Here is a 57,671-nt window from a genome sequence, read left to right as displayed (position 1 = left end):
TTATTCTCCAGCTCGTCGATCAAATCGCCCAGAATGTCCACATTGTAGGGCGTGATGATGTAGGTGGAGATAGCCACCTTCTTGATCTTGCCCTCGTTGGCATAGGCCACGCCGGACAGAAAGTCCAGCAGACGGCGGGCAATATCCTTGTTGGTGGATTCCAGGTTGAGTACCACGGTGCGCTTTTCCCGCAGGTGGTCGGCGATCTCGCTGGCGTTCTCAAAGCGCTCGGGCTTTACCAGAACCACCTGCAGCTGGGTGGTGGTGTGGATATTGACGACCTTGTTGCTGCGCCGCTCGTTCTCCACGGGGAAAATACTGCCGGTATCCTGGCTCTTGGCGCTCTTGGTGCGCTCCAGCCGCTCCCCGCCGGTGCGGTCCATGCGCTCACTGCGGGAGACCGGTTCGTAATCGTCAAACTCATCCTCCTCCGGTTCGTCCTCGTAAGGACGGGCCAGACGCTTGAGTTCATCTAAAAATCCCATAATGGATTCCCTCCCAAAGTTGATCTATCCTTTGTGCATGGGAGGGCGGGGGCCGAAGAGCGCGGTGCCCACCCGCACCAGGGTGGCCCCTTCCCGCACGGCGTCTTCAAAATCGCCGCTCATACCCATGGAAAGACAGTCGATGTCAGCTTTATTATCGTTCAAGTTGGTTCTTATGTCAACATAAAGCTGATGCATTTTTGCAAAAAACGGCCGATTTCCGTCCAAACCGGAGGCAACAGGCGGAATGGCCATTAGTCCCCGCAAACGCACATGGGGGCAGGCGGCCGCCTTCTGGGCCAGGGCCAGCAGCTGTTCCGGAGCGACTCCGCTTTTGGACTGCTCTCCACCAATATTTACCTCCAGCAAAATGTCCTGCCGAAGGTCCAGTTTGGCGGCCTGGGCCTCGATGGCGTCCAGCAGGTGTTCCGAGCCTACGGATTCAATAAGGTCCACCCGGCCCACCACCTGCCGGACCTTATTGGTCTGCAGGTGGCCAATAAAATGCAGGGCCGCGCCGGCATAGGCGTCGTCGTCCAGATGGGCTGTCATCTCCTGTACCCGGTTCTCTCCGCAGATGGTGACTCCGGCGGCGATGGCCTGCCGGATGGTGTCCGAACTCTGGACCTTGGTGGCGGCCACTAGGGTAACCTCAGCCGGGTCCCGGCCTACCTCTCGGGCGGCGGCGGCGATCCGTGCCTGGACCGCCTGGATATTTTCTTGCAGAGACATAGCAAACAACCTCCCAACACTCTCTTATGTTATGACCTGTCCGTCGTACAGCTCGTCCGACGCGATGATGATCTCATCCCCGGCCCGCAGGGCTTTTTTGCGCTCGGTATCGGTGGAGGCAGGTGCGGCCTGTACTAGGGCAAAATCCTCTTGCTGGTCCAGGACCACAATGGGCTTGAACTCCGCTTGCTCGCCTACCAGCACAAATACACCGGTGACGTTAACCTGCTGCTCCTCGCCCGTCTCCTCGTCTGTCACCGTCTGAGTCAGCACCCGTATGGCCTGCTTGGGGACCCGGATACCGGTCTGGGTGTCGAATACCAGTTCCACCGTCTGTTTGCGCAGCAGGGTGGTGTCGGACAGAAACCGCGTGCTGGACAGAACCACAGGCACTTGGCCGTTTTCCTCCGCGCCGATATGCTCCACTGTCATGTCCACCTCGCCGGACCAGTCCCGGGAAAAGCGAACTGTAACGGTGCGGCCCTCCACCAGACGTTGGCTGTCTGTGGTGTCCATGGAGCAGACAAAATACCAGGTGGAATCCGTAATGAGTTTGCCGATGGCTGATGCATCTTCCGCCGGTTTCTGGGCGGCAATTTGCTGGAGCTGGGACGGGGTAATGCTTTCCAGCATGTCCGGGGTGATGAGGGATTCAAAGCCGTCCACCACACCGGAAAAAACACCGGATTGATCGGCGGTGACCCGGCCGGTATTCTGGGCGGCCTGGCTGCTCAGAGCGCTGATCTGGGCGTTTACCGCATCAATGGAGGCCTGAATGGACGCGGCCGCCTCTTCGCCGGTGCCGCTGAACGTATAGTCCCGCTTGTAGACCAGGCTTTTGAGCTTCATAGTCTGGTCTTCCAGATTGGTCAGGTCCCCTGCGCTTACCGAGGCATGCAGATCCACGATGGCCTGGATCACCTGCTGGCTGAGCTGGGAGGAGTCTCCTGTGCCGGAGGAGCGCTCCAGCGCGTACTCCAGCTGCTCCTTTTCCAGCTCCAGACTCTGCAGCTGCTGTTTGCACTCCAGGCCTGAATTATCCTGGTAGAGCAGAGCCACGGTACCTCCCTTGGCGACTTTTTCACCTTCCTCGGGCAACAGGTCCACGATGCCGCCCGTGCTGGTAAGTACCGACTCCTCCCGCACCAGAAGGCCGGTGACCTCCAGGCTGTCATCCACCGTATAGGAATAGGACACCACGGTGCGGTAGGAATCGTTGAAACTCCGCCAGGCAGAGACGCCCAGATAGGCCAGTATGGCTGCCAGCAAGGTCAGCATTACGATTCGGTTGGTCAGTTTTCCTTGTCTCATAGGCAGTGTTCCTCGTTACACCGCCGTCTCCTCCTCCAGGGAAATGGCCCGCTCCGGGACAATGGTGGAGATGGCGTGCTTGTAGATGACCTGCTGCTTGTCCCCTGTCGTAAGTACCACGACAAATGCGTCATATCCGGTGATCTGGCCCCGCAGCTGATAACCGTTCATCAAGAAAACCGTCAGACTGGCGTGGCTTTTCCGGGCCCGGAGCAGAAACAGGTCCTGCAGATTGTTGCTTTTTTGCATGTGGATGCACTCCTTTTCTATCTCGAGATGCATCCAATATATACCAATTATCGGGCGCTTTTGGTCGAAACCGGGCCCCTAAGCCCGGCCAAAGCGCTTTTCCAATTGCTTTCGGGTAAGCTCAATGGCCACCGGCCGGCCGTGGGGACAATACTTGACTGCGCCGGAGAGCACTGCCTGCGCCACTTTGTAAAGTTCGGCCGGGCTGTTTTTCTGTCCGCCCTTGATGGCCGCTTTGCAGGCCATAGTGTGCAGCAGTGCGTCCCGGGCACTTTCCGGGTCAGCCGTCCCGCAGGTGAGCAGCTTTCCCGCCAGCTCCCCCAGCACGTCGGGGATCTCCCCCGCTGCCACGTCGCTGGGGGCGGAGCGGACCAGAATGGCCCCGCCGCCGAAGTCCTCCGCCTCAAAACCAAAGCGCTCCAGCAGGGGCAATTGGGCCAGCAGCGCCGCCCCCTCTTCCGCCGGAGGAGTGAACACCACCGGGGTAAGCAGGGTCTGGACCATGGGCTGGTAGCCCTCGGCCTTCAGCCGGTCAAAATTCAGCCGCTCGTGGGCGGCGTGCTTGTCGATAAAGAGGACCTTCTCGCCCTGTTCCACGATGATATAGGTATTAAGTACCTCCCCTGCCATGCGCCAGGGGATCTCCTCCGGCTCCGGTGTGGGTTCTGGTGTGGGCTCTGGTATGGGCTTGGGCTCCGGTGCAGGCACAGGCACCGGCTTGGGTGCCGGAGCTGGGACTGGTTTGGGATCGGGCGCCGTGTTGGCCTTGGGGGCGGCCGCCGGGACAGGACGAGCCTGGGGCCGGGGGGCGGTGACGTCGTGCAGAGGCAGTACGGGGGCGGAACGCTCCGTCACGGGGAAGGGCGGCCGCACCGGTGTTTCCCGGCGGGGAGGCTGTTGCACCGTCTCCCCGGATGCAGGCCGGGCCGGCGGACGGAGAACGGTCTGATGGGGAGTAACGGTGTCCGCCGCCCTGGGAGCGGAGGAGCGGGGCGACTGTTCCACCACGGCGGCGGGGCGGGAGCGGTCGGCCTCCAGGGTGGATTTGACCGCATAATAGACGGCATCAAAGACCTTTTTCTCGCTGCCGAACTTGACCTCCTGCTTGGTGGGGTGGACGTTCACGTCCACCGCGTTGAGCTTGGTGGTCAGGTGGAGGACGCAGCCGGGAAACTTGCCCACCATTTTCTGGTTGGCATAGGCTTCCTCCAGTGCGGCGGTCATGGTGCGGCTTTTCACATACCGGCCGTTGACGAAAAAGTGCTGATACCCCCGGGTTCCCCGGCAGCAGGTGGGCAGGGAGACGAAGCCAGATACGCTCATATCCTCCCCCGAGCCCTTTACCGGCGTAAAGCCCAAAGCAAGATCCCGGCCCAGCACGGCGTACAGGGCGGATTTCAGCTGGCTGTCCCCGGGGGTGAGCAACTCCTGTCGGCCGTCCCGCAGGAACTTGACCGACACCTCGGGGTGGGACAGGGCCACCCGCTGTACCATGGCAAAGCAGGCGGCGCCCTCGGCGGCGTCCTTTTTCATAAACTTGAGCCGGGCGGGGGTGTTGTAAAAGAGGTCCCGCACCACCAGGGTGGTGCCCTTGGGGCAGCCGGCTTCCTCCTGGCTCACCACAGCGCCCCCTTCCAGGCAGAGGGCGGCGCCCAGCGTCTCCTCCGCCGTGCGGGTGAGCAGTTCCACCCGGCTGACGGCCGAGATGGCGGCCAGAGCCTCCCCACGGAAACCCAGGGTGCCGATGGCCTCCAGGTCGTACTCGGTGCGGATCTTGCTGGTGGCGTGGCGGAGGAAGGCGGTCTGGGCCTCCTCCGCGGCGATGCCGCAGCCGTTGTCGGTGACCCGGATGAGGGTCATGCCCCCGTGCTGGATTTCCACCGTCAGCTGGTCGGCTCCGGCGTCAATGGCGTTTTCCATCAGTTCCTTGACCACGGAGGCAGGGCGTTCCACCACTTCGCCGGCGGCGATGAGGTCGGCTACATGGGGGTCTAATGGTTGAATGTGGGGCATGGACGGGCTCCTTTCCGGGATCAGTGTGGGAGAGTGGAGGCCAGGGAGACGGCGTTGAGGACCATATGCAGGGCAATGGCGCTCCAGATGGAGCCGCCGTTGTCATAGCACCAGGTGAGGGCCAGGGACATGGGTACGTATTCCACAAAGAGCAGCAGGTAGCGCAGATCCACCGTGCCGTAGGCGTAGACGAACTGCCACACACAGTACACCGCGTATACCAGCACCGAGAGCACGTACCCAAGCAGCCGGCTGTAACGCCGGGCGGTGCCGAAGAGCAGCCCGCGGAAGAGGGTCTCCTCCACCAGGGGCATGAACAGCACCAGGATCACCACCGTGGCCACCGGGGCCAGGGCAAACTGCTCGGGGTAGCTGAACTGGTTGGGATTTTCCACCGGCAAAGGAATGAGGCCTACCAACAGATGAAGGGCGCCTGCGCCCACAAGACCGGTGAGGAAAGCAAACAGGTTTTCCGGCAGCCAGTCCAGCAGCAGGTCTATCCCGTGGCGCAGAAAGCTCCAGAACACCAGGAATACCAGCGTGGCCGCCAGCAGGTAGTAGACCACATTGGACTCGGCCACGGGCAGCTCTCCGTGAAAGGAGCGCTGGATCCAGCCCATCACCCAGGGAAAGACCAGTACATACAGGGCGAAAAAGACCCAGCCGCGGCCCATCTCGGCCCGGGTGAGCTGGGGCCGCCAGGGGCGGCGCAAACGGCTTGGCATATTGGCGACCTCCTTGACGATAAGCAGATCAGAGCATTTGCTTGAGTTCAAACAGCAGGTTCATGGCCTCGATGGGGGTCATGACGTTTACATCGGTTTCCCGCAGGCGCTGGACCACCCGGCGGTCCCCCATGTCCAGCAGGGAGACCTGTTCCTCGGCCGGAGCGGCGGGCGCGGCGGGGAGCGCAGCCCCCCCGGCCTCCAGCTCGGCCAGGATCTTCCGGGCCCGGCGGAGCACCGGCTCAGGCACACCGGCCAGCTTGGCCACTTCGATGCCGTAGCTCTGATCGGCCCCGCCCCGGATGATCTTGCGCAGGAAGAGAATATCGTCCCCCTTCTTTTTGGCGGCGATGTTGTAGTTTTTCACCCCGGGGATGACCCCCTCCAGGGCAGTGATTTCATGGTAGTGGGTGGCAAAGAGAGTCTTGGCTCCCAGCTTTTTCTTGTCGGCGCAGTACTCCAGCACTGCCCGGGCGATGGACATGCCGTCGTAGGTGGAGGTGCCCCGGCCGATCTCATCCAGGATGAGCAGGCTCTTGCTGGTGGCGTTTTTCAGCAGCTCGGCCACCTCGGTCATCTCCACCATAAAGGTGGACTGACCGGCGGACAGGTCGTCGCTGGCCCCGATGCGGGTGAACACCCGGTCCACCACGCCGATGCGGGCGGCCCTGGCGGGGACAAAGGAGCCCATCTGGGCCATAAGTACGATGAGGGCCACCTGGCGCATGTAGGTGGACTTGCCCGCCATGTTGGGGCCGGTCAAAATGGCCACCGTGTTTTCGGTGTTGTCCATCTGGGTGTCGTTGGGGACAAAAAGTGCGTTTTTGAGCATCTTCTCCACCACCGGGTGGCGCCCGTCGGTGATCTCGATGCGGTCGGACAAATCCACGTCGGGCCGGCAGTAGCCGCTCTCGGCGGCCACGGCGGCAAAGGAACAGAGCACGTCGATCTGGGCCACGGCGGCGGCGGAGCGCTGGATGGCGCCCACCTGTTCGGCCGCCCGCTCCCGCAGCTGGCAGAACAGCTCAAATTCCAGGGCGGTGATGCGGTCCTGGGCGGAGAGGATCTCGTGCTCCAGGTCCTTGAGCTCCTGGGTGATGTACCGCTCACAGTTGGTAAGGGTCTGCTTGCGGATGTAGTCCTCAGGCACCTGGTCGTAGTAGGACTTGGAGACTTCGATGTAGTAGCCGAAGACCTTGTTGTAGCCCACCTTCAGGCTCTTGATGCCGGTCTTCTCCTTCTCCCGGGCCTCGATGCCGGCCACCAGATCCTTGCCGTTGGTGAGGATGTCCCGCAGCCGGTCCACCTCGGCGTTGTACCCGGCCCGGATGAAGCCGCCCTCCCGCACGGAGAAGGGAGGCTCGTCCACAATGGCCCGGCCAATGAGCTCCCGCAGCTCGTACAGGTCGTCCAGCTCCTCCCGCAGGGTGCCCAGCAGGGCCGAGGCGGTGGAGTCCAGTCCCTCCCGTAGCCGGGGCAGTTTGCCCAGCCCCAGGGCCAGGGCGGCCAGGTCCCGCCCGCCGGCGGTGCCGTAGACGATACGCCCGATGAGCCGCTCCAAATCGGGGATCTCCTTCAGGCAGAGAATGAGCTCCTCCCGGCCGATGGCGTCGCTCACCAGCTCCCCCACCGCGCCCAGCCGGCGGCTGATGGCCGCCGGGGAGAGAAGGGGCCGCTCCATCCAGGCGCGGATGAGCCGGTGGCCCATGGCGGTGCGGGTCTTGTCCAGCACCCACAGCAGGCTCCCCTTCTTCTCCTTGGAGCGCAGGGTCTCGGTGAGCTCCAGGTTGCGCCGGGCGGTGAGGTCCAGCTCCATAAACTGCCCGGTGGTAAAGTATGTCAGGGTAGAGATGTGGGACAGGTCGGTTTTCTGGGTCTCGTAGAGGTAGCCCAGAAGGCCGCCCACCGCCCGCAGGGCGGCCTCGTCCCCCTGGGGCAGGCCGTCCAGTCCGTCGCCAAACTGCCGCTGGGCGGCGGCTTGGGCGTCGGTCAGGTCAAAGCGGGCCGCCCCGCCGTTTTCACAGCGGCACTCCAGCTTTTGGGTGAGAAAGCCCACCAGGGCCTTGTCCTGCCAAGCCTCCTCCGAGAGCATGGCCTCCCGGGGGGCAAAGCGGCCCAGCTCGTTGTAAAGGTGCTCCTCCGCCTCCGGTCCGGAGAAGGAGGTGACGCTCATTTCGCCGGTGGAAATGTCGCAGAAGCACAGCCCCGTGCCGCTCCCGTCCCGATACAGGGCACAGATGAAGTTGTTGCGCCCCTCCTCCAGCATGGAGGAGGCGATGACTGTGCCAGGGGTGATGATGCGGATGATGTCCCGGTCCACCAGGCCCTTGGCGGTGGCCGGGTCCTCCATTTGCTCGCAGATGGCGACCTTGTAGCCCCGGGCGATGAGCCGGGCAATGTAGGCGTCGGCCGAGTGGTAGGGCACGCCGCACATGGGGGTGCGCTCAGCCTCCGGCTTGCCCCGGTCCCGGCTGGTGAGGGTGAGCTCCAGCTCCTGGGACACCAGCTTGGCGTCCTCGTTGAACATCTCGTAAAAATCCCCCAGCCGGAAAAACAGGATGCAGTCCGGGTGCAGTTCTTTCATGTGCAGGTACTGCCGCATCATGGGGGTGGTCTCTGGTGGCATGTCGCTTCTCCTTTTTCCAATCTGGGCCGGGCCGGATTACACCGGCCGGCCGGTAAGGGACCACTTGTTGGCCCCGGTGATCTCCACGTTGACAAACTGGCCGATGAGGGACTCCTCCCCGCTCAGGCGCACCAGCCGGTTGCCCGGGGTGCGGGCGGTGAGACCCTTGTCGTCGGAGCCGTCCACCAGGCAGCGGACGGTCTTGCCGATGTAGGCCGCGTGCTTCTCCTCCGAGATCTGGTCCTGCCGCTCCACCAGCCGCTGGAACCAGGCCGCCTTCTCCTCCTTGGAGACGGGGTCGTCCATCTGGGCGGCGGGGGTGCCCACCCGGGGAGAAAAGATAAAGGTAAACAGGGCGTCAAAGCGCACCTGGTCAATGAGGGTCATGGTCTGCTCAAAGTCCTCCGCGGTCTCCCCGGGGAAGCCCACAATCACGTCGGAGGTGATGACCACGTCGGGGATCGCTTCCCGCAGCCGGCGCACCTTGTCCAGATACCCAGCCCGGTCGTATACCCGGTTCATAGCCTTCAGCACCCGGTCGCTCCCCGCCTGGAAGGGCAGGTGGAAACAGGGGGCGATCTTGGGAGAGGAGGCCATGGTGTCAAAGAGTTTCTGGGAGGCGTCCTTGGGGTGGCTGGTCATAAAGCGCAGCAAAAAGTCCCCGGGGATGGCGGCGGCTGCCTTTAAGAGGTCGGCAAAGTCCATGGGTTCCTCCAGGTCCTTGCCGTAGGAGTTGACGTTCTGGCCTAGCAGGGTGATGTCCTTGTAGCCCTGCTCCACCAGGCCCCGGATCTCCTCCAGAATGACCCCGGGCTCCCGGCTGCGCTCCCGGCCCCGGACATAGGGCACGATGCAGTAGGTGCAGAAGTTGTTGCACCCGTACATAATGCTTACCCAGGCCTTTACCCCCTCCTGCCGGACCAGGGGGATGCCTTCGGCGATGGAGCCGGGCTCGTCGGCAATGTCAAAAATGCGGCCCCGGCGGGTTACCAGGCGGTACAGAAGTTCCGGGAACCGCCACAGGGCGTGGGGGCCGAACACCAGGTCCACCTGGCGGTAGCTCTCTTTGATCTTCTGGGCCCGGTGGGGCTCCTGGGCCATACAGCCGCACACACAGATGAGCTGGTTGGGCTTCTGGCGCTTGGTGTGTACCAGCGCCCCCACGTTGCCCAGCACCCGCATCTCCGCGTGCTCCCGGATGGCGCAGGTGTTGATGACGATCAGGTCGGCATCGGCCTCCTGGTCGGTGAAGGAATATCCCATCTCATGCAGGTAGCCCCGCAGCCGCTCGGAATCGGCTTCGTTCTGCTGGCAGCCGTAGGTGTCCACAAAGGCCAGCGGCGGGGTGGGACGGGCGGCGTTGCGCTCGTGAAGCTTCTGGCAGAAGTCCCGCTGGCGGGCGATGTCCTCAGGGGAGATTCGGGTGGTCTGTCGGTTCAAAATCGTTCCTCCAAATTGCGTATTTCGATCTTAAAATCATACCACTTTTCCCGGGAAAACACAAGTAAAACCCCCTTTTCGTTGACGGCCAGTTTGGGAGAGTATATAATAAAGAGACTACGCAAGAGAGAAAGGCGGCCGGAGCATGAAAACGCTGGTCATCGAGCGGGAGGCGCTTAAGCGCAACATCGGCGTCATCAAGGAGCGGGCCGGAGAGGCCGTGATCTACGCGGTACTCACCGGTGACGGCCAGGGGGCCGGGCTGGTGGAACTGGCCCGCATCCTGCGCCAGGAGGGGATCGGCCGCTTTGCTGTGTCCGAGCCGGGAGAAGCCGCCGCCCTGCGGAAGGCCGGCTTTGTGGAGGAGGAGATCCTCATGCTCCGCCCCACGGTGGACCGACAGGAGCTGGAGGAGCTCATTGAGCTGAATGTGGTGTGCTGCATCGGCTCTACCGATACCGCCATGGCCCTCAACGGCGCGGCGGAGGCCCGCTCCACCGTGGCCGAGGCCCACATTCAGGTGGATACCGGCATGGGTTTCGGCGGGTTTCTGGCCGATGAGCCGGAGAAGATCCTGGCCCTCTACCGCAACCTGCCCAACGTGGCCATTTCGGGTATCTGTACCCAGATGCATGCCAGGAAAAAGGGCGGCGAGGACCTGAACGCCCGGCTGGAACAGTTCCACCGGGTGGTCCAGGCGGTGCAGGATGCCCGGTATGAGACCGGCGTGGTCCACGCTGCCGGGTCCTATGCCCTGCTCCACTGTGCTGAGGCCCGGCTGGACGGGGTGCGGGCGGGCTCAGCCCTCATGGGCCGCTGCCGCCGCCGGCGGGGGGACGGCCTGAGCCGGGTGGGCTACGGCGAGGTGGCGGTGGAGGAGACCCGCTGGCTCCCCAAGGGCCACACCGTGGGCGCCGGGGACCCGGTGACCGTTCGCCGGCCAACCCGGGTGGCGGTGCTGCCGGTGGGCTATCAGAACGGCTTCGGCGTGGCCCGGGCCGGGACGGTGGGCTTCTGGGCACTGGTGCGCCGGTGGCTGGCCGGCCGGCGGCGGACGGTGCGCATCAACGGGCAAAAGGCCCCCATCATCGGCGCTATCGGTGCCATTGAGACCATTGTGGACGTCACAGACATCAAGTGCTCCGCCGGAGATCTGGCGGTGTTTGATCTGGACCCCCTGTACGCCAAGGGGTTTACACGAGAATACAGATAAGGAGAAACAGAATATGCGAGCAGTGGTAACCCGCGTGAAGAACGCCAGCGTCACCATCGACGATAAGGTAAACGGCGCCATTGATCAGGGTTTTCTGGTGCTGCTGGGGGTCGGCCCGGCGGACACCGAGGCCCAGGCGGTGAAGATGGCCGACAAGGTGTGCGGCCTGCGGGTCTTTGAGGACGAGAACGGCAAAATGAACCTGAATCTGGAGGCGGTGGGGGGCGCGCTGCTGGTGGTGAGCCAGTTTACCCTCTATGCCGACACCAAGTCCCGCCGTCCCGGTTTCACCGGCGCGGCCAAGCCTCCGGTGGCTATCCCACTGTACGAGAAGTTCATGGAGGAGTGCCGGAGCCGGGGCTTCCGGGTGGAGCACGGCGAATTCGGCGCCGATATGCAGGTCTATTCGCAGAACGACGGGCCGGTGACCATTCTGCTGGACACCGAGCAGATGTAACGGAAAGGAAGGAGACGCGCATGCAGATTCGCACCATGCCGGTGGGACAGATGGGCACCAACGCCTACCTGCTGGAGGACGAGCACACCGGCACCGCCGCGGTCATTGACCCCGGTGCCGAGGGGGAACGCATTCTGGCCCAGGCCAAAGCCGACGGGGTGGAGATCCGCCTCATTTTGCTGACCCACGCCCATTTTGACCACACCGGCGGGCTGTCCGCCCTCCACCGGGCTCTGCCCGACGTGCCGGTCTACCTCCACCCCGCCGACCGGGCCCGCCTGGGGGACGATATCTTCCCTGCCCTGGATGTGCCTACCCTCCCCTATGAGGACGGGGATGTGCTCCAGCTGGGCGGGCTGGACATCCAGGTGCTCCACACCCCCGGCCACACCCCCGGCGGGGTGTGCCTGATGGTGGGGGACGCCCTCTTCACCGGGGATACCCTCTTCCAGGGGTCCATGGGCCGGGTGGACTTCGGCGGCAGCTATGAGGACATTATGGCCTCCCTCAAGCGGCTGGCCGGCCTGCCCGGGGACTTCCGTGTCCTGCCCGGACACATGGGGGCAACCACCCTGGAGCGGGAGCGGCGCACCAACTACTACATGCAGCAGGCCCGGGAGGGCTGAAATGAAGCTCTATTATCACGGACATGACTACCGATATGCCGCTGAGCAGATGCTGTTGACCCTCTTCCCTGACCAGCGGCCGGAATATTCCGACGCGCCCCCCGCACCGGGGGAGGACGCGCTGGTACTCGCCCTGAACCGGGGGCGGGTCTGGGCCACCGCCACGGCGGCGCTGATGTACCGGGGGACGGAATATCGGGCCGCCCGCCGGTGCAGGCTGGACGAACTCACCGACCCCCTGGCTACCGACCGGGCCCTCCAGCGGATCCTGAAGCTGGCCTTTTACGCCGCCGGCACCGCTGCACGGGGCAGCGAGCCCCCCTGGGGAGCCCTCACCGGGGTGCGCCCGGTGAAGATCCCCACCAAGCTGCTGCTGGCCGGGGCCTCTCCAGCCCAGGCGGAGCGGGCGCTGCGGGAGACCTACCACGTGACGCCCCTGCGCCGGCAGCTGGCCATGGACTGCGCCCGTGCCAGCCTGGCCGCCAAGGCCTCTCTGGGGCCGGACGAGGTTTCTCTCTACGTGGGCATTCCTTTCTGCCCCACCCGGTGCGCCTACTGTTCCTTTGTGTCGGCCGATGTGGGGCGCTCTCTCAAGCTCATCGAGCCCTTTCTGGACGCCCTCTCTCAGGAGATCCGGGCCACCGGAGCCATGCTGGAGGAGGCGGGAGTGAAGGTGCGTACCGTCTACTTCGGCGGCGGCACTCCCACCACCCTCACCGCGCTCCAGCTGGACCGGCTGATGGGGGAGCTGGCGGAATACATCGACCTGTCCGCCTGTACCGAGTACACGGTGGAGGCCGGCCGGCCGGACACCATCACCGCCGAGAAGCTGGCGGTCCTGGCCCGCCGGGGCGCGGGCCGGGTGTCGGTGAACCCCCAGTCCATGTCGGACGCGGTGCTCGCCGCCATGGGGCGGGCCCATCGGGCGGAGGACATTCTGCGGGCCTATGCCCTGGTACGGGAGAGCGGCATCGACTGCGTCAACATGGACCTGATCGCCGGGCTGCCCGGAGACACGGCGGAGGGGTTTGCCGCCTCTCTGGACCAGGTGCTGGCCTTGGGGCCGGAAAACGTCACGGTGCACACCCTGGCGCTGAAGAAGGGCTCCCGCCTGATGGAGCAGGGGGGCGCGCTGCCCTCCGACGGGGCGGTGGCCGCCATGCTGGACTACGCCTGGTCCACCCTGCGCGCCGCCGGACAGATCCCCTACTACCTCTACCGGCAGAAATATATGTCCGGCTCCTTTGAGAACGTGGGCTGGTGCCGGCCGGGGACGGAAAGCCTGTATAATATCTGTATGATGGAGGAGCTGCACACCATCGTCTCCCTGGGGGGCGGCGGGGTCACCAAGCTGGTGAATCCGGCCACCGGGCACATCGACCGCCTGGCCAACGCCAAATATCCCCAGGAGTATCTCCGCAGCATTGACCACATCTGCGCGGACAAAGCCCAGGTGGCTGCGTTCTGCGCCGGGCACCGGTAAGGAGGAGAAAAGAATATGCCTTATCAGCTCAGCGAGATCAACGACAAGATCCGGCGGGACCCCGCAGCCTTTCTGGCCGAGTGTGACGCCCATTATCAGCAGCGCATCACCACCGCCGTAGACCGCATTCTGGAGCGGATGAAGGAGAGCCCCATCGTGCTGCTCTCCGGCCCTTCCGGCTCGGGCAAGACCACCACGGCCATGAAGCTGGAGCAGGAGCTGGAGCGGCGGGGGGTCAACAGCCACACCATCTCCATGGACAATTACTTCAAGACCCTCAACCGCAAAACGGCTCCCCGCACTCCCGAGGGCGACATTGACTACGAGTCCCCCTCCCTGCTGGATATGGATTTGCTGGACGACACCTTTTCCCGCCTGTCCCAGGGAGAGTGGGTCATCGTTCCCCACTTTGAGTTTGCCCGGCAGATGCGCAACGACAGCCGGGGCACCCCCCTCAAGCTGGAGAAAAACGAGATCGCCATCTTTGAGGGTATCCACGCGCTCAACGACGACATCGCCGGCCGCCACCCGGAAGCCACGGGGCTGTACATCTCGGCCCGTTCCGACATCCTGGATGGGGAGCGGCTGTGCTTCAAGGGCACCTGGATGCGCATTTCCCGCCGGGCGGTGCGGGACTATAATTTCCGGGGCACAGACCTTTTGGAAACCCTTTTGATGTGGTATAATGTCCGCCGGGGCGAGAAACGCTACATCTCTCCCTTCAAAGGGCGGGCCCATGTGGTCATCGACTCCTCCCTGCGGTATGAGGTGCCCGTGTTTGCCAATTATGCCGATGCTCTGCGCGCGGCGGTGGATCAGGTTCCCCCGGAAAATCCCCGCTGCCGGGAGTTCCACGATCTGGTGGACGCCTTTGCACAGTTTGAACCTGTGGACCCCGCTCTGGTGGCCCCCGATTCCCTGATCCGGGAGTTTATCGGTGGGGGCAGCTATCACTATTAACTTGATAAAATAGAGGAAAGAAGGAACAATTCCATGTCCGAATGTACGCACGATTGCTCCACCTGCGGCGAGAGCTGCGGGGAGCGCACCGCGCCCCAGGACCTGCATGTGCCGGTCAACGGCCTGTCCCACATCGGGAAGGTCATCGCTGTAGTCAGCGGCAAGGGCGGCGTGGGCAAAAGCCTGGTGACCTCTTCCCTGGCGGTGGCTATGCGCCGGCTGGGCAAGCGGGTGGGCGTCCTGGACGCCGATATCACCGGCCCCTCCATCCCCACTGCTTTCGGTGTCCACACCCGGGCCGAGGGCAGCGAGCTGGGTATCTATCCTGCGGAGACGCAGAGCGGCATCAAGATCATGAGCCTGAACCTGCTCACGGAACACGAGACCGACCCTGTGGTCTGGCGGGGACCTGTTATCGCCGGCGCAGTGAAGCAGTTCTGGACCGACGTGATCTGGGGCGAACTGGACTATCTCTTTGTGGATATGCCGCCTGGAACGGGCGATGTGCCCCTGACGGTGTTCCAGTCCCTGCCGGTGGACGGCATCGTAGTGGTCACCACCCCCCAGGACCTGGTGAGCATGATCGTTACCAAGGCTGTGAAGATGGCTGAGATGATGCACATTCCCGTGCTGGGCCTGGTGGAAAACTATGCCTACTTCCAGTGCCCCGACTGCGGCAAGCGCCACGCCATCTTCGGTGAGAGCCACATTGACCAGGTGGCTGGGGACCTGGGGCTGAAGGTGCTGGCCCGCCTGCCCATCGATCCCGGTGTGGCCGCCGCCTGCGACGCCGGGCGCATTGAGACCTTTGAGCCCAACTATCTCTCCAGTGTGGCGGAAGAGCTGGCCCGGTGCTGAGCTCCATTTGATCGGTACCAAAAAATCTAAAACGAAAACCGCCGCCCATCTGGGCGGCGGTTTTCGTTTCGTTGAGAGAAAGAGAAATTAAACGTTAAATGATTGAGGATTAGCCGATGCCGCCGAAGAATGCACCAGCGACCAGGGCCACCACGGCCAGGATGCAGTAGACATACTTGGCCAGAGGATAGAACCAGTTGCCAATGGGCGTGCCCTTGCCCTCGTTGACTGCTTTGAGCACATACTCCTTGCCGGCGACCCAGAAGAACATGACACCAGCCAGGAAAGCGCCCAGGGGGCAGATGTAAATGGACACGGCGTCCATCCACTGAGAGGTAATGGCCTGGATCAGGATGGCGACTACGCAGCCAACTACCAGAATCACGGCGGTGGCGGGCAGACGCTTCATGCCGAATTTCTCCTGCAGGGTGGCCACGGGGGCCTCATACAGGTTGATGATGGAGCTGACGCCGGCGAAGAGTACGCAGACGTAGAAGACAATGCCGATGATCCGGCCGGCAGGCATGCCGTTGATGACGTTGACCAGGTAGACGAACATCAGACCAGGGCCGGCGGAAACGTCGTTCATGTTCATGCCGCTGGCGGCGATGGAGGGAACGATCACGAAAGCGGCCAGCAGAGCGGCCAGGGTATCGAAGATCGCCACGTTGCGGGCGGAAGTGGGCAGGTTTTCATTCTTGGGCAGATAGGAGCCATAAATCACGCTGCCGTTACCGGCAACAGACAGGGAGAAGAAAGCCTGACCAAAGGCAAAGACCCACACCTCGATGTTGAGCAGTCCCTTGGGGTTCAGGGTGAGCAGATACTTGTAGCCATCGCCGGAGCCGGGCAGAGTAAAGACATAAATGCCCAGGGCCACGAACAGGAAGAACAGCACGGGCATCATGATCTTGTTGGCAATCTCAATGCCGTTGGAGACGCCCAGGGCCATAATGATCAGGCTGACTACGATAGCTACAACGATCCAGGGGAAGTTATCTACGCTGATAGCGTCAAACGTGGGGCCAATGACGGACATATCCTGACCCATAGCAGACAGACCGCCGCTGAAGGCCATGAAGGTGTACTTGAAAATCCAGCCCATGACCACGGTATAGCCGATGGCCAGAGCCATGGAGCCGATGATGGGAATGACGCCAATGGCTTCACCAATATTCTTCTTGCCGGTGCGCAGTTCCGTGCACTTGCCAAAAGCACCGATAGGGCCGGCGCCAGCAGAGCGGCCAAGGGCGAACTCGCCGATCACGCCGGTACAGCCGATCAGGATCACGAAAATGAAGTAAGGAATGAGGAAGGTCAGGCCGCCATACTTGGTGACCATGATGGGGAAACGCCAGATGTTACCCATGCCAACGGCGGAGCCGATACAGGCAAGGATGAAACCCCATCTGCTTTTAAAGCCGTCGCGGGTTTCCAGGGTCTTATCAGGAGCTGCCATAAAATCCACCTCTCTCTTCAATTGTGCGTGCAATAGATCGATGCTGTGGAAAGGAAACAAGAAAGGCGGGCGTTCGCAAAAAGTTTATATGTGATCTTGCGAACGCCCGCCTCCTTGCCGCGCACTTCCCCGTGGCGCGGTCACGTTGTACTTTTGCTTAGCTTATGTAGAAAAACGGAATCTATTACTTGTTGGGATAGGGCTCCAGGAACGCGTGGAAGTGACGCATGGGCAGGTTGTGGCCCCAAACGATACGCATGTTGGGGATGTTCTCACGGTCCTCATACAGAGCCTTGACGGCAGCAATGACGTAATCCAGGTGCTCCTGAGTCAGACGGCTGCGGTCGATGGCGAAGCGAACCACGTTGGCCAGCTCAGCCTGCTGCTCGGGGGTCTTCAGGTCATACTCCATGGAGTAGTCGCCCAGCTCGGAGACACGGATGCCGTAGCGGCGGATCAGCTCCAGAGAGAAGCCCTCGCCGGCGAAGGTGTCATGGCCGCGCTTGCCGTCAAAGAACTCGTCCATGTTGATGTACACGGCGTGGCCGCCGGCGGGCAGCACAACACCCTTAACACCGGCCTTATAGAAGCCCTCGGCCAGGTAGTTACACTGAGCAACACGCTCGTTCATGTAGTTGAAGTCGCAGGACTCATACAGACCAACGGCCAGAGCCATGATGTCACGGCCGGACATGCCGCCGTAAGAGTCGTTGCCGTAGCAGGAGATCTGCTTAACCTTCAGCAGCACGCCCACGTCGGTCTTGACGCTGCCGTCCTCGTTGAAGTCGGAGAACTTCTTCCAGAACAGGCCGCGGTCACGGAAGGCGAGCATGCCGCCCATGTTGGCGTGGCCGTCCTTCTTGGCGGACATGGTGAACGCATCGCAGTAAGAGAACATCTCGGTGGCGATCTCCGCGATGGACTTGTCGGCGTAGCCCTCTTCGTTGGTCTTGATGAAGTAGGCGTTCTCAGCCCAGCGGGCGGCGTCGAAGACCAGAGGAATGTCGTACTTGTGGGCGACACGGTTGATCTCCTTCAGGTTAGCCATGGAGACGGCCTGGCCGCAGATGGGGTTGTTGGTGATGCAGGTGAAGATCAGGGGCACGTTCTCGGGACCGCAAGCCTGGATCAACTGCTCCAGCTTATCGATGTCCATGTTGCCCTTGAAGGGGTTCTTCTCGTAGCGGCCGCCTTCGGGTACTTCGTACAGGATCTCCTTGTGGTACAGGTTACGGGGCACAGAACCCATCTGCTTGATGTTGCCCTCGGTGGTGTCGAAGTGGCCGTTGGAGGGGATGGTGAAGACCTTACCGGGGTGACGCTGCACCAGGATCTTCTTCACGATCTCCATCAGCACGGACTCAGCGGCACGGCCCTGCTGGATGATGAAGGAGTTGGGGCGCTCCATCTGAGCGGCGCCGCCGTTGAACAGGCCACCCTCGTACTCGCAGAGGTAGACCTCGTTCATCATCTTCTCCACGTCCCGGCAGTCGGTGCGGACCAGGTCGATGATTTTCTTCCAGTTCTTCTCGCCGCCGCGCTCAAAAATGTCGCGGAAGGTGTCCAGCAGCACATAGTAACCGGTGTTGCGGCCATAGGCCTCGTCGCCCAGGAACAGGGAGGCCCACTGATGGTTGGTCATGGCGGTGGTGCCGGAGTCGGAGAGCATATCGACCGTCAGCATGCCGGAGGGGAAGGCAAACTCATTGTAGTGGGTGGCCTTCAGAGCACGCTCACGCTGCTCGACCGTTACATCGGGAACATCGCGGACCGCAAACGCAAAATGATGAGGGGTGGGAACATTCAGCTTGTACTCTTCCATGGTTACTTTACCTCCATAATTTAGGCGCGCTGCGCCTTCATTTTTTAGAGGATACTCCGGTCATCGAATGGCCAAAAGCTCGGCTTCTGCGACTGGCGGACAGTACCTTTCCGAATGATGTGTGTGGAACAGAAATTACACGACAGCGATGACTTCGATCTCGACCAGCGCGTCCTTGGGCAGGCGCGCCACCTCCACGGCGGAACGAGCCGGATAGCTGCCTTCCTGGAAGAACGTGGCGTACACCTCGTTCATGGCGCCGAAATTGTTCATGTCGCTCAGGAAGACTGTGGTCTTAATGACCTGATCCATGCTCAGCCCGGCCTCGGCCAGGATGGCCTTCACATTGGTCAGAGACTGACGGGTCTGCGCCGCGATGCCCTCGGGGAAAGCCCCAGTGGCGGGATCGATGGGCAGCTGCCCGGAAGTGAAGACAAAGCCGTTGGCCGACACTGCCTGGGCGTAAGGACCGATGGCAGCCGGCGCGTTGGTGGTGGAAATCGTTTGTTTCATAGGTCCGCCTCCTTTCTATCTGCGATAAATTTATCACCACAAAAATGATTTGTCAAGAAGGAATTGTGTAAAATATACCAGACAAAGAAAAAGTTTTTATCGTTTGTATGTAAAAACCATAAATGCCGTGTGAGAATTGTGAGAAAAAATTATCTTAATTTAATGTAATTCTCGAAATACCTTTTGACAGTTTCTCAAAAGGAGCATATAATTCAGACAGTAAACCCCTCATTTTATTCTTATATGGAAGTGAGAAGGCTTATGGTCAATCCACTGCTGCGGCACTATGTCAAGCTCACAGAGTTTCTGGGGCAGGCCCTTGGGCCGGATTATGAAGTAGCCCTGCACGATTTGACGGACAAAAACCGCTCCATCGTAGCCATTGCCAACAATCATGTCAGTGGACGGAATGTGGGGGCACCGCTGACCAACGTGGCGTTGAAGATTCTCATGGATAAAAGTTATGAGAACCAAGACTACGTCCTGCACTATCGTGGCATCTCCATGAATGGCCGCAAACTGCGTTCCTCCACTCTTTTTATCAAGCATAACCACCGTCTGGTGGGGATGCTGTGTATCAATTTTGATGACAGCCGTTATCAGGCAGTGAGCGAGCAGATTGCCCGGCTGTGTCATCCGGACAGCTTTGTGGAACTCAATTTCCAGATGGATGAACAGCGGGTGGAAAATCCGCAGGCGGGTGCGCTGGAGAGTTTCCACAACTCCATCGACGCGGTGGCCAGCGATGCGGTCAACCGGGAATTGGCCCGGTTGGGCGTAACGCCTGAGCGGCTGACCCCGGAGGAGCGCATCCAGATCATTACCGCGCTGGAGCAGGGCGGGATTTTCCTGCTCAAAGGAGCGGTAAAAGATGTATCGGCTGCGCTGGGGTGTTCCCAGGCCAGCGTGTACCGCTATCTCTCCCAGATCCGTAGAGAGGGGCCGGATGGACTCCAGACGGAGCAGGAGGATGAGGAGGCAGCGCAATGACCACTGCCGGAACCCGGCGCTTGAGCGGGGCGTATGGCCGGAGGCTCCTCTCAGTCGGACTGGGGTTGGCGGTCAGTGCGGTTGGGATCGTGATGATGCTCCAGGCCAATATTGGCTTGGAGCCGTGGAGCGTGCTGCAAAAGGGGTTATCCCAAACGCTGGGCATCACTTACGGTACGGCATCGGTCCTGGTGGGAGCGGCCGCCATTGGGGTGGCGGTGGCCTGCGGTGAAGGGTTCGGTGTGGGTACAATTTTAAATATCGTTCTGTGCGCGATATTTATTGATCTGCTGCTGGCCCTGGGCTGGATTCCGCAGATGACGGCTTTGCTGCCGGGAGTGGTTATGCTCCTGGGAGGGCTGGAACTGCTGGCGCTGGGCACCTGGCTCTATATGCGGGCCGGGCTGGGCGCCGGTCCGCGGGATGCACTGATGGTGGCTTTGGCCCGCAGGAGCGGCCGGTCAGTAGGGTTGTGCCGGGCGGTGGTGGAACTGGGCGTCATCCTGCTGGGCTGGCTGTTGGGTGGTCAGGTAGGTCTGGGTACGGTGCTTTCGGCGGTGGGACTGGGATCGCTGTTTAATTTAAACTTTGCGCTGCTGCGTTTTCAGGCGTCCCAACTGCACCAGGAGAATGTGAAAGAGACATTAAGCCAGTGGCGAAACAATGGTTAGTTTAGACTTAACAAAACATTCATAATCGGTTCAAAAAAGGTTCACAGGCATGGGGTAGGATATCCCCGTGGTTGAAAGACCACCCCCCTCTCTTTCTTCTCTTCTTTTGATTGTGAGAGCGCAGGTCCGCATGAGCCGTGGACCTGCGTTCTCGTTTGCCCGAACAAAAGAACGCGCCCGTCCCGGGAACGGGACGGGCGCGTTCTTTCTTATTTAGGCAAAGATGGTCTGTACCAAAAACATGTACAGTAAAGTACCGCCGAAAATACTCAGCAGGTTATTGTGCTTCCACAGGTGCAAGGCCACCACGGCTGCGATCGACACCGTCTGGGGAATCCATCCGGCGGCGGAGGTGAAGGAGATGCCCTTCAGACAGTAGACGATGAGCATGGCAATGATGGCCGGGGGCAGCACCCGCCCCAGGTAGAGTACCAGCTTGGGGGGCGCGTCTCCCCGGTCAAAAAGCAGGAAGGGCAGCGCCCGGGTGAGAAAAGTAACACCGGCCATCACGGCAATAGCGGCCAGTGCCTGTGCGGTGGTCAGCATACTTCCTTCTCCTCCTTTTCCTCCAGCTTGTCCCGCAGGATCAGCAGCAGCAGTACGATCACGCCCAGAGAGACGATGAGCATCTGCTGCTGGCCGAACAGCTGCCCCAGGATGAGCAGGAACAGAATGGTGACGCCGCCGCCGATGAGAGCGGGCAGATGGCGGGAATAGCTCTGCCACTGGTCCACGGCGATGACCACAAACAGAGCGGTCATGGCAAAATCGATGCCGGTGGTATTGATGGGGAGTACCGCCCCCGCCACGGCTCCGATCACCGAGCCCAGAATCCAGTAGCTGTGGTCCAGCAGGGCAATGGCAAAGTAGAAGCGCTTGGGGTCCACACCGACGGGGGCCTGGGCGGAGGAGAGCAGCGCATAGGTCTCGTCAGTCAGGGAAAAGATCATATACAGCTTGCGCAGTCCCATGCCGCGGAATTTTTCCAGCATGGACAGCCCATAGACCAGGTGGCGGAAATTGATGAGCAGAGTCATCACCGCCACGGTGCCCAGGCTGGCCGCCGTGGCCAAAAGCGTGACCCCAAGATATTGACCCGAGCCGGCATAAATAGTCAGGCTCATAAAAAAGGCCCAGATAAAATTATACCCGATCTCCTGCAGCATGAGCCCGAAGGCAATGCCGATGGCCAGGTAGCCCATCAGCACCGGCAGGGTCACGGGAAAGGCGGCGCGGAGCGCTTTGCGGTCCATAGGTGTCCACTTCCTTGTGTCAGCATTCGCCGGTCTATTCTACACGCTTTAGCGGGGAAAAGCAAGAGCGGGGGCGGTTGTTTTTTTTCGCAGGATCGGTATAATAGAGAAAATACACCGGAACAGGGAGACATGGTATGAAACGTCTTTTGTTTATCTACAACACCCATGCCGGCAAGGGACTGCTGAACCGGCGCCTGGCCGATGTGCAGCAGGAACTGACCGGGGCGTGGGATGTGACAGTCCATCCCACCCAGGGGGCGGGGGACGCCACCCGTGTGGCCCAGACCCGGGCGGAGGAATTTGACCGCATTGTCTGTGCCGGGGGCGACGGTACCCTCCATGAGGTGGTGACCGGCCTGATGGAAGCTCCCCGCCGGCCGGAGATCGGCTACATCCCTGCCGGTACCACCAATGATTTTGCCAAGAACCTCTCCCTCCCCCGCGGGATTGCGGCGGCAGCCCGCACGGCGGCGGCAGGGGTACCGCGGGCGGTGGATATCGGCCGGTTTAATGAGAAGTATTTTATCTATGTAGCAGCCTTTGGAGCCTTTACCGACGTAGCCTATAACACCCCCCAGCCGGTGAAGAACGTGTTCGGCCATATGGCCTACATGCTGGAGAGCGTCACCCGCATTGGCTCCATCCAGGCCTATCCCCTGCGGGTGGAGCACGACGGCGGAACGGAAGAGGGCGGCTTCTGCTACGGAATGGTGAGCAACACCGTATCGGTAGGAGGGTTCAAGGGAGCGGCGGCGGACACAGTGCGCCTGGACGACGGGCTGTTCGAGGTAGTGCTGGTACGTCAGCCCCAGAATCCCATCCAGCTGCAGGCGGTGATCCGGGCCCTGCTGGCCATGGCTCCCGACGAGGGAGGGCTGGTCACCAGCTTCCGCACCAGCCGGCTGAAGATTACCAGCCCGCAGGAACTGCCCTGGACTCTGGACGGAGAGTTCGGCGGCGCGCCCAGCTGTGCGGAAATCGAAAACTGCACCCGGGCGGTATCCATCGTCTACGGAAAATAAGTGCGTGGGATTTTAGAAATAGATTAAGAAGGAAACAACATGGATTATCAAGCGGGAACCTATGACATTGCCGTGATCGGCGCGGGCCACGCGGGGATTGAAGCGGCTCTGGCCGCCGCCCGGCTGGGGCTGAAGACCCTCTGCTTTACCGTCAATCTGGACGCGGTGGGCAACATGCCCTGCAACCCGGCCATCGGCGGCACCGGCAAGGGGCACCTGGTGCGGGAGCTGGACGCCCTGGGGGGCGAGATGGCCCGGGCGGCCGACCAGGCATGCATTCAATACCGGCTGTTGAACCGTGGCAAGGGTCCGGCGGTGTGGTCCCTCCGGGCCCAGGCCGACCGGCGGCGCTACCAGGAGATTATGAAGCACACCCTGGAGCGGCAGGAGAACCTCTGGCTCAAGCAGGCCGAGGTCACCGACATTCTGGCGGAAAACGGCCGCGTCACCGGGGTACGCACCGCCTATGGCGCGGTGTATCAGGTCAAGGCGGCGGTGGTCGCCTCGGGCACTTACCTGGGCGGGCGCACCATCGTGGGCGAGGTGACCCGGGACTCGGGGCCAGACGGGCTGGCTGCCGCCGGGGCCCTTACGGAGAGCCTGCGGAGTCTGGGGGTGGAGCTGCGCCGGTTCAAAACGGGTACCCCACCCCGGGTCAACGCCCGCAGCGTAGACTTCTCCCAGATGGAGCTTCAGCCCGGAGACGAGCGGGTGGTACCCTTTTCCTTTGAGACGGAAATTCCGCCGGAAAACCAGGCGGTGTGCTGGCTGACCTATACCAACGAGCGTACCCACGAAGTGATCCGGGCCAACCTGGACCGCTCTCCCCTGTACGACGGTACCATTGAGGGGGTGGGACCCCGGTACTGCCCTTCCATTGAGACCAAGATCGTCCGCTTCCCCGACAAGCAGCGCCACCAGCTCTTTGTGGAGCCCATGGGACTCAACACCGAGGAGCTGTACATCCAGGGATTCTCCTCCTCCCTGCCCGAGGATGTACAGGTGGAGATGCTCCACACCATCCCCGGCCTGGAGCGGGCCGAGATGACCCGCCCGGCCTACGCCATCGAGTACGATTGCGCCGACCCCACCCAGCTATTGCCCACCCTGGAGCACAAGCGGGTGGCGGGGCTGTACGGCGCCGGACAGTTCAACGGCTCCTCCGGGTATGAGGAGGCCGCGGTCCAGGGCTTTGTGGCCGGGGTGAACGCGGCGCTCAAGATCCTGGGCCGCGAGCCGCTGATTTTGCGGCGGGACCAGGGGTACATCGGGGTGCTCATCGACGATCTGGTGACCAAGGGCACCAATGAGCCCTACCGGATGATGACCTCCCGGACGGAATACCGCCTGCTCCACCGGCAGGACAACGCCGACCGGCGGCTGTGCCCCGTGGGCCACGCCATCGGGCTGGTGAGCGACGCCCGGTACCAAAAGGTGCAGGCCAAATATGCTGCCGTGGACCGGGAGATCAAACGCCTGGAGCGCACCGGCACGGCCCAGGGACGGCTGTGCGATCTGCTGCGCCGGCCGGAGAACACCTATGCCGGCCTGGCCGGGGTGGACCCGGACCGGCCGGAGTTGTCCCCCGAAATTGCCGAGGCGGTGGAAATTTCGGTGAAATATCAGGGCTACATCGACCGGCAGCTGCGCCAGGTGGCCGAGCAGCGGAGGATGGAGGAACGGCCTCTGCCCCCCGACCTGGACTACCTGAGCATGGAGGGTCTGCGCATCGAGGCCCGGCAGAAGCTGGACCGCATCCGCCCGCTGAACCTGGGTCAGGCCAGCCGTATCTCGGGAGTCAGTCCGGCGGATATTGCGGTATTGATGGTATTTTTGGAAAAGTAAGGAGAACTTATGGAACCCATTGTCTTGGGCCTGTCCGGCGGAGTGGACTCCGCCGTGGCGGCCACCCTTTTGCAGCGGCAGGGCTTTGCTGTCACCGGCCTTTATCTGGACATCGGACTGGGCGGCTCCGGCAAGGAGGACGCCGCCGCCGTGGCCGACCGCCTGGGGATTCCCCTGGAAGTGGCGGACATCCGGGCAGAGCTGGAGCGGGAGGTGTGCGCCCCCTTTGCCGCCGACTATCAGGCCGGGCGTACCCCCCTGCCCTGCGCCCGGTGCAACCCGGCGGTGAAGTTTCCCGCCCTCTTCCGCCTGGCCGATCGCATTGGCGCCCGGTATGTGGCCACCGGCCACTATGCCCGGGTGGAAAATGGCCTGCTGAAAAAGGGAATGCCCGCCAACGACCAGTCCTATATGCTGGCCCGGCTTACCAGAGGACAATTGCAAAACATAATTTTTCCCCTGGGAAATTACGAAAAACGGGAGGTGCGGGCGCTGGCAAAGGACTTCGGCATTCCGGTGGCCGACAAGCCCGACTCCATGGAGATCTGCTTTATCCCCGACGGGGATTATGCTGCCTGGCTGGACCGGCGTGGGTTTTCCACACCGGAGGGGAATTTTGTGGATAAAGAAGGCAAGATTCTGGCCCGCCATAAGGGCATCCACCACTACACCCTGGGCCAGGGCCGGGGACTGGGAGTGTCGGGCCCGCACCGGTACTACGTGTCGGCCATCCGGCCGGAGACGGACGAGGTGGTTCTCTCCGATGGGTCCGATCTTGGCCGGGACGTGGTGCACGGTGTGCAGCCCAACTGGATTGCCATCGAGGCTCTGACGGGGCCCATGGAGGTGACGGTGCGCCTGCGCCACTCCCGCACGGAGCAGGCGGCCATCCTCTCTCCTGAAGGTGACGGGATCCGTTTGGACATGAAGCATCCCGCCCGGGCTCCTACCCCGGGGCAGATGGCGGTGTTCTACGACGGGGATACCGTGGTGGGCAGCGCCTGGATCGCAGGATAAAAAACAGGGTGTATTTCCCGGGAAGGGAAATACACCCTGTTTTTAATTCAGTTCCAGACCGCTGAGGTACCGGCGAACCAGGTCAAAGCCGTGGCTGGCGGCAATGTGGCGAATGCGCTCCCGGCCCCGGGTCAGGTGGACCTGCCGCACCCAGGTCCCCTCCGGGGTGGCCAGGCCGATGAACACCAGGCCCACCGGGTTGTTCCGCTCATCGGGGTCGGGGCCCGCCACGCCGGTGAAGGAGAGGGCCAGGTCGCAGCCCAGTACCTTCCGGGCACCCTCTGCCATGGCCCGGGCCACCGGTTCGCTGACGGCGCCGTGTTTGTCCAGCAGGTCTTGCGGAACCCCCAGGACGGTGTGCTTCACCTCGGTGGCGTAGCTCACCACGCCCCCCCGGAAGACGGCGGAGGTCCCGGGCAGGTCGGTGAACCGCTTGGCCGCCAGGCCGCCGGTGCAGCTCTCGGCGGTGCCCAGGGTGAGGCCGCGCTCCTTCAGCAGAGCGAAAGCCACCGCCTCCAGACTGGGCACGTCCACCCCATATACCAGGGGGCCGAAGTGGGCCTTCAGATCGGCCTCCACCGGGGCGATGAGGGCCCGGGCTGCCTCCTCGGTGTCCGCCTTGGCGGTGATGCGCAGCTCACACTCCCCCTCCTTGGCATAGGGGGCCAGGGTGGGGTTGGTCATGGCGTTCATCTTCTCCCGCAGTTGGGCCTCCATGGCCGACTCTCCGATGCCGAACAGCTTCAGGGTACGGGAGGCGATGACCCCGTCGGACAGATCCTTCAGGTAGGGGATTACCCGGTGGGTGAACATGGCCTTGCACTCCCGGGGCGGACCGGGCAGCATGATGACCCGGACGCCGTCCGCTTCAAAGGCTACACCGGGGGCGGTGCCCCAGTCGTTGTCCAGCACGGTGCAGCCCTCGGGCAGCATGGCCTGCTGATAGTTGTTCTCCGTCATGGGCCGGTCCGGGTGGAGGGTGCGGAAATACCCCTCGATCCGCCTGGCGGATGGCTCGTGGAACACCAGCTTTTTGCCAAAGCACTCCGCCAGCACGTTTTTGGTCAGATCGTCACAGGTGGGGCCCAGACCGCCGGTGGTGAGGATGATGTCCGCCCGGCCCTTGGCGGTCTCCACAGCGGTCCTTAACCGCTCCGGGTTGTCCCCCACCACCGTGTGGTAGTAGACATTGATGCCCAGAGCGGACAGACCCTGGGAGAGCATCTGGGCGTCGGTATTGGCGATGTTGCCCAGCAGCAGTTCGGTACCGACTGCAATCAGTTCCGCTGTATGAGACATGGGGATGCACTTCCTTTGTTGGATTAAGAAGATTGCAGGGGCGCACGGTGTGCGCCCCTGCAATGATTATACCTGAATCCGCTCGATACCCTCCACAGCGGCATTCACCAGACCGTCCACATCCAGGGCGGCCTCGGCGGCTTCCAGTTCGCCCAATACGGGGCGCAGGCGGGGGTGGCGGGGAGTAAACACGGTGCAGCAGTCCTCATAGGGCAGGATGGAGGTCTCAAAGGTGTTGATCTTCCGGGCGATGCGGACGATCTCCTCCTTGTCCATGCCCACCACGGGACGCAGGATGGGCAGAGTGCACACGGCGGTGGTGGCCCGCATGGCCTCCATGGTCTGGCTGGCCACCTGGCCCAGGCACTCGCCGGTGACGATGGCACCGGCGCCGCAGCGCTGGGCTACCCGCTCGGCGATGCGCATCATGAACCGGCGCATGAGCACGGTAAACAGATCCTCGGGGCACTTGCGGCGCAGCTCCTCCTGAATGGCGGTGAAGGGCACCACGTGGACGGTGAGCCGCCCGCACCAGGGGGTGAGCAGCTTGGCCAGGTCCAGCACCTTCTGCTTGGCCTCCTCAGAGGTGTAGGGGTAGGAGAAAAAGTGGACCATCTCCAGGGCGATACCCCGCTTGGCGATCATCCAGGAGGCCACCGGGGAGTCGATGCCGCCGGAGAGCAGGCTCACCGCCCGGCCTCCCACGCCCACCGGCAGGCCGCCGGCGCCCGGCTCCGGATCGGCGTGGACGTAGGCCGCGTAGTCACGGACCTCCAGGTAAACGGTGAGCTCCGGGTGGTGCACGTCCACGGCCAGGTTGGGGTACTTCTCATCCAGCTCGCCTCCCACGTACTGGGACAGCTGGATAGAGGTCATGGGGAAGGACTTATCCGCCCGCTTGGATTCCACCTTGAAGGTCTTGGCGGCGGCCAGCTTGTCCCCCAGGTACTCAATGGCCGTCTGGAGCATGGCGTCCTTGTCCTTCTCGCAGGCCCGGGCCCGGCTCAGCCCCACCACGCCGAACAGCTTGGTCATGGCCTCCCATGCCCCGTCCAGGTCGCAGGCGTCGTTCTTGGGCTCCACATACATGGTGGACTGCTTGGTGTATACCTTAAAATCCCCGTGGGGGCGCAGACGGCGCTTGGCGTTGGCGATCAGCCGGTCCTCAAAGGTGCGGCGGTTCAGACCCTTGAGCACCAGCTCACCCAGCTTCAGCAGAATAATTTCGTTCATATCGATTCCTCTTTCGATGCAAGTTCTCTCAATCGAAAGCCATTATAGCGAAACTCCGGGAAAATGTCTAGGAAAACAGGCTCCATACCCCCAAAAACGTCAAAAATCATGTCTGCTTGGGCAATCTGAGCCCATTTGCTCAAATACCTGGACGATTTCCTCAATCCTCTCCCATCCAACAGGGCCAGAATCAGTCCAGGGGTGGTAGGGTGAACCAGCAGAAGATCAAAAGTGATGAAAAAAGACCCCTGAGCTGCCGTTGATTCGGCAGACCCAGGGGGCCTCTTTCCTTATATTTTCCTACCGCCGCAGGTAGGCGCTCTCCCGATACTGGACGGCCTCGGCCACATGCTCCACGGCGATCCGCTCCGAGGCGTCCAGGTCGGCGATGGTGCGGGCCACCCGCAGGATGCGGTCGTAGCTGCGGGCGGTGAGGCCCAGCCGGTCGAAGGCCCCCCGGAGCAGGGCCGAGCCGGGCTCGTCCAGGGTGCAGAAAGCGGCCAGCTCCTCAGGACCCATATGGGCGTTGCACTCCGGCCCGTCGGGACCGAAGCGGGTGGCCTGGATGGCCCGGGCGGCGTCGACCCGTGCCTTGATGGCGGCGGAGGACTCGGCCCGGGGCCGGCGGGCCAGGGATTCAAAGTCCAGGGGCGGTACCTCTACATACAGATCGATGCGGTCCAGCAGGGGCCCAGACAGCTTGCCCAGGTACTTCTCCACTGCCTGGGCCGAGCAGCGGCACCGGTCTGAATAGCCGTACCAGCCGCACTTGCAGGGATTCATGGCGCACACCAGCATGAAGCGGGCGGGAAACCGCTCGCTGCCCGCCGAACGGCTGATGACCACCTGCCCCTCCTCCAGAGGCTGGCGCAGGCTTTCCAGCACGTCTTTGTGAAACTCGGGCAGCTCATCCAGAAAGAGCACCCCGTTGTGGGCCAGAGAGATCTCGCCCGGCCGGGGGATGGGAGAGCCGCCGCCCGCCATACCGGTGGCGGAGATGGTGTGGTGGGGGGCGCGGAAGGGCCGCTGCACCAGCAGGGGGTGTTCAGCGTCGGTCAATCCCAGTACCGAGTGCACTGCCGTGGCCTCCAGCGCCTCCCGCCGGGTGAGCGCGGGCAGGATGGAGGGCAGGCGGCGGGCCAGCATGGATTTGCCTGACCCGGGTGGGCCCACCATGGCGATGTTGTGGCCGCCGGCGGCGGCGATTTCCAATGCCCGTTTGGCGCTCTCCTGCCCTTTCACGTCGGCAAAGTCGGGCGCGTCGAGGGCGTCCGGCCCGGGGACCCAGGGCTGGGCGGGCGTGAGGAGGACCTCCCCCTTCAGATGGGCCACCAGCTGCCCTACGCTCTCCACCGGGTAGACCTCCAGTCCGCCGGCCAGGGTGGCCTCTGCCGCCGAGGAGGCGGGTACATACAGCCGACGGACTCCTGCCTGCCGGGCCGCCAGGGCCATGGGCAGCATCCCCGCCACCGGCCGCAGGGCCCCCGATAGGGACAGCTCCCCCACAAAGGCACTGTCGGGTCCGTCCAGCTTCAGCTGTCCTCCGGCAGCCAGGATGCCCACCAGGATGGGCAGGTCGTACACGGTCCCCCCTTTTTTTCGGTCCGCAGGGGCCAGGTTCACCGTGATGCGGGACACCGGAAAGGTAAAGCCGCAGTTCTTGATGGCCGCACGTACCCGGTCCCGGGCCTCCTTTACCGCCGCGTCGGGCAGGCCAACGATCTCAAAGGCGGGCAGTCCGCCCGACAGGTCGCACTCGGCCCGCACCTCATAACCTGACACGCCGCTGAGCCCCAGGGACCGGATCTCACACAGCATAAAACGACCACTCCTACTTTACATTATGGAATCAAATCAAGGGGCTTTTCAGTCAAATTATACGGCTCTTCGGGGCAAAAAGAAAGGGGATGTTTCCTGAATTACCAAAAATGCGCGCAGGGGCAGGATTAGACTGTATATTCTGAATCTATCAGTTTAATCTACTCAAAAGAAAGGAAACATTTTCTTTATAAAACCCTGGAAAAACCGGGGGAATTCTAGGGAATTGCGAATGAGAAGAAAATTTGGCTGAAAAAGTAAGAATGGATTTACAAACGTCGGCGATGGTGATAAAATGTATGCGCTAAATGGGGGGATACCCCTAAGATAAGCAAATTGGAAATGTGCCAGGGCAGTGGGAATCGGGCCCGGTCTCACGGGATGGGGACGGATTCCCATTGCCCTGGAACGACCAAGCTAAGGAGGAATCGTTTCTATGGCGAGAAAGCTCAAAACCATGGACGGCAACACGGCTGCCGCGCATGTGTCCTACGCCTTCACCGAGGTTGCGGGCATTTACCCCATCACGCCGTCCAGCCCCATGGCCGACAATGTGGACCAGTGGGCTGCCCAGGGCCGCAAGAACATCTTCGGCACCACCGTTAAGGTCGTGGAGATGCAGTCTGAGGCCGGCGCTGCCGGTACCGTCCACGGCTCCCTGGCCGCCGGTGCTCTGACCACCACCTACACCGCTTCTCAGGGCCTGCTGCTGATGATTCCCAACATGTACAAGCTGGCCGGTGAGCTGATGCCCACCGTGTTCCACGTGTCCGCCCGTACCGTGGCGACTCACGCGCTGAACATCTTCGGTGACCATTCCGACGTAATGGCCTGCCGTCAGACCGGTTTTGCCATGCTGTGTGAGTCCAACCCCCAGGAGGTCATGGATCTGGGCGCTGTTGCCCACCTGGCCGCCATCAAGGGCCGCGTTCCCTTCATCAACTTCTTCGACGGCTTCCGTACCTCTCATGAGATCCAGAAGATCGCCATCTGGGACAACGACGATCTGGCCGAGATGGTGGATATGGACGCGGTCGAGGCGTTCCGTAAGCGCGCTCTGAACCCCGAGCACCCCGTGATGCGCGGTTCTCACGAGAACGGCGACATCTTCTTCCAGCACCGCGAGGCCGCCAACAAGTACTATGACGCTCTCCCCGAGATCGTTGAGGAGTACATGGGCAAGGTCAACGCCAAGCTGGGCACCAACTATCAGCTGTTCAACTACTATGGCGCACCCGACGCTGACCGCGTCATCATCGCCATGGGTTCCATCTGCGACGTGGCCGAGGAAGTCATCGACTACCTGAACGCGCACGGTGAGAAGGTCGGCCTGGTGAAGGTCCGCCTGTACCGCCCCTTCCGCGCCGACAAGCTGCTGGAGGCCATTCCCGCCACCGCCACCAAGATCGCCGTGCTGGACCGCACCAAGGAGCCCGGCGCTCTGGGTGATCCTCTGTACCTGGATGTGGTTACCGCCTTTGCCAACGCCGGGCGTCAGGCCACCATCATCGGCGGCCGCTACGGCCTGGGCTCCAAGGACACTCCGCCCAGCAACGTGTTCGCTGTGTATGAGGAGCTGACCAAGGCCGAGCCCAAGCGTCAGTTCACCGTGGGCATCGTGGACGATGTGACCCACACCTCCCTGGAGGAGAAGCCCTCCCCCAACACCGCTGCTCCCGGCACCATCGAGTGCAAGTTCTGGGGTCTGGGCGGCGACGGCACCGTGGGCGCCAACAAGAACTCCATCAAGATCATCGGCGACCACACCGACAAGTACGTGCAGGCGTACTTCCAGTATGACTCCAAGAAGACCGGCGGCGTGACCATCAGCCACCTGCGCTTCGGCGATCAGCCCATCCGCGCCCCCTACTACATCAACAAGGCCGACTTTGTGGCCTGCCACGTGCCCGCTTACATTGTCAAGGGCTTCCCCATGGTCCGCGACGTGAAGGACGGCGGCGTGTTCCTGATCAACTGCCAGTGGAGCGACGAGGAGCTGGATCACCACATGCCCGCCGCTGCCAAGCGCTACATCGCTGAGCACAACGTCCAGGTCTACACCATCAACGCTATCGACCTGGCCATCGAGATTGGCATGGGCAAGCGCACCAACACCATTCTGCAGTCTGCCTTCTTCAAGCTGGCCAAGGTCATGCCTGAGGCTGAGGCGATCGGCTACATGAAGGACGCTGCCACCCACTCCTACCTGAAGAAGGGCCAGGATGTGGTTGACATGAACCACAAGGCTATCGACATCGGCGCCACCGCGTTCCACAAGTTCGAGGTGCCCGCTTCCTGGGCTACCGCCGAGGATAAGCCTGTCGAGGAGCACCTGGAGGGCAACCCCGAGACCGTGAAGATGGTCAAGGAGATCATGGAGCCCGTGGGCCGCATGGACGGCGACAGCCTGCCTGTTTCCGCCTTCGTGAATGGCCACGAGGACGGCACCTTCCAGCAGGGCGCTTCCGCTTACGAGAAGCGCGGCGTAGCCGTCAACGTGCCCGAGTGGGATGCTTCCAAGTGTATCCAGTGTAACCAGTGCTCCTATGTCTGCCCCCACGCCACCATCCGTCCCTTCGCCCTGACCGAGGAAGAGGCTGCTGCCGCTCCCGCTCAGGCCAAGATCGTGGACATCAAGGCTGGCAAGGGCAAGGGTGTGTATAAGTTTGCTCTGGCTGTCAGCCCCCTGGACTGCATGGGCTGCACCGTCTGTGTGAGCACCTGCCCCGTCAAGGCTCTGACCATGAAGCCTCAGGAGTCCCAGGCCGCCGAGCAGGAGGTCTTCGACTACATGGTGGCCAAGGTGGCCCCCAAGGCCGACGTGGAGGATATCACCTCCGTCAAGGGCAGCCAGTTCAAGCAGCCTCTGCTTGAGTTCTCCGGCTCCTGCGCCGGCTGCGCCGAGACTGCCTATGCCCGCCTGATCACTCAGGTCTGCGGCGACCGTATGTACGTCTCCAACGCCACCGGCTGTTCCTCCATCTGGGGCGGCCCCGCTGCTACCTCTCCCTACACCGTGGACAAGACCGGCCGTGGTCCCGCCTGGGCCAACTCCCTGTTCGAGGACAACGCCGAGCACGGTCTGGGCCTGTACCTGGGCCAGAAGGCCATCCGTGACCGCCTGGCTGACCAGACCCGCAAGCTGATCGCCATCGACTACGTGGACGAGACCATCGCCGCTGCCGGCCAGAAGTGGCTGGACACCATGGATGACGGCGTGGCCAACGGTGAGGCTGCCAAGGCCTACATCGCCGCCATGGAGAATGTCATTGGCCAGCGCGAGGGCTGCAACTGCGAGGCCTGCACTCTGGTGCGCGCCATCCTGCAGGAGAAGGAGTACCTGAACAAGAAGTCCGTCTGGATCTTCGGCGGCGACGGCTGGGCCTACGACATCGGTTACGGCGGCCTGGATCACGTCATTGCTTCCGGCGAGGATGTCAACATCTTCGTGTTCGACACCGAGGTGTACTCCAACACCGGCGGACAGGCTTCCAAGTCCTCCAACATCGGCCAGGTGGCTCAGTTCGCCGCTGCCGGTAAGACCCAGCCCAAGAAGAGCCTGGCTGAGATCGCCATGCAGTACGGCTACGTCTACGTGGCTCAGATCGCCATGGGCGCCAACCCCAACCAGACCCTGACCGCCATCCGTGAGGCTGAGGCCTATCACGGTCCTTCCCTGGTCATCGGCTACGCTCCCTGTGAGATGCACTCCATCAAGGGCGGCATGGCCAACTGCCAGCAGGAGATGAAGAAGGCTGTGGACTGCGGCTACTGGAACCTGTTCCGGTTCAACCCCGCTCTGAAGGCCGAGGGCAAGAACCCCTTCACCCTGGACTCCAAGGCCCCCGCTGGCGGCTATCAGGAGTTCCTGATGAACGAGGCTCGTTACTCCTCCCTGACCCGCGCCTTCCCCGAGCGCGCCAAGGAGCTCTTCGCTCAGAACGAAGAGGCCGCCAAGGAGCGCTACGAGCACCTCACCCGTCTGGTGGAGCTGTACAAGTAAGTTTTACCACCAAGACCCCCGGGCGTTTGCCCGGGGGTCTTTTTTATAACGCACAAAAAAATCCCCCGGACACAAACGGTGTCCGGGGGATACAGTTTAATCGGTCATCTTGGCGTAGGGGTAAATGCGCTTCATCACAGCGTCATCGTAATGTTCATCCATATAAATTTCCCAGGCCTGCCGTGCGGGCTCTCCCGCACTGCGGGTGCTGTAGCGGGCCAAAGCCAGGCTGCTCACAGCCATATTTACCGCCATGAAGAGCAGCAGCAGCCACACTACCGTCTTGCCTGCTCGACGTGGAATCCGGGCGATCCAGCGTGCCAGGAGAGGGTATAGTCCACGGAACCAGGCCACAGCGGCAAAGCCCCAGAAAAAGCAGTAAAGCAGATTGATGCGCCCGCCCAGGTTAAAGGGAATGGCGCTGTAGTCCCAGAACACCGTACCGAATACCAGCTCAGTGAACACGCTGCACAGGTATTCATACAGTCCGCCCAGCAGCGTGCCCGCCACAAAAAAGAAACTGGATGAGCGGTCCCGATACCGATACAACAACAACGTGGCCGCCGCCAGAGCCAGGCCCCAGACAATGCTGAAGGGGCCCCACACCATGCTGCTTCGGCTCATCCATACCCCCATCTTCATCCGGCAGAACAGGGTTTCCACCAGATCGCCCACAACTCCGCCGATGAGGAACAAAAGCATGATGCTGTAAAAACTGTTGCCTCGGGAAAAGGGATTGTCGGCGTGTTTCTTCCAGTCATGGACAAAGACGGCGTCTGGATAGGTGCGCCGGATGCGGCCCTCTGTGTGGCGCAGCAGCCACTCCCCCATTCGCAGGGACAGGGAGGCCAGGCGATTGTTGACACTTTCTACCTGGGGCAGCAAATGCCGGGCGCCGCAGAGAGTTAGGATGGTACCGGCCGAATCCACCAACAGCAGGATCAGCAGTACCAGCAGGAGGATGCGCCCCAAAAGCGGGGGAAGGAGGTCAAACAGACCCAGCAGCAACGGGTTTCCCCACTGCACGGCCACAAGACCCAAAAATCCCCATAGGATAGAGGCGCTCAGACAGATGTACCCGTCCAGATTCCACCGCCGGCCGGAATAATCCCACCAACGGGTATGGGTAACCCGTTCCAGTAAATGTCCGGAGATCCACTCGGCCAAAGTGGCACAGACGGCACAGCCCAAAAACAAAAAGAAATAATTGCCCCGCAATTCCGCCAGGCCGGCAGAGAGGGCCACTGCGGTCAGACCGTAGGACAGACAGGAGGGACCATACAGGACGCTGCGGTCCACATAGCGGTGCTGCCGCACTGCGGCGGTCACCGTTTCCAGGACCCAGCCGAAGAACGCATAGCAGAAAAAGAGCCAGAGCAAAGAACTAAATTGCAAACCTCATCTACCTTTCTGTAAGAAGCGCTGTAGTACCTCCACAAGCGGTCGAGCTGCCGGCTTGTGAAAGGTGGTGGTTGTATCTTACCTTATTTTAAGATAAAATACAATCACAACACAAAAGGCGGCCGGAAGGATCGCCCATGGAAAGGAAGGAATGCTATGAACGAGGCAATGAATGTCCTGCTGCAGCGGCGCAGCTGCCGCAATTATAAGCCTGAGCAGATCAAGGAGGAGGAGCTGCAGGCGGTACTGCAGGCCGGCGTCTACGCCCCCACGGCCGGCGGGCGGCAGTCTCCCATCATCGTGGCGGTGCAGGATAAGGATACCATCGACCAGCTGCGCCAGATGAATGCGCAGATCATGGGCAATCCGGAGGCCGACCCCTTCTATGGAGCACCTACGGTGCTCATCGTTCTGGCCGATCTCAACAGCGCCAACCGGGTGTATGACGGCAGCTGCGTCATGGACAACCTGATGAACGCCGCCGAGGCGGTGGGGCTGGGCTCCTGCTGGATCCACCGGGCCAAGCAGGAGTTTGAGTCCGACGAGGGTAAGGCCCTGCTCAAGAAGTGGGGCGTGGAAGGCGAATATGAGGGTGTGGGCCACTGTGTGCTGGGCTACTGGGCAGAGGAGAAGCCCGCCCCTGCGCCCCGGAAGGACGGCTACGTATACTACGTGCGCTGAAAAAGAAAACCGGGCATTTTCCGCATGAGACCTTTACAATATGGAAAGAATATGATAAACTATCACAGCCTGTGAATCAGGCGCTTACCCCCGGCTTCGTCTCCTGGCTTTCACCGGCCGGTCACGCAGCCCGTGGGCAAATTTTCTGAAAGGTGGACATCCAACCATGATCCGTAAGGACGAAAAGACCGCTGTTATTGAAGCCAACCGCACTCACCCCACTGACACCGGCTCTCCTGAGGTGCAGATCGCCATTCTGACTGCCCGTATCCAGGAGCTGACCGAGCACCTGAAGATCCACAAGCACGACAACCACAGCCGCCGCGGCCTGCTGAAGATGGTCGGTAAGCGCCGCAAGATGCTGGACTACCTGATGGCCAAGGACATCGAGCGCTATCGTGCTATCATCGCCAAGCTGGGCATCCGTAAGTAATTGTATTGTAATAGGGGTGGCGCGGGACACCGTGCCACCCCTTCTTCCCATTCCTCAGAGCACGCTTTTTAGCAGTTGAACCTGGGCCCGGAGGCCGGACGTGGGTTCAAGTGCTAAAAAGAGCTCCGCTCTGATGTGTGGGAAACACCGAAGAAAAAGGAGGTATATCCCGCATGTCTACCATCATCAAGCACAAGGAATTTACCAACCGCCATGTCTACAAGACGGAGGTTGCCGGCCGTCCCCTGACCATTGACGTGGGTAAGGTGGCTGAACTGGCCACTGCGTCCGCCATGGTGACCTACGGCGAGACCACCGTGCTGGTGGCCGTGACCGTCTCTCCCCGTCCCCGGGACGGCGTGGACTTCTTCCCCCTGAGCGTGGACTTTGAGGAGAAGCTGTACGCCGTGGGCCGCATCCCCGGCTCCTTCATGCGCCGTGAGGGCCAGCCCTCCCTGCCCGCCGTGCTGGCCTCCCGCGTTATCGACCGGTCCATCCGCCCCCTGTTCCCCTATGATTTCCGCAACGACGTGGTGGTCACCGCCACTGTCATGAGTGTGGATCGGGACTGCTCTCCCGAGGTTACCGCTATGATCGGCGTATCTGCCTGCCTGGCGTTCTCCTGCATCCCCTGGGCCGGCCCCATCGGCTGCCTGGAGGTGGGCTATGTGGACGGCCAGATCGTCATGAACCCCACCAACGAGCAGAAGCATGCCTCTCAGCTGGATCTGACTGTGGCCGCCACCGACAAGAAGGTCATCATGATCGAGGCCGGCGCCAAGGAGATCCCCGATGACATCATGTACGACGCCATCGTGAAGGCTCACGAGGAGATCAAGGCTCAGGTGGCCTTCATCAACCAGATCGTGGCGGAGATCGGCAAGGAGAAGATGACCTACGACCACGCCGACTTCGATCAGGAGCTGTTCGATAAGATCGTGGAGGCCACCATGGACGAGGCCAAGGCTGCCATGGACACCGACGACAAGAACGTGCGCGAGGAGCGCTGGAATGCCCTCATCGAGCACTGGCATGAGCTCTTCCTGGAGGACTATCCCGAGATGGACAAGTACCTGGAGGAGATCACCTACAAGTTCCAGAAGAAGATCGTCAAGGCCTGGCTGCTGGAGGGTCACCGTGTGGACGGCCGCCAGAAGAACGAGATCCGGCCCCTGGCCGCTGAGGTGGGCGTGCTGCCCAAGGTCCACGGCTCGGGTCTGTTTACCCGTGGTCAGACTCAGGTGCTCTCCATCTGCACCCTGAACACCCTCTCCGCCGCTCAGAAGCTGGATACCATCTGGGAGGAAGAGGAGAAGCGGTACATGCACCACTACAACTTCCCCGCCTACTCCACCGGCGAGGCCCGTGCCGCCCGGTCCACCAACCGGCGTGAAAAGGGCCATGGCGCTCTGGCTGAGCGCGCTCTGGAGCCCGTCATCCCCTCTGTGGAGGAATTCCCCTACGCCATCCGCGTGGTGAGTGAGGTCCTCTCCTCCAACGGTTCCACCTCTCAGGGCTCCATCTGCGGCTCCACCCTGGCCCTGATGGATGCCGGTGTGCCCATCTCCGCCCCCGTGGCCGGCATTTCCTGCGGCCTGATCCAGGACGACGACGGATCCTTCCAGACCTTCATTGATATCCAGGGCGTGGAGGACTTCCACGGCGAGATGGACTTCAAGGTGGCCGGTACCAAGGCCGGTATCACCGCCATCCAGATGGACATCAAGAACGACGGTCTGACCCATGAGATCATCAAGGAGGCCCTGGCTATTACCAAGGACGCCCGGTATGCTATCCTGGACGAGATCATGCTGCCCTGCATCTCCAAGCCCCGTGAGGACGTGGCTGACACCGCGCCCAAGATGGTGAAGATGAAGATCGATGTGGACAAGATCCGCGAGGTCATCGGTTCCGGCGGCAAGGTCATCCAGAAGATCTGCGCCGACACCGGCGCCAAGATCGACATCGAGGACGACGGTACCATCTATATTGCCGGTACCGACAAGGCCTCCTGCGACGCCGCTAAGAAGACCATCGAAACCATCGTGTTCGTGCCAGAGGTGGGCCAGCTGTACTACGGCAAGGTAGTACGCATCCTGCAGTTCGGCGCCTTCGTGGAGCTGGCTCCCGGCAAGGATGGCATGGTCCACATCTCCAAGCTGGCTGACCGCCGCGTGGAGAAGGTGGAGGACGTGGTGAACATCGGCGACATGATCTGGGTCAAGGTCACCGACATCGACGAGAAGGGCCGCGTCAACCTCTCCTATCGGGATGCCCTGAAGGAGATCAAGGCCAAGAAAGAGGCCGGCGAGCCCATCAAGTAATCAACTGAATCCGGACCGGGCGGGGAAATTCCCCCGCCCGGTTTTCAATTTGCGGCTGACAAGCTTGGGCGGATGTGGTATAGTGGCAGTGATTTCAACAACGGAAAGGGAGCGTTGCGGCATGAAAAAGAAGGTCGTGGGCTATCTGGCGCTGGTACTGGCCATTACGGCGGTGGTTTTGCTGCTGATCGCTCTGCGTGGAGCGTAAAGGACCCCCGTTCCGGCCATACTAAGGAAAAAACGTAGAAGTGCGAGGTTATCGTGGTTTGATCTATGAAAAACAGACGCTCCCCAACGGGGTGCGCATCCTGACCGAGCCAGTCCCCGGCGTGCGTTCAGCGGCGCTGGGAATCTGGGTGGGCACCGGTTCCCGCCATGAGAAGGCGGGGGAAAACGGCGCGGCCCACTTTATTGAGCACATGCTCTTCAAGGGGACGGCGCGCCGCACTGCGGCCCAGCTGGCCGAGGAGATGGACGCGGTGGGGGGCCAGGTAAACGCCTTCACCACCAAAGAGTGCACCTGCTTTTATGCCCGAGTGCTGGACACTCACCTGCCCCGGGCGACCGACATTCTGTGCGACATGTTCTTCCACTCCCGATTCGATGACGCCGATGTGGAGACCGAGCGGGGGGTCATCCTGGAGGAGATCGGCATGTACGAGGACAACCCGGAGGACCTGTGTGCCGAGCGGCTGGCGGGGGCGGTGTTCCGGGGGTCCCCCCTGGCCCGGCCCATTTTGGGGAAACGGGCCACCTTGGAGAAGATGGACGGGGCCTGGCTGCGGGACTACCAGCGGACCCACTACGGGCCCGAGCGCATCGTGGTGGCCCTGGCGGGCAGTTTTACCCAGGCCGATGTGGACGACCTGGCGGCCCGCTTTTCTGCCCTGGCGCCGGCTTGCCCCCTTGCTCTGCGCCCCGCGGCTTATACCCCGGGGGTGGTGGTGAAAAAGAAGGCCATTGAGCAGAACCATCTGACCCTGGCCTTCCCCGGCCTACCCTTTTCCGACCGGCGGCGGTTTGCGCTGCAGCTGCTGTCTTCCATTCTGGGGGGCGGCATGTCCTCCCGCCTGTTCCAGCAGGTGCGGGAGCGGCAGGGACTGTGCTATTCCATCTATTCCTACGGCACCTGCCACGACGATACCGGTTACTTCGGGGTGTACACCGCTCTGGGTAAGGAGACCGAGCGGCAGGCCCTGGACACCATCCTGCGGGTCATCCGGGAGGTGGCCGGGGAGGGAGTTACCCAGGCCGAGCTGGACCGGGCCCGGGAGCAGTCCAAGTCCAACGTGCTCATGGGTCTGGAGTCCACCCAGTCCCACATGAGCAGCCTGGCCCGTGGCGAGCTGCTCCAGGGCGAGGTGCTGGACGAGGATCAGATCATCGCCGCCTACGATGCAGTTACCCGGGAGGACGTGCGGAAACTGGCCCAGGAGCTGTTCCGTTTTGACCAGGCCTCCCTGTCCGCCGTGGGCAGGGTGGGGAGCGCCGAGGAATATCAGGCGCTGCTGCAATAAAAAAGAGGAAGGACCAAAGGTCCTTCCTCTTTTGGTTATGGTTGACAATAATAGGACGATGTGATAAGACTAAAATAAAAGGCGTAAGTCTAACCGCTGCTTGGGGCCTTATCCGTTTAACCTGATAAAAGAAGAAAGATGCTTGGATAAAGGGGTGTGTGAGCAGTGATCCAACAAAATCGATTAGAAAATAAAGCGCGATGGCTCCTTGGGGCTGAGATTCTTTTGCTTGGACTGGTGGCGGTATCGCTGATTCCGCAGCCCAAGAGCGAGCCGATTTTGCGGACGATCCAGCACAACGCATGCTCCTTGGAAGGACAGCTTGCGTTCTTGGGTGAGAGCGGAGTGCGGTATCAACCGGTGGCGGAGCGTCGTGATGGGACAAACGTCCAGATCGAATATGCAAAAGCCAACTACTATATTGTAGATGGGCAGTATTACGTGGATATGGGTGACGGCCCTGTTCCGATACCGACGCCGGAGGAAGAGTTGCCTGTTGTCCAGGAGATGTTTCAGCGTGCCAGTGTGCTTCCAAGCTATGATGTTTCTGAGCTGACATTCCGTTCCAGCTATGCGACACTGCTCCCGGACCTGGAAACGGGAGAACTGGTTTGGTGCCAGGCGGAAGAGTACGAGCGGGAAGGGACGGAGTGGATCCTTCGGATGTATTTTCGCTCTGATGAGCTCTATGCCATTCAGTGTAAGGAAGACAGACGATATATATATTATGTTTCGAGTTTTTCCGGGCAGCCGTCAGAGACAATAGAATTGCCAGCTTCTGCACAGACCGTGTAAAAAAGAGCCGGTGGAGCATCTCTGCTCCACCGGCTCTTTTTTATAACCGCTGTTTGCGCTGCAGGCGGATGTCCTCCCCGTAAAAGGGCAGTACCCGGTACTCACCCTCCAGACGGGAGGCGATCTGCGGGGTATAGCGCTCCCGCACCTGCCCCATGGACAGGTTGGAGGAGATCACCGTCTGCTTGTCCGCCGTCAGGCGGGTGTTCACCAGCGTGTAGAGGGCCGACTGGACAAAGGGGGTGGTGAGCTCGCTGCCCAGGTCGTCCAGGATCAGCAGGTCGCACCCCAGATACCGCCGGGTCTCGTCCCGGGCCTCCCCCGCCTCTGCCCTGTCCCGGGCGAATTTCTGCTCCTCAAACCGGGCGAAGATGTTCACCGCCGTGTCGTACACGACAGAAAAGCCGTTTTCCGACACGGTGCGGGCAATGCAGGCGGAGAGGAAGGTCTTGCCCAGCCCGGGCGCGCCGGTGAGAAAGAGATTGTGGAAGTAGAACTTGCCGAACTTCTGGGCATAGTTGAGACAGACCTCGTAAATAAACTCCATGTTTTCCCGGGGAGTGAGGGACTCCCCCTTCCAGGGCAGAGAGGAATAATAGTCCAGGGAGAAGGTGTCAAAGGACTGCTCGCCCAGGTCCAGCAGTTTGGACAGCTCCTTGATCTGTTCCTCGGTGCACAGCTGCTTGAGGCACTCGCACATCTCGGCCCCCACCCAACCGGTGTCGTTGCACTTGGCGCAGGCCGGGTGTTCGTCCAGGGCATCGGCGGGATAACCGTTCTGCTCCAGCAGAGTAGCCCGCTCAGCCTGCAGGTCCAGATTTTCGTCCCGGATGACCTGGATGGCGGGCACCGGATTGCTCCCGTCCCGCAGGGAGGCGGCGATGATCTGCAGAATGGTCTTGCGCAGCTCCCGGTCGATCTGTGCTACCCGGGGCAGCTGGGCATAGATCCGCGCCCGGCGGCGCTCCAGTTCCTCGGCGCGGCGCTTGCGCCCGGCCTCCAGACGCTGGGTGGCCCGGCGCAGAACGCTGGCTTCGTATCCCATGGCTTACTCCCCCTCCGTTTCTTTCTGCCGGCGCAGGAAGGCGCGCATCCGCTCCAGATCCTCCCGCACCCGCTGGTCGGCCTCCCCGTCGGCGGGGCGGGCGGCCGGTGCGGCGGTCTGGGGCCGGAACTGCCGGTCCCCGGCCTCGATCTCCGCCAGGGTGTGCAGGTTCTTCTTGTGCCAGCCGCACAAAATACCATTCATGTAATCCCAGTCCATGCCCTGTTTTTTGTAGACCGTCTTTTCGTAAGCCAGGCGCAGGGCCTCGTCGGAAAAGCCCATGTCGGTCCAGGCTGCCACCTTCTTGCGCTCCTTCTCCACCAGGGGCCGGGGCTTGAGATCCAGCAGGCGGAGGATTTCCCCCTCCCGGGTGCGGTAGAGGGCCTGCCGCTTCAGATGTTCCTCAGCGGCCTGGGCGGTGTCCACCCCCAGCCGGCGCCAGACGAAGCCCTCCTTCTGGATCTGGGACATGCGGGGCTTGCGGCCGGGGCCGTATTTGCGTTCAAACTCCTCCACGCACCAGCTCACCAGCAGACAGATCACCTCTGCTGGCAGGGCCAGGTAGTCGTACAGGGTGTAGAGACTTTTCAGATCGGCAGTGGACAAGATCTTCCCCAGCCGCCGCTGTACCTCGCTGACCAGGCCGGGGAAGGAGGAAGAGGCGTCCTCCAGCTCGTGGGTGATATCGGCAGCGGTGTACTCCGGCGGCCCGGCGGGCGCGGGGGGAGCAGGGGCTTCCGCCTGCATCTTCCCGTCGGCCAGTCCCAGACGCACCAGGGCAGACAGAGCGTCCTCCAACCGGAGTGCGTCCCATTTCAGCCCCTTGCGGGCCTGCTCGGCCACCAGCACACCCCCGTGGCGCAGCAGCCACAGGTAGAGCAGCGCGGCGTCCCCGCTGCCTGCGGCCAGCAGCCGGTCGGCCGCCCGGGCCGTCATGGATAAAATCTCGCCGGGCAGCAGCAGTTCCGCCATGGGCCGGCCCCTCCTTTTTCGACATAGATTTAGATTATTATGATAGCACACTCCGCCGGCGGGGCAAAGGGTTAAAAAATGAAAATTCATGAAGAATTTATTTTTCATCCCCGGCGGACTATGGTATAATAACCTAAATAAGTATGACTAGAGTCAGGAGGGGTATCCATGAAAAACCGTGTGACCGTTACCATCGCCGGACAGGAGTATACGCTGGTAGGCACGGAGGATGTCAGCTATACCGAAAAGGTCGCCGCCCATGTGGACGCCAAGGTGCAGGAGGTCCTGGACGGAACGCGGGCCTCCCTGGTGGACGGGGCCATCCTGGCGGCGGTCAACATCACCGACGAGTATTTTAAAGAGCAGCAGGCGTCGGAGAACCTGCGCCGCCAGCTCAAGGAGTACCTGGAGGAGGCCACCAAGGCCAAGATGGAACTGTCCGAGGCCAAGCGGGAGATCTTCAAGCTCCAGAACCAGATCAAGAAGTAACGACACGGCGCATCCGCCGTGGGCATGGAGGTTTATATGCTGGAATTGCTCGCCCCCGCCGGCTCCATGGAGGCGGTGGCCGCCGCCGTGCAGAACGGCGCGGACGCCGTCTACCTGGGGTACGGGGACTTTAACGCCCGCCGCAACGCGAAAAACTTTTCCCGGGAAGAGTTTGCGGCGGCGGTTTCTTATTGCCATGTGCGTGGGGCCAGGGTATACCTGACCCTCAACACCCTGCTCACCGACCGGGAACTGCCCCGGGCGGCGGAATTTGCTGCCGAGGCCAGCGCGCTGGGTGCCGACGCGGTGCTCATTCAGGATCTGGGGGTGCTGCGGATGCTGCGGCAGGTGGCCCCCGACCTGCCGGTACACGCCTCCACCCAGATGACCATCCACAACCTGGATGGGGTGAAGATGGTGGCGGACCTGGGCCTGAGCCGGGCGGTGCTCAGCCGGGAGCTCTCCCGGGATCAGATCGAATACATTACCCAGCGCTCCCCCATCGAGATCGAGGTGTTTGCCCACGGAGCGCTGTGCATGTGCTATTCGGGACAGTGTTTCCTCTCCTCCATCATCGGCGGGCGCAGTGGCAACCGGGGTCTGTGCGCCCAACCCTGCCGCCTCAAGTACGGCTGGATGGACAAGGCCGACTCCTACCCCCTCTCCCTCAAAGACTTGTCTCTGGCGGGCCACCTGCGGGAGCTGCGCAAAATGGGGGTAAGCTGCGTCAAGCTGGAGGGGCGCATGAAGCGCCCGGAGTATGTGGCGGTGGTCACTGGCATCTACTCCCGGGCCATCAAAGAGGACCGGGAGCCCACGGCCGAGGAGCTGGAGCAGTTGCGCGCCGCCTTCTCCCGGCAGGGCTTTACCCAGGGTTACTATCTGGACCGGCAGGGACCGGATATGTTCGGTGTGCGGGAGGAGACCAAGGAACCGCGGGAGCTCTTTGCCGCCGCCCGCAACACATACCAGAGCGGCGAGGCCCAGCGGGTCCCCGTTACCTTTTACGCCATGCTCCGCCCCGGCGAGCCCGCCCGGGTGGGGGTGGAGGACCCGGCGGGCCGGGTGGTGACGGTGGAGGGCCCCGTGCCTGAGGCCGCCCGCACCCGCCCCCTGACGGCGGAGGCGGTACAGACCCAGCTCTCCCGTACCGGCGGCACCCCCTACCGCTGCGAGAAGGTGCGCGCGCTGGTGGAGGACGGGCTCTCCCTGCCTCTGGCCAGCCTCAACGCCCTGCGGCGGGAGGCGCTGGATGGCCTGACCCGCCAGCGGGAGGAACTGCCCCGGCGGCGGAGCGGGGAATATCATGCCGGGGTGCGCTATGAAAATTGTAAAGAGCCGCCGGTGCTCACCCTGTCGATGCGCACGGCGAAGCAGGTGACGCCTGAACTGCTGGCCCTGGGGCCCGCGCTGGTCTACCTTCCCCTGGAGGAACTGGCTGCCCACCCGGAGAAGGCTCAGGCCCCGGCGGGGACCCGGATCGGTGTCATCCTGCCCCGGGTGGCCTGGGACCGGGAGATGGGCCAGGTGGAGGAGCAGCTGCGGCAGGTGAAAGATCTGGGCGTAACCGACGCGCTCATCGGCAACCTGGGCATGCTCCCTGTGGCAAGGGAGTTGGGCTTCACCCTCCGGGGTGATTTTGGGCTGGAGGTCTACAACTCACAGGCAGTCAAGGAGTACAAGCGCTTGGGATTTGCCTCTCTTACCCTCTCCTTTGAGCTTAAGCTACCCCAGCTGCGGGACATCTCCAAGAGCGTGGATACCGAGCTCATCACTTACGGACGTCTGCCGCTGATGATCATGGAAAACTGCATCATCAAAAACCGCAGCGGCTCCTGCAACTGCCAGAACAGCAACATCCTCACCGACCGCAAGGGAGCCCGCTTCCCGGTGGTAAAGGCCCCCGGCTGCCGCAACGAACTGCTCAATTCCCAGAAGCTCTTCCTGGCGGACAAGGCGGCGGACTACCGGCACATTGGCCTGTGGGCGCAGCGGCTGCTGTTTACCACCGAAAATCCCCGGGAGTGTGTCCAGGTGGTCAAGCGTTACCTGGAACAGAGCACATGGAGTCCCAACGAGTATACCCGGGGTCTATACTATAGAGACGTGGAGTGAAACCATGGACCTGAAAATCAAGGCAGTCTCCCCCAAGATCGGCCGGGAGATTCCCTATCCCTACTACGCCACTGCCGGCGCGGCGGCCATGGACCTGTGTGCCTGCGTGGATGAACCGGTGGAGGTGGCACCCGGCGCATTGGTGAGCCTGCCCACCGGTATTGCCATTGCCCTGCCCTCGGCGGAGTATGTGGCCCTGGTCTTTGCCCGCTCGGGGCTTGGGGTGCGCCACGGGATCACCCTCTCCAACGGCGTGGGAGTGATCGACAGCGACTATCGGGGGGAGATCCGGGTGGGGCTGACCAACCTCTCCTCTGTTCCCTATACCATTCAGCCCGGGGACCGCATTGCCCAGCTGGCGGTCCTGCCTGTGGCCCAAGCGCGGCTGCAGATCGTGGAAGAGCTGGACGAGACCGAACGGGGCAGCGGCGGATTTGGATCCACTGGGACCTGAAGGCCGCCCCCATACCACAGGAAAGGAACGAACCAAATCGATGGAACTCATTCTGGCCTCCCGGTCGCCCCGGCGGCGGGAGCTTTTGGAGCGCATGGGCCTGCGGGATTTCCGCATCGTGACCCCCGACATCGACGAGCACATGGAGCGCGAGATGCCTCCCGAGGAGCTGGTGCAGCGCATCTCGGCGGAGAAGGCCCGGGCTGTGCGGGAACAGGTGGGCGGCGACGCCATCGTCATCGCTGCCGACACGGTGGTGGCCCTGGACGGGGCAGTGCTGGGTAAGCCGGTGGACGAGCTGGAGGCATTCAAGATGCTCTCCACCCTCTCGGGCAACCGGCACCAGGTGTACACCGGCCTGACCGTGCTGCGGGGGGAGGAAATGCACACCGTCAGCGAAGAGACCACCGTGTCCTTCCGGGAGCTGAGCGAGGAAGAGATCGAATGCTATATACGCACCGGGGAGCCGGCGGACAAGGCGGGCGCCTACGGCATCCAGGGCTACGGCGCCCTGCTGGTGGACGGCATCCAGGGAGATTATTACAACGTCATGGGCCTGCCGGTGTGCCGGCTGGGCCGCATCCTGCGGCAGATGGGCGTGGACTGCATGGCCCTGGCGGCGGAGCATTGAACAGGGAAGGCTGGGCAGCGGCGTGAAGGATTTTTTCCGGCACAACGGCATATTGCTTTTAATCGTGGCCATTTTGCTGGCGCTGGTGACGGCGGTGGTCTCCCTGTTGCTGGGCGGGGTGGCCGATCCGCTGTCCAATCTGGCGGGTATCATCACCACCCCCGTGCGCAACGGCATCAGCGCGGTGACCAACTGGACGGAGGAACGGTACAACGACGCCTTCCAGCGCGAGCAGATGAAGCAGGAGAACGAGGAACTGAAAAAGCGGGTAGCCGAACTGGAGGAACAGGAACGCCAGGCGGAAGCCGCCCTGCAGGAAAACGAACGGCTGCGCAATCTGCTGGACCTGCGTCCCAGCAACCGCGCCTTTGAGTTGGAATCGGCCATGGTGACCGCCCGCTCTACCTCCAACTGGGAGTCCACCCTTACCATCAGCAAGGGTTCGGCTCAGGATGTGGCGGTGGATGACTGCGTGGTGGATGAGTACTGGAACCTGGTAGGTGTGGTGGCTGAAGTGGGTGAAAACTGGGCCACCGTACGTACCGTGGTGGACTCCGGCATTGAGATGGGCGGACAGCTCTCCCGCACCGGGGCAGCTGCCATTTTGGAAGGCGACTTTGCTCTTATGGGAGAGGGCAAGCTGAAGCTGAGCTATCTGCCGGAAAACAGTGAGCTCATCTCAGGCGATCAGGTGACCACCTCCGGCCGGGGCGGCGTGTATCCCTCGGGCCTGGTGGTTGGACATGTGGAAGAGGTGCGCACCGAGGCCTCCGGCATGACCCGTTATGCCGTCATTGTCCCCGAGACCAATCTGGACAGTCTTAAGCAGGTCTTTGTCATCAAAGACTTTGATATCGTGGAGTAAAACCATGACCAGACAGGATTTTTTGATCAAGTGGGGCGTATACGCCTTGGCCCTGCTGCCGGTGTGGTTTTTGGAGCTGTATGTGCTCAACCGCTTTCCGGTGTTCGGGGTAACCCCCATGCTGCTGCCCCTGGCCGCCATTTGCGTGGCGGTGCTGGAGGGAGCCGTGGCGGGAGGCGGCTTTGGCCTGGCCGTGGGCATTTTATGTGACGCGGTCTACTTTAACACCGACGGGACCATGACCATCGGCATTTGTGTGCTGGGTATCCTGGCCGGCGTGGTGGCCCAGTACGCCCTGCGGCAGGACCTGGTGGGGTGTCTGCTGTGCTCCTTCGTGGGATTGGTGCTCATGGATCTGGGACGTATGGTGGTACGCCTGCTGGCCTGGCAGACTCCGGTGAGCGCCATGCTGGCCGTAGCGGTGCCCGAAGTGCTCTGGTCCATGGTATTTGTGCCCCCGGTGTATCTGCTGTTTCGCTGGGTATACCGCCGGGTACCCAAGAAAACCGTACTCTGACCCCTGAAAAGGAGACCAGCCATGGAAGGCAGACAATTTCAACGGCGCGTGCTATCCGTCGTGCTGATCCTCATCGTGCTGCTGGCGGCATTTGCCAGCGTACTTTATAACCTGCAGATCGTCCACGGAGAGGACTACCGGGCCCAGTCGGCGGTAAAGATCGCCAACTGGGAGACGGTGGATGCCGCCCGGGGCGAGATTCTGGACCGGTATGGGCGGGTGTTGGTATCCAACCGGGCCACCTATCAGATCACCTTGAATACTACCATGATGGGTAATGAGGCTCAACGCAATCCCACCCTCTTGGAGCTCATCGAGATCTGCCGGGAGAACGGACAGAGCTGGACGGACCGGCTGCCGATTTCCACCGAGGCCCCCTTTACCTATACCAACGACACCCCCTTGGCCCGGGAAACTTCTGAGGGAACCGTTTCCCTCACCGACTTTGGAAAACTGCTGAATGCCCTGCCCCTGGGCAAAGAGGTCAAGGCGTCCCTGAATCTGCCTGACACCGATGCGGCGGCCCGGGCCGACAGCCTGGATGATCTGCCCCAGCCCCCTGCGGCAGAGGACGTGATTGCTGCGCTGCGCACCTATTTTGAGATCGACCCATCCTGGTCGGATGCCGATGCCCGGGCAGTGATCGGGGTGCTCTATGAGCTTAATCTGCGCAGCTGGAACATTGATCAGAGCGACTATGTCTTTGCCCAGGACGTGGACATCGACGTCATCTCCGGCATCAAGGAGCACGGACTCAACGGTGTGAGCATTGAGGCTACCACCGTGCGCCAGTACAACACCACCAGCGCCGCTCACCTGCTGGGCCGGGTAGGGCCCATTTTCTCCGAGGACTGGAGCAAGTACCGGGACTTGGGATACAGCATGAACGACAGTGTGGGCAAGGACGGCGTGGAGGAGGCCTTTGAGGAGTACCTGAGGGGTGAGTCTGGGGTGCGGGTGCAGGAGCTGTCCACCAGCGGCAAGGTGGTCAGTGAGAGCTGGTATACCGACCCTGAGACCGGTGAGACTCAGATTCCGAAACCAGGGGATAACGTGATGCTGACGCTGGACCTGCGCCTGCAGGAAAAGGTAGAGCAAGTGCTGGCTTCCACCATTGAGCAGCTGGATTCCGTCGACAAAAAGGGCGGCGCGGTGGTGGTGGAGAGCGTGAAGGACGGCGGCATCCTGGCGATGGCCTCCTACCCTACCTACGATTTGTCCACCATTTACAGCGACCAGACCCTCTATAACGAAGCTCTCAACGATCCCCTCAAGCCCTTTAACAACCGGGCAACCAAGGGCCTGTATTCCCCCGGCTCCACCTTTAAGCCCCTGGTAGGCATTGCGGCACTGGAGGAAGGTGTGACCACCCCCACCGAGACCATCCGGGATACCGGAAAGCTTTTGCTGCCGGAGGAGGAGCACTATCCTTACGGAGATTATCATCCGGAGTGCTGGTACTACCGCCAGTACGGCCGGGTACACGGCAATGAGAACCTGGCGGACGCCCTGCGGGATTCCTGCAACATCTACTTCTACACCATGGGCCATAGGTTGGGCATCGAGCGCATCGACGAATATGCCCAGATGTTCGGCCTGGGCCAGTACACCGGCCTGGAGCTGGAGGAGGCCAAGGGACGGGTGGCTGGGCCGGAGACCAGCGAGGCGCTGGGAATGGAGTGGTACGGGGGCAACCTGCTTTCCGCGGCCATTGGTCAGGACAACACCCTGGTTACTCCCCTGCAGCTGGCCAACTATATTACCACTCTGGTCAACGGTGGTACCCGGTATGAGACCCACCTGCTCAAGACGGTAAAGTCCAGCGACTACTCCGAGACCGTCTATGAACAGGAGCCGCAGGTGGCCGATACGCTGGAACTGGATCCGGACAATGTAGAGGCCGTAAAAAAGGGTATGTGGGAAGTGGCCAATGATCCGGACAGCTCGATCTACCGCTATCTCAGCAATCTGGCGGTGGAAGTGGGCGCCAAGACCGGCTCGGCCCAGGTGGCCTCCGACCAGGAAGCCAACGCCGTGTTCGTGTGCTTTGCCCCCTATGAGGATCCGGAGATCGCCATCTCGATCGTGGTGGAAGGCGGCGCATCGGGCAGTAATCTGGCCCAGGCGGTGGCCGAGATTGTAAACTATTATTTCAGCTCGGAGGAGAACATGCAGTCCGTGACAACGGAAAATACCCTCCTCCCCTGATGAAGGGAGTTTTGTTCCTTGCTGGATACACAGACCTTTGACAGCCGGGACCCAGAATTCAAACAGCCTTACGGCGCCGTCCCCTCTGGGACACCGGTGCGCCTGACCCTTCGTCCGCCCAGATCGGGCGGGTTTTCCGAAGCGGTACTCATCGCCTACTTTGAAAGCCGCAATGAGGAACGGCAGGAGCTGGCCATGACCTGGCAGGGGATGGAGGGCGACCGGGACCGGCTCACCGTAGAGCTGCCTACGGGGGACTATGTGGGGCTTATTTGGTATTCCTTCCGCCTGACGGGGCTGGACGGACGGCTGGAAGAGCTGGGGCCCTATCAGCTGACGGTGTATGACAGCAGCGAGGTTGTTCCGTCCTGGTTTGGCCAGGGCGTCACCTATCAGATTTTTCCCGACCGGTTCCGCCGCACCCGGGTTCCCGATCCCACTGGGATGGTAGGGGGACGGAGCGTCCACACCAGCTGGTACGAGCAGCCCTGCTACCGCCCGGACGCCAACGGCGAGGTGCGCAACCGGGACTTCTTCGGCGGCGATTTGAAGGGGGTACGGGAAAAACTGCCCTATCTGCGCGGCCTGGGAGTGGATACCATCTACTTCTGCCCTGTGTTCGAGGCGCCGGAGAACCACCGCTACGGTACCGCCGACTATGAGAAAATCGATCCCATGCTGGGCAGCGAGGAGGACTTCCGGGAGCTGTGCCAGGCAGCCCATGCACTGGGCATGCGGATTATGCTGGATGGGGTGTTTAACCACCAGGGCTTTGTCAGCCGTTACTTCAACGGCGACGGCTTTTACCCGGAGCCGGGGGCCAGCCAGTCCAAGGACAGTCCTTATTATCCCTGGTACAACTTCAGCCACTGGCCGGATCAGTACGACTCCTGGTGGGGCATTTATTCCCTGCCTGCCGCCGACGAATCAGAACCCTCCTATCGGGAGTATATTTTCGGGGGGGAACAGAGCATCATCCGCCGCTGGCTGCGGGCAGGGGCGGACGGCTGGCGGCTGGATGTGGCCGATGAGCTGCCGGATGACTTTGTCCACGGGATCCATCAGGCCGCGCGGGAGACCAGCCCTGATGCCGTTATTATCGGCGAGGTATGGGAGGACGGGTCGAACAAGATCGCCTATGGCGTGCGCCGCAAGCATATTCTGGGAGGACACTGCGACGGACTGATGAATTACCCCTTCCGCAACAATCTGATTGCCTATCTGCTGGGGGGAGACGCCTACTGTTTTATGCAGGCCATGGAGCAGCTGCGGGAAAATTACCCGCCCTTTGCCTTCTTCTCGGCCATGAATTTCCTGGGAACCCATGATACGCCCCGTATCCTTACCATCCTGGGAGTGGGCAGTGACTGCCGGGACCACGACAAGGACTGGCGGGCAGCCTATCGCATGACGCCGGAGCAGGCCAGTCTGGGCCGCCGGCGGCTGAAGCTGGGATCGCTGGTGCTCTTTGCTTTCCCGGGTTCCCCCATGATCTACTATGGGGACGAGGCGGGTATGGAGGGCTTTGAGGATCCCTTTAACCGTGCGCCCTTCCCCTGGGGACGGGAGGACAGAGAGCTTACCGACTGGTATACCGCCCTGGGCAAGGCCCGGGGAGAGCTGGCTCCCCTGCGGGAAGGCGATCTGCGCTGGCTGCGGGCCAGGGGGCGGGTACTGGCCTTCCTGCGTACCAAGGAGGAGCAGGAGGTGCTGGCTGCGGTCAACGCCGGGGATGCGCCTGAGACGCTGGAGCTGCCCTGGCCTGCTGTGGACTGCATGACCGGCACAGCACTGGAGGCTGGGGAGCAGACTCTGCCCCCCATGACCGGCTGGCTGCTGGTAAAGCAGAAAGGACGGTGACGCGTGGAACAGCCTTTGGTCAGCATCATCGTGCCCATATACAATGCCGCCCCGTATCTGGAGCGGTGCCTGGACTCCATTGCGGCCCAGACCTGGCGAAAGATCGAGGTGTGGCTGGTGGACGACGGCTCGGCGGATACCAGTCCGGCCATCTGCCGAGCAAGGAGCCAGACGGACCCTCGTTTCCACCTGCTGCGGCAGAAAAACGCAGGCGTATCCGTTGCCCGCAACCGGGCAATGGCCCGGGCCGGGGGGCAGTTTCTGCAATTTGTGGACGCGGATGATTACCTGCCGCCGGACGCCACCGAACAGCTGGTCCGCACAGCCCGCACCACCGGGGCGGACCTGGTCATCGGCCGTTTCTGGCGGGTGGCCGGTGTGCATAAGGCCCTGCAGGGACACATACGGCGGGATCGGGTGTTTACCCGGCAGGAGTTTGCAGGGGAAATGCTCAAGGCTCCAGCCAATTTCTATTACGGTGTGCTGTGGAATAAGCTTTACCGCCGCAGCATTGTGCAAGCCAATGGCTTGCGCTGCGATCCACAGCTGAGCTGGTGCGAGGACTTTTTGTTCAACCTGGAATATATCCGCTGTGCCCGGCTCATCGCATCCTGCTCCCGGCCCGTCTACTATTATGTCAAACGTTCGGGCAGCTTGGTGAATACACAGGCCACCCTGGCCCGGGCGGTCAAAATGAAGCGGGACACCTTCCCGCGCTACAAGGGCCTTTATCAGTCCCTGGATCTGTATGAGCAGCGCAAGCTGCGGGTGTACAGCTACCTGCTCTCTATGGCTACCGATGGAGGAAGCATCGGCCTGCCCCAGACCCCTGCTTTCCTGAAAAAGACCAGACGACCGCGCTCCGCCCGCCGGCGTGCGCGATAAAAGGAGCACAATATGGCTACTCCCATCTGATGACAGAGCAAAGAACGAACCCCGCCGGAACCGGACGGGGCTTTTGCCATGTCATTTTTTGGGAGGAATCAGAGATGAAATCTGACCGGCGCAGCATTCGGCTGCTATTTACGGTCTACTTTTTACAGGGAATGGTGTTCTATAGCCCGGTGGCCACCCTCTACCGTCAGGCCGCAGGACTGGACCTGTTTCAGATCGGGCTGATTGAAAGCCTCTCCATGGTGCTTATGCTGGCACTGGAACTGCCGTGGGGCGTGCTGGCCGACCGGTTGGGGCACCGGAGGACCCTTGTGATATGTGCCTTTGTGCTGGCTGTCTCCAAGGTGGTGTTCTGGAGGGCAGATTGTTTCGAAGACTTTCTGGCTGAGCGGGTATTGCTGGCCGTGGCCGGTTCCGGCCTGTCCGGATGCGACTCCGCCTACCTCTACGCCTGCTGCGGTGAAGGAGACCATCGCAGAGCATTTTCCCACTGGCAAGCGGTGGAGACCGCTGGGTTGCTCCTGGCCGCTCTGGCCTGGCCGCTGATGGGGGGGCGCTACCGCCTGGCTGCCCTGCTCACAGTGGGCACCTACGCTGCCGCTGCGCTGCTGACCCTGGGGCTGCGTGAGCCGGAAAGAAGGCATGAGGCCGAGGCCCGGCAGCGGCTGAGCCTGAAGGAGGCCCTGCGGGGTACATGGTCGGTGGCCCCCCTGTTGCTGGCTTTCTGCCTGGTGCAGGAGACGGCTCAGATGATTACCGTCTTTCTGGGGCAGGAGCAGTTTCTGCGGGCTGGGATTCCCCAGGGGTGGTTCGGACTGCTCCAGGCGGCCGTCACACTGGCCGGCCTGACGGCTGGGTTGTCCCACCGGTTTACCAAACGCCTGGGTACCCGCCGGGGCGGAATGACTCTGATGGCGGCCGGAAGCGGGGCCTGCCTGCTGCTGGCGGCGGTTCCATCCCCACTGCCCGCTGCGGCGGGGGTTGTCCTGCTGCGGGGCATACAGAGCCTGCTCCTTCCCCTTTCCCAGTCCATCCAGAATGAGCGGGCCGCTCCGATGGGGCGGGCGGCCCAGCTCTCCTGCAATGCCATGCTGCTGGATCTGGGCGGTCTGTGCCTCTATCCCGCCTTCGGTGCGCTGGCCGATCAAGGGGTGGCGCATGCTATGCTGCTGGGGACGCTGTGCTGCGGCATAGGGGCTGTGCTGTTTGGATGGGGAATGAACCGCCCCGGCCGGCCGCCGGTCAGCCGATAAGGGAAAAACAAAAAGGAGCGCCGCCCACTGGGCGGCGCTCCTTTTGCATTTATTCCTTTGGGGGTTCCTCCGAAGCGGGGGGCTCCGCGGGGGCCTTGTCCAGAGAGACAGGACCGGCAGAAGGCTGCTCCGGGGCGGCGGGAGTCTCGTGGGTGTCTACATACTGATAGGGGTCCACCTGATTGGGGTCCCGCCCTTCCAGGATGGCCACCATCTCGGCGCCGGTGATGGTTTCCTTCTCCAACAGGTAGGCCACCACTTTGTCCATGTCGTCCCGGTTTTCCCGGATGACCTCCACGGCCTTCTCATAGCACTGGGTGAGCAGCTGCTTCACCGCCTCATCCACAGCGGCGGCGGTGTCCTGGGCGCAGTCCATACCGTAGCCGCCCTCCAGGTACTGGTTGCGGCGGGAGGCCAGGGCCATCATGCCGAACTGGTCGCTCATGCCGTAGAGCACCACCATGCTCCGGGCCACGCTGGTGGCGTCCTGGATGTCCTGAGCTGCGCCGTTGGTCATGGTGTTCAGCACTACTTCCTCCGCGGCACGACCGCCCATGGACACGCAGATCTTGGCCAGCAGCTCGTCCTTGGTGCGCAGGTCGGTCTTGTCCTCCTCGGGCATCAGCAGGGTGTAGCCCAGAGAGCCCTGGGTGTGAGGAACAATGGTGATCTTCTGCACCGGCTCGGTGTTTTTCTGCTTGTAGGCCACCATGGCGTGGCCCACCTCATGGTAGGCCACCAGCTTTTTCTCAAACTCGGTGAGTACGCTGCCCTTCTTCTCCGAGCCGGCGATGACCAGCTCGAAGGAGACCAGCAGGTCCTCCTGATTGACTGCCTTGCGGCCCATGCGGACAGCGCGCAGGGCGGCCTCGTTGACCAGGTTGGCCAGGTCCGCGCCCACGGTGCCGGCAGTGGCGATGGCGATTTTTTTCAGGTCCACGTCCTCCGCCAGGCGGATGTTGCGGGTATGCACCTGCAGGGTGGCCAAACGGCCGGCCAGATTGGGCCGGTCCACGATGATGCGCCGGTCAAACCGGCCGGGCCGCAGCAGAGCCTGGTCCAGTACCTCAGGCCGGTTGGTGGCGGCCAGCAGGATGACGCCCTTGGTGGGGTCAAAGCCGTCCATTTCGGCCAGCAGCTGGTTGAGGGTCTGCTCACGCTCATCGTTGCCGCCCATGCGGTTGTCACGGGATTTGCCGATGGTGTCGATCTCGTCGATGAATACGATACAGGGGGCCATCTTATTGGCTTCCTTAAACAGGTCACGGACACGGGCCGCGCCCATGCCTACAAACATCTCCACAAAGTCAGAGCCGGAGATGGAGAAGAAGGGCACGTTAGCTTCACCGGCCACGGCCTTGGCCAACAGAGTCTTACCGGTGCCGGGCGGGCCCACCAGCAGCGCGCCCTTGGGAAGCTTTGCGCCGATTTCCGTGTATTTCTGGGGATTGTGGAGGAAGTCAATGATCTCCACCAGGGACTCCTTGGCTTCATCCTGACCGGCCACATCTTTAAAGGTTACGCCGGTCTTTTTCTCCACATAGACCTTGGCGTTGGACTTACCCAGGTTGCCCAGGCCGCCCCCCATCTTGCCCGCCATGCCGCGGAACAGGAAGGAGAAGAGTACCACCATGATGACCATGGGCAGAACCCAGGTGATGAGCAGGGAGATGATGGGATTGAGCTGTTCCTGATACTTGGGACCGTACTGGGTGACCCCATGCTCTTCCAGCAGGGTAATAAGCTGGGGGATATCTGAGGTGAGGGGCGCGCAGTAATAGGTCACGGCCTGCTCCCCGTTGAGATCCTCCAGAGGAGGCAGCCCCAGCGTGCTCTGGGGAGCGGAAGCCTGGGGCTCGGCGGTGGTCTGAGACTGGGTGGTGCTCTCGCTGTCCAGGGTAGCACCGTCCTTCAGGGTGATGGTGTATTTGCTGCTGTCCATCACCACGGACTCTACCTTGTCCTCCTCGACCAGCTGCCGGAACTGGCCGTAGGTGATCTCCACCGAATTGGCCCGTTGGGCCATGGAAGTGGCGTAGTTAAACAAAATCACAAGGATCAGCGCCCAAAGGACGATGGAGATCATGGCGGTGATATTGCGTTTGTTGTTGCCCCCGCCACGGCCGCGGTTGTTCTGGTTATCTGAATTCAAGAAAAGTTCCTCCTTGGTGCGAAACATTCAAAAGTCACAGCAATATAGTAGTTATAGCACAAGGAGGGGGAAAAAACAAGGAAAGGACTGGCGAAACCTGTAAACTTTCTATGAAAAGCCAAGCCCGGGCAGGGCCTTCTTTTTGCGGAAAAAACCACAGATTTGGCTTTTTCCCAGCTTCATCTTGTGGTATACTGAAAAGCACGAATGTGAAAGGCAGGACAGAGCATGAAGCAACGCAGACCGGCCCCCGATGCGGAGGCCGACGGCATCATCGAGGGCCGCAATGCCGTAACCGAGGCCCTGCGGGCAGGCACGCCCATTGACAAAATCTACCTCGCCCGGGGCGAGACGGACGCCGCCCTGGGGCATATCGCCTCTACCGCGCGCTCGGCCGGCGTTGTAGTGGTAGAGTGTGACCGGCGCAAGCTGGACAACATGAGCCGCACGCACGCCCACCAGGGAGTCATTGCCCTGGCTGCTGTGCGGGAGTATGCCAGCGTGGAGGATATTCTGGACGCCGCCCGGGAGAAGGGAGAGCCGCCTCTGATCGTGGTGTGTGATGAGCTCAGCGATCCCCATAACCTGGGCGCGGTGATCCGTACCGCTGAGTGCGCCGGGGCCCACGGCGTGATTATTCCCAAGCGGCGTTCAGCCGGTCTGACGGCGGTGGTGGCCAAGACCTCAGCAGGAGCGGTGAGCCATGTGCCGGTAGCCCGGGTGGCCAACCTGCCTGCCCTGCTCAAGCAGCTGAAGGACGAGGGCGTGTGGGTGTTTGGTACTGCGGCCGATGGAGACCGGCTGCTGTATGATGCGGACCTGAAGGGCCCTGCTGCCATTGTCATCGGCAGTGAAGGCAATGGTATGGGACGGCTTGTGGCTGAGACCTGCGATTTCAAGGTCCGTATCCCCATGAAGGGGAAACTCAATTCCCTCAAC

Annotated in this window: 49 protein-coding genes (2 of these 49 running past the window's edge); 29 read left to right on the top strand and 20 right to left on the bottom strand. The window is 61.9% G+C overall.

Going from position 1 to position 57,671, the window contains the following annotated elements:
- From WMO45_RS08395 to miaB, 8 genes are all read right to left on the bottom strand, one after another.
- Positions 1 to 485 carry the 5' portion of a cell division protein SepF gene (locus WMO45_RS08395; protein WP_349140199.1) on the bottom strand. It extends 16 nt beyond the left edge of the window, so 485 of the gene's 501 nt are visible here — the first part of the coding sequence; the start codon lies at positions 483 to 485; its stop codon lies off the left edge, out of view.
- Positions 486 to 509: 24 nt separating this feature from the next.
- The gene (locus WMO45_RS08390; protein ID WP_349140198.1) at positions 510 to 1,217 is read right to left on the bottom strand and encodes a YggS family pyridoxal phosphate-dependent enzyme; all 708 of its coding nucleotides are present in this window, start codon (positions 1,215 to 1,217) and stop codon (positions 510 to 512) included.
- 24 nt (positions 1,218 to 1,241) lie between these two features.
- Positions 1,242 to 2,528 (bottom strand): biotin/lipoyl attachment domain-containing protein, encoded by a 1,287-nt coding sequence (locus WMO45_RS08385; RefSeq protein WP_349140197.1) that lies wholly within the window; start codon positions 2,526 to 2,528, stop codon positions 1,242 to 1,244.
- Between the two features lie 15 nt (positions 2,529 to 2,543).
- Positions 2,544 to 2,777 carry an RNA chaperone Hfq gene (gene hfq, locus WMO45_RS08380; RefSeq protein WP_349140196.1) on the bottom strand — a complete coding sequence of 78 codons (234 nt, stop codon included), beginning with the start codon at positions 2,775 to 2,777 and terminating at the stop codon, positions 2,544 to 2,546.
- A 78-nt stretch (positions 2,778 to 2,855) separates the two neighbouring features.
- Positions 2,856 to 4,790 (bottom strand): DNA mismatch repair endonuclease MutL, encoded by a 1,935-nt coding sequence (gene mutL / locus WMO45_RS08375; RefSeq protein WP_349140195.1) that lies wholly within the window; start codon positions 4,788 to 4,790, stop codon positions 2,856 to 2,858.
- Positions 4,791 to 4,810: 20 nt separating this feature from the next.
- On the bottom strand, positions 4,811 to 5,515 hold the full coding sequence (locus WMO45_RS08370) for a CPBP family intramembrane glutamic endopeptidase (protein ID WP_349140194.1): 705 nt from the start codon (positions 5,513 to 5,515) through the stop codon (positions 4,811 to 4,813).
- A 28-nt stretch (positions 5,516 to 5,543) separates the two neighbouring features.
- Positions 5,544 to 8,141: a DNA mismatch repair protein MutS gene (mutS, locus tag WMO45_RS08365; protein ID WP_349140193.1), complete on the bottom strand. Its 2,598-nt coding sequence runs from the start codon at positions 8,139 to 8,141 to the stop codon at positions 5,544 to 5,546.
- A 36-nt stretch (positions 8,142 to 8,177) separates the two neighbouring features.
- On the bottom strand, positions 8,178 to 9,581 hold the full coding sequence (gene miaB, locus WMO45_RS08360) for a tRNA (N6-isopentenyl adenosine(37)-C2)-methylthiotransferase MiaB (protein WP_349140192.1): 1,404 nt from the start codon (positions 9,579 to 9,581) through the stop codon (positions 8,178 to 8,180).
- Positions 9,582 to 9,726: 145 nt separating this feature from the next.
- On the opposite strand from miaB, the gene WMO45_RS08355 reads away from it, so the two are divergent.
- The 6 genes from WMO45_RS08355 to WMO45_RS08330 are packed head-to-tail and all read left to right on the top strand — an operon-like array spanning position 9,727 to position 15,178.
- Complete coding sequence (locus WMO45_RS08355; RefSeq protein WP_349140191.1) at positions 9,727 to 10,794, top strand: alanine racemase; 1,068 nt, start codon at positions 9,727 to 9,729, stop codon at positions 10,792 to 10,794.
- Positions 10,795 to 10,807: 13 nt separating this feature from the next.
- A complete protein-coding gene (gene dtd, locus WMO45_RS08350) occupies positions 10,808 to 11,251 on the top strand; it encodes a D-aminoacyl-tRNA deacylase (protein ID WP_349140190.1) in 444 nt (147 codons plus the stop codon).
- A 20-nt stretch (positions 11,252 to 11,271) separates the two neighbouring features.
- The gene (locus tag WMO45_RS08345) at positions 11,272 to 11,877 is read left to right on the top strand and encodes an MBL fold metallo-hydrolase (protein ID WP_349140189.1); all 606 of its coding nucleotides are present in this window, start codon (positions 11,272 to 11,274) and stop codon (positions 11,875 to 11,877) included.
- A gap of 1 nt (position 11,878) precedes the next feature.
- Positions 11,879 to 13,360: a coproporphyrinogen dehydrogenase HemZ gene (hemZ, locus tag WMO45_RS08340; protein ID WP_349140188.1), complete on the top strand. Its 1,482-nt coding sequence runs from the start codon at positions 11,879 to 11,881 to the stop codon at positions 13,358 to 13,360.
- Positions 13,361 to 13,375: 15 nt separating this feature from the next.
- Positions 13,376 to 14,320 (top strand): uridine kinase family protein, encoded by a 945-nt coding sequence (locus tag WMO45_RS08335; protein WP_349140187.1) that lies wholly within the window; start codon positions 13,376 to 13,378, stop codon positions 14,318 to 14,320.
- Between the two features lie 33 nt (positions 14,321 to 14,353).
- Positions 14,354 to 15,178 carry a P-loop NTPase gene (locus WMO45_RS08330; RefSeq protein ID WP_349140186.1) on the top strand — a complete coding sequence of 275 codons (825 nt, stop codon included), beginning with the start codon at positions 14,354 to 14,356 and terminating at the stop codon, positions 15,176 to 15,178.
- Between the two features lie 109 nt (positions 15,179 to 15,287).
- On the opposite strand, the gene WMO45_RS08325 is transcribed toward WMO45_RS08330, so the two are convergent.
- From WMO45_RS08325 to WMO45_RS08315, 3 genes are all read right to left on the bottom strand, one after another.
- Positions 15,288 to 16,637, bottom strand: a complete 1,350-nt coding sequence (locus WMO45_RS08325; RefSeq protein WP_349140185.1) for a sodium-dependent transporter — start codon at positions 16,635 to 16,637, stop codon at positions 15,288 to 15,290.
- Between the two features lie 184 nt (positions 16,638 to 16,821).
- The gene (locus tag WMO45_RS08320) at positions 16,822 to 18,459 is read right to left on the bottom strand and encodes a tryptophanase (protein WP_349140184.1); all 1,638 of its coding nucleotides are present in this window, start codon (positions 18,457 to 18,459) and stop codon (positions 16,822 to 16,824) included.
- A 135-nt stretch (positions 18,460 to 18,594) separates the two neighbouring features.
- Positions 18,595 to 18,972: a RidA family protein gene (locus tag WMO45_RS08315; protein ID WP_349140182.1), complete on the bottom strand. Its 378-nt coding sequence runs from the start codon at positions 18,970 to 18,972 to the stop codon at positions 18,595 to 18,597.
- A 261-nt stretch (positions 18,973 to 19,233) separates the two neighbouring features.
- On the opposite strand from WMO45_RS08315, the gene WMO45_RS08310 reads away from it, so the two are divergent.
- Together WMO45_RS08310 and WMO45_RS08305 are read left to right on the top strand one after the other, a co-directional pair.
- On the top strand, positions 19,234 to 19,962 hold the full coding sequence (locus tag WMO45_RS08310; protein ID WP_349140181.1) for a helix-turn-helix transcriptional regulator: 729 nt from the start codon (positions 19,234 to 19,236) through the stop codon (positions 19,960 to 19,962).
- Positions 19,959 to 20,633, top strand: a complete 675-nt coding sequence (locus WMO45_RS08305; RefSeq protein ID WP_349140180.1) for a YczE/YyaS/YitT family protein — start codon at positions 19,959 to 19,961, stop codon at positions 20,631 to 20,633. Before WMO45_RS08310 ends, WMO45_RS08305 begins: the two co-directional genes overlap by 4 nt.
- A gap of 213 nt (positions 20,634 to 20,846) precedes the next feature.
- On the opposite strand, the gene WMO45_RS08300 is transcribed toward WMO45_RS08305, so the two are convergent.
- Positions 20,847 to 21,179, bottom strand: coding sequence for a branched-chain amino acid transporter permease (locus tag WMO45_RS08300; RefSeq protein WP_349140179.1), 333 nt, complete (start codon positions 21,177 to 21,179; stop codon positions 20,847 to 20,849).
- Complete coding sequence (locus tag WMO45_RS08295; RefSeq protein ID WP_349140178.1) at positions 21,173 to 21,886, bottom strand: AzlC family ABC transporter permease; 714 nt, start codon at positions 21,884 to 21,886, stop codon at positions 21,173 to 21,175. Before WMO45_RS08295 ends, WMO45_RS08300 begins: the two co-directional genes overlap by 7 nt.
- A gap of 137 nt (positions 21,887 to 22,023) precedes the next feature.
- Between WMO45_RS08295 and WMO45_RS08290 the strand changes: the two genes are divergently transcribed.
- From WMO45_RS08290 to mnmA, 3 genes are read left to right on the top strand one after another with little or no spacing between them, the layout of a single operon-like run.
- Positions 22,024 to 22,911 carry a diacylglycerol/lipid kinase family protein gene (locus tag WMO45_RS08290; protein WP_349140177.1) on the top strand — a complete coding sequence of 296 codons (888 nt, stop codon included), beginning with the start codon at positions 22,024 to 22,026 and terminating at the stop codon, positions 22,909 to 22,911.
- Positions 22,912 to 22,950: 39 nt separating this feature from the next.
- Complete coding sequence (gene mnmG, locus WMO45_RS08285) at positions 22,951 to 24,756, top strand: tRNA uridine-5-carboxymethylaminomethyl(34) synthesis enzyme MnmG (RefSeq protein WP_349140175.1); 1,806 nt, start codon at positions 22,951 to 22,953, stop codon at positions 24,754 to 24,756.
- A 9-nt stretch (positions 24,757 to 24,765) separates the two neighbouring features.
- A complete protein-coding gene (gene mnmA, locus WMO45_RS08280; protein ID WP_349140173.1) occupies positions 24,766 to 25,773 on the top strand; it encodes a tRNA 2-thiouridine(34) synthase MnmA in 1,008 nt (335 codons plus the stop codon).
- A 42-nt stretch (positions 25,774 to 25,815) separates the two neighbouring features.
- On the opposite strand, the gene WMO45_RS08275 is transcribed toward mnmA, so the two are convergent.
- The 3 genes from WMO45_RS08275 to WMO45_RS08265 form a co-directional block, all read right to left on the bottom strand.
- A complete protein-coding gene (locus WMO45_RS08275; protein ID WP_349140172.1) occupies positions 25,816 to 27,072 on the bottom strand; it encodes a competence/damage-inducible protein A in 1,257 nt (418 codons plus the stop codon).
- A 66-nt stretch (positions 27,073 to 27,138) separates the two neighbouring features.
- Positions 27,139 to 28,305, bottom strand: coding sequence for a tRNA uracil 4-sulfurtransferase ThiI (gene thiI, locus WMO45_RS08270; RefSeq protein WP_349140170.1), 1,167 nt, complete (start codon positions 28,303 to 28,305; stop codon positions 27,139 to 27,141).
- 300 nt (positions 28,306 to 28,605) lie between these two features.
- Positions 28,606 to 30,123: a YifB family Mg chelatase-like AAA ATPase gene (locus WMO45_RS08265; RefSeq protein WP_349140169.1), complete on the bottom strand. Its 1,518-nt coding sequence runs from the start codon at positions 30,121 to 30,123 to the stop codon at positions 28,606 to 28,608.
- 436 nt (positions 30,124 to 30,559) lie between these two features.
- On the opposite strand from WMO45_RS08265, the gene nifJ reads away from it, so the two are divergent.
- Positions 30,560 to 34,126: a pyruvate:ferredoxin (flavodoxin) oxidoreductase gene (nifJ, locus tag WMO45_RS08260; protein ID WP_349140168.1), complete on the top strand. Its 3,567-nt coding sequence runs from the start codon at positions 30,560 to 30,562 to the stop codon at positions 34,124 to 34,126.
- A 96-nt stretch (positions 34,127 to 34,222) separates the two neighbouring features.
- On the opposite strand, the gene WMO45_RS08255 is transcribed toward nifJ, so the two are convergent.
- The gene (locus WMO45_RS08255) at positions 34,223 to 35,521 is read right to left on the bottom strand and encodes a putative ABC transporter permease (protein WP_349140166.1); all 1,299 of its coding nucleotides are present in this window, start codon (positions 35,519 to 35,521) and stop codon (positions 34,223 to 34,225) included.
- A 162-nt stretch (positions 35,522 to 35,683) separates the two neighbouring features.
- Between WMO45_RS08255 and WMO45_RS08250 the strand changes: the two genes are divergently transcribed.
- From WMO45_RS08250 to WMO45_RS08225, 6 genes are all read left to right on the top strand, one after another.
- The gene (locus WMO45_RS08250) at positions 35,684 to 36,208 is read left to right on the top strand and encodes a nitroreductase family protein (RefSeq protein WP_349140165.1); all 525 of its coding nucleotides are present in this window, start codon (positions 35,684 to 35,686) and stop codon (positions 36,206 to 36,208) included.
- 166 nt (positions 36,209 to 36,374) lie between these two features.
- On the top strand, positions 36,375 to 36,641 hold the full coding sequence (gene rpsO, locus WMO45_RS08245) for a 30S ribosomal protein S15 (RefSeq protein WP_087188508.1): 267 nt from the start codon (positions 36,375 to 36,377) through the stop codon (positions 36,639 to 36,641).
- 173 nt (positions 36,642 to 36,814) lie between these two features.
- On the top strand, positions 36,815 to 38,965 hold the full coding sequence (locus WMO45_RS08240; protein ID WP_349140164.1) for a polyribonucleotide nucleotidyltransferase: 2,151 nt from the start codon (positions 36,815 to 36,817) through the stop codon (positions 38,963 to 38,965).
- Positions 38,966 to 39,047: 82 nt separating this feature from the next.
- Positions 39,048 to 39,173: a hypothetical protein gene (locus WMO45_RS08235; protein ID WP_349140163.1), complete on the top strand. Its 126-nt coding sequence runs from the start codon at positions 39,048 to 39,050 to the stop codon at positions 39,171 to 39,173.
- 58 nt (positions 39,174 to 39,231) lie between these two features.
- Complete coding sequence (locus tag WMO45_RS08230; RefSeq protein WP_349140162.1) at positions 39,232 to 40,482, top strand: M16 family metallopeptidase; 1,251 nt, start codon at positions 39,232 to 39,234, stop codon at positions 40,480 to 40,482.
- A gap of 165 nt (positions 40,483 to 40,647) precedes the next feature.
- Positions 40,648 to 41,277 (top strand): hypothetical protein, encoded by a 630-nt coding sequence (locus tag WMO45_RS08225; protein ID WP_349140161.1) that lies wholly within the window; start codon positions 40,648 to 40,650, stop codon positions 41,275 to 41,277.
- Between the two features lie 40 nt (positions 41,278 to 41,317).
- On the opposite strand, the gene WMO45_RS08220 is transcribed toward WMO45_RS08225, so the two are convergent.
- On the bottom strand, positions 41,318 to 42,322 hold the full coding sequence (locus WMO45_RS08220) for an ATP-binding protein (RefSeq protein WP_349140160.1): 1,005 nt from the start codon (positions 42,320 to 42,322) through the stop codon (positions 41,318 to 41,320).
- 3 nt (positions 42,323 to 42,325) lie between these two features.
- Positions 42,326 to 43,294 carry a DnaD domain protein gene (locus WMO45_RS08215; RefSeq protein ID WP_349140159.1) on the bottom strand — a complete coding sequence of 323 codons (969 nt, stop codon included), beginning with the start codon at positions 43,292 to 43,294 and terminating at the stop codon, positions 42,326 to 42,328.
- A 168-nt stretch (positions 43,295 to 43,462) separates the two neighbouring features.
- Between WMO45_RS08215 and WMO45_RS08210 the strand changes: the two genes are divergently transcribed.
- From WMO45_RS08210 to WMO45_RS08165, 10 genes are all read left to right on the top strand, one after another.
- The gene (locus WMO45_RS08210; RefSeq protein ID WP_349140158.1) at positions 43,463 to 43,783 is read left to right on the top strand and encodes a cell division protein ZapA; all 321 of its coding nucleotides are present in this window, start codon (positions 43,463 to 43,465) and stop codon (positions 43,781 to 43,783) included.
- Between the two features lie 36 nt (positions 43,784 to 43,819).
- Positions 43,820 to 45,898, top strand: a complete 2,079-nt coding sequence (locus tag WMO45_RS08205; protein ID WP_349140157.1) for a U32 family peptidase — start codon at positions 43,820 to 43,822, stop codon at positions 45,896 to 45,898.
- A 4-nt stretch (positions 45,899 to 45,902) separates the two neighbouring features.
- Positions 45,903 to 46,352 (top strand): dUTP diphosphatase, encoded by a 450-nt coding sequence (gene dut, locus WMO45_RS08200; RefSeq protein ID WP_349140156.1) that lies wholly within the window; start codon positions 45,903 to 45,905, stop codon positions 46,350 to 46,352.
- A gap of 40 nt (positions 46,353 to 46,392) precedes the next feature.
- Positions 46,393 to 46,983 carry a Maf family protein gene (locus WMO45_RS08195; RefSeq protein ID WP_349140155.1) on the top strand — a complete coding sequence of 197 codons (591 nt, stop codon included), beginning with the start codon at positions 46,393 to 46,395 and terminating at the stop codon, positions 46,981 to 46,983.
- A 22-nt stretch (positions 46,984 to 47,005) separates the two neighbouring features.
- Positions 47,006 to 47,848 (top strand): rod shape-determining protein MreC, encoded by an 843-nt coding sequence (gene mreC / locus WMO45_RS08190; protein WP_349140154.1) that lies wholly within the window; start codon positions 47,006 to 47,008, stop codon positions 47,846 to 47,848.
- A gap of 4 nt (positions 47,849 to 47,852) precedes the next feature.
- Entirely contained in the window at positions 47,853 to 48,365 is a 513-nt protein-coding gene (gene mreD / locus WMO45_RS08185) for a rod shape-determining protein MreD (protein WP_349140153.1), read from the top strand.
- 21 nt (positions 48,366 to 48,386) lie between these two features.
- The gene (locus tag WMO45_RS08180) at positions 48,387 to 50,573 is read left to right on the top strand and encodes a penicillin-binding transpeptidase domain-containing protein (RefSeq protein WP_349140152.1); all 2,187 of its coding nucleotides are present in this window, start codon (positions 48,387 to 48,389) and stop codon (positions 50,571 to 50,573) included.
- Positions 50,574 to 50,591: 18 nt separating this feature from the next.
- Entirely contained in the window at positions 50,592 to 52,433 is a 1,842-nt protein-coding gene (locus tag WMO45_RS08175) for a glycoside hydrolase family 13 protein (protein WP_349140150.1), read from the top strand.
- 3 nt (positions 52,434 to 52,436) lie between these two features.
- Positions 52,437 to 53,318 carry a glycosyltransferase family 2 protein gene (locus WMO45_RS08170; RefSeq protein WP_349140148.1) on the top strand — a complete coding sequence of 294 codons (882 nt, stop codon included), beginning with the start codon at positions 52,437 to 52,439 and terminating at the stop codon, positions 53,316 to 53,318.
- A gap of 104 nt (positions 53,319 to 53,422) precedes the next feature.
- The gene (locus tag WMO45_RS08165; RefSeq protein ID WP_349140147.1) at positions 53,423 to 54,580 is read left to right on the top strand and encodes an MFS transporter; all 1,158 of its coding nucleotides are present in this window, start codon (positions 53,423 to 53,425) and stop codon (positions 54,578 to 54,580) included.
- 49 nt (positions 54,581 to 54,629) lie between these two features.
- On the opposite strand, the gene ftsH is transcribed toward WMO45_RS08165, so the two are convergent.
- Positions 54,630 to 56,759 carry an ATP-dependent zinc metalloprotease FtsH gene (ftsH, locus tag WMO45_RS08160; protein ID WP_349140146.1) on the bottom strand — a complete coding sequence of 710 codons (2,130 nt, stop codon included), beginning with the start codon at positions 56,757 to 56,759 and terminating at the stop codon, positions 54,630 to 54,632.
- A 201-nt stretch (positions 56,760 to 56,960) separates the two neighbouring features.
- Here ftsH and rlmB point away from each other — a divergent pair, with 201 nt between their 5' ends.
- Positions 56,961 to 57,671, top strand: partial view of a 23S rRNA (guanosine(2251)-2'-O)-methyltransferase RlmB gene (gene rlmB / locus WMO45_RS08155; protein ID WP_349140145.1) — the 5' portion only. 57 nt of this gene lie beyond the right edge of the window; 711 of the gene's 768 nt are visible here — the first part of the coding sequence; it begins with the start codon at positions 56,961 to 56,963; its stop codon lies off the right edge, out of view.

It is taken from the genome of Flavonifractor hominis, assembly GCF_040095835.1.
In the GTDB taxonomy this organism is placed as follows: domain Bacteria; phylum Bacillota; class Clostridia; order Oscillospirales; family Oscillospiraceae; genus Flavonifractor; species Flavonifractor hominis.
This window is presented reverse-complemented; position numbering and strand designations above follow the sequence as displayed.

Bases quoted from the DNA above. Each gene is read 5' to 3' on its own strand.
- WMO45_RS08390 (WP_349140198.1), bottom strand. From the start codon at position 1,217: ATGTCTCTGCAAGAAAATATCCAGGCGGTCCAGGCACGGATCGCCGCC.
- WMO45_RS08385 (WP_349140197.1), bottom strand. From the start codon at position 2,528: ATGAGACAAGGAAAACTGACCAACCGAATCGTAATGCTGACCTTGCTG.
- hfq (WP_349140196.1), bottom strand. From the start codon at position 2,777: ATGCAAAAAAGCAACAATCTGCAGGACCTGTTTCTGCTCCGGGCCCGG.
- mutL (WP_349140195.1), bottom strand. From the start codon at position 4,790: ATGCCCCACATTCAACCATTAGACCCCCATGTAGCCGACCTCATCGCC.
- WMO45_RS08370 (WP_349140194.1), bottom strand. From the start codon at position 5,515: ATGCCAAGCCGTTTGCGCCGCCCCTGGCGGCCCCAGCTCACCCGGGCC.
- mutS (WP_349140193.1), bottom strand. From the start codon at position 8,141: ATGCCACCAGAGACCACCCCCATGATGCGGCAGTACCTGCACATGAAA.
- WMO45_RS08355 (WP_349140191.1), top strand. From the start codon at position 9,727: ATGAAAACGCTGGTCATCGAGCGGGAGGCGCTTAAGCGCAACATCGGC.
- dtd (WP_349140190.1), top strand. From the start codon at position 10,808: ATGCGAGCAGTGGTAACCCGCGTGAAGAACGCCAGCGTCACCATCGAC.
- WMO45_RS08345 (WP_349140189.1), top strand. From the start codon at position 11,272: ATGCAGATTCGCACCATGCCGGTGGGACAGATGGGCACCAACGCCTAC.
- hemZ (WP_349140188.1), top strand. From the start codon at position 11,879: ATGAAGCTCTATTATCACGGACATGACTACCGATATGCCGCTGAGCAG.
- WMO45_RS08335 (WP_349140187.1), top strand. From the start codon at position 13,376: ATGCCTTATCAGCTCAGCGAGATCAACGACAAGATCCGGCGGGACCCC.
- WMO45_RS08330 (WP_349140186.1), top strand. From the start codon at position 14,354: ATGTCCGAATGTACGCACGATTGCTCCACCTGCGGCGAGAGCTGCGGG.
- WMO45_RS08325 (WP_349140185.1), bottom strand. From the start codon at position 16,637: ATGGCAGCTCCTGATAAGACCCTGGAAACCCGCGACGGCTTTAAAAGC.
- WMO45_RS08320 (WP_349140184.1), bottom strand. From the start codon at position 18,459: ATGGAAGAGTACAAGCTGAATGTTCCCACCCCTCATCATTTTGCGTTT.
- WMO45_RS08315 (WP_349140182.1), bottom strand. From the start codon at position 18,972: ATGAAACAAACGATTTCCACCACCAACGCGCCGGCTGCCATCGGTCCT.
- WMO45_RS08310 (WP_349140181.1), top strand. From the start codon at position 19,234: ATGGTCAATCCACTGCTGCGGCACTATGTCAAGCTCACAGAGTTTCTG.
- WMO45_RS08305 (WP_349140180.1), top strand. From the start codon at position 19,959: ATGACCACTGCCGGAACCCGGCGCTTGAGCGGGGCGTATGGCCGGAGG.
- WMO45_RS08300 (WP_349140179.1), bottom strand. From the start codon at position 21,179: ATGCTGACCACCGCACAGGCACTGGCCGCTATTGCCGTGATGGCCGGT.
- WMO45_RS08295 (WP_349140178.1), bottom strand. From the start codon at position 21,886: ATGGACCGCAAAGCGCTCCGCGCCGCCTTTCCCGTGACCCTGCCGGTG.
- WMO45_RS08290 (WP_349140177.1), top strand. From the start codon at position 22,024: ATGAAACGTCTTTTGTTTATCTACAACACCCATGCCGGCAAGGGACTG.
- mnmG (WP_349140175.1), top strand. From the start codon at position 22,951: ATGGATTATCAAGCGGGAACCTATGACATTGCCGTGATCGGCGCGGGC.
- mnmA (WP_349140173.1), top strand. From the start codon at position 24,766: ATGGAACCCATTGTCTTGGGCCTGTCCGGCGGAGTGGACTCCGCCGTG.
- WMO45_RS08275 (WP_349140172.1), bottom strand. From the start codon at position 27,072: ATGTCTCATACAGCGGAACTGATTGCAGTCGGTACCGAACTGCTGCTG.
- thiI (WP_349140170.1), bottom strand. From the start codon at position 28,305: ATGAACGAAATTATTCTGCTGAAGCTGGGTGAGCTGGTGCTCAAGGGT.
- WMO45_RS08265 (WP_349140169.1), bottom strand. From the start codon at position 30,123: ATGCTGTGTGAGATCCGGTCCCTGGGGCTCAGCGGCGTGTCAGGTTAT.
- nifJ (WP_349140168.1), top strand. From the start codon at position 30,560: ATGGCGAGAAAGCTCAAAACCATGGACGGCAACACGGCTGCCGCGCAT.
- WMO45_RS08250 (WP_349140165.1), top strand. From the start codon at position 35,684: ATGAACGAGGCAATGAATGTCCTGCTGCAGCGGCGCAGCTGCCGCAAT.
- rpsO (WP_087188508.1), top strand. From the start codon at position 36,375: ATGATCCGTAAGGACGAAAAGACCGCTGTTATTGAAGCCAACCGCACT.
- WMO45_RS08240 (WP_349140164.1), top strand. From the start codon at position 36,815: ATGTCTACCATCATCAAGCACAAGGAATTTACCAACCGCCATGTCTAC.
- WMO45_RS08220 (WP_349140160.1), bottom strand. From the start codon at position 42,322: ATGGGATACGAAGCCAGCGTTCTGCGCCGGGCCACCCAGCGTCTGGAG.
- WMO45_RS08215 (WP_349140159.1), bottom strand. From the start codon at position 43,294: ATGGCGGAACTGCTGCTGCCCGGCGAGATTTTATCCATGACGGCCCGG.
- WMO45_RS08210 (WP_349140158.1), top strand. From the start codon at position 43,463: ATGAAAAACCGTGTGACCGTTACCATCGCCGGACAGGAGTATACGCTG.
- WMO45_RS08205 (WP_349140157.1), top strand. From the start codon at position 43,820: ATGCTGGAATTGCTCGCCCCCGCCGGCTCCATGGAGGCGGTGGCCGCC.
- dut (WP_349140156.1), top strand. From the start codon at position 45,903: ATGGACCTGAAAATCAAGGCAGTCTCCCCCAAGATCGGCCGGGAGATT.
- WMO45_RS08195 (WP_349140155.1), top strand. From the start codon at position 46,393: ATGGAACTCATTCTGGCCTCCCGGTCGCCCCGGCGGCGGGAGCTTTTG.
- mreD (WP_349140153.1), top strand. From the start codon at position 47,853: ATGACCAGACAGGATTTTTTGATCAAGTGGGGCGTATACGCCTTGGCC.
- WMO45_RS08180 (WP_349140152.1), top strand. From the start codon at position 48,387: ATGGAAGGCAGACAATTTCAACGGCGCGTGCTATCCGTCGTGCTGATC.
- WMO45_RS08165 (WP_349140147.1), top strand. From the start codon at position 53,423: ATGAAATCTGACCGGCGCAGCATTCGGCTGCTATTTACGGTCTACTTT.
- ftsH (WP_349140146.1), bottom strand. From the start codon at position 56,759: ATGTTTCGCACCAAGGAGGAACTTTTCTTGAATTCAGATAACCAGAAC.